Source organism: Paenibacillus bouchesdurhonensis (genome assembly GCF_900155685.1).
Taxonomy (GTDB): domain Bacteria; phylum Bacillota; class Bacilli; order Paenibacillales; family Paenibacillaceae; genus Fontibacillus; species Fontibacillus bouchesdurhonensis.
The window spans coordinates 867,043-924,713 of record NZ_LT732547.1; the positions used below are offsets into that span (position 1 = coordinate 867,043).

At 48.5% G+C, this 57,671-nt stretch carries 50 protein-coding genes and 1 pseudogene (1 of these 51 running past the window's edge); 36 read left to right on the forward strand and 15 right to left on the reverse strand.

What is annotated here, in order from left to right; genetic code table 11:
• Positions 1-98 precede the first annotated feature (98 nt).
• From CZ379_RS03570 to CZ379_RS03585, 4 genes are all read right to left on the reverse strand, one after another.
• Positions 99-806, reverse strand: a complete 708-nt coding sequence (locus CZ379_RS03570) for an AIM24 family protein (RefSeq protein WP_199925433.1) — start codon at positions 804-806, stop codon at positions 99-101.
• Between the two features lie 31 nt (positions 807-837).
• On the reverse strand, positions 838-1,245 hold the full coding sequence (locus CZ379_RS03575) for a hypothetical protein (protein WP_110930351.1): 408 nt from the start codon (positions 1,243-1,245) through the stop codon (positions 838-840).
• A gap of 221 nt (positions 1,246-1,466) precedes the next feature.
• Positions 1,467-2,327 carry a DegV family protein gene (locus CZ379_RS03580; protein WP_110930352.1) on the reverse strand — a complete coding sequence of 287 codons (861 nt, stop codon included), beginning with the start codon at positions 2,325-2,327 and terminating at the stop codon, positions 1,467-1,469.
• Positions 2,328-2,449: 122 nt separating this feature from the next.
• A complete protein-coding gene (locus CZ379_RS03585; protein ID WP_110930353.1) occupies positions 2,450-3,343 on the reverse strand; it encodes an AraC family transcriptional regulator in 894 nt (297 codons plus the stop codon).
• Between the two features lie 299 nt (positions 3,344-3,642).
• Between CZ379_RS03585 and CZ379_RS03590 the strand changes: the two genes are divergently transcribed.
• Positions 3,643-5,052, forward strand: coding sequence for an MATE family efflux transporter (locus tag CZ379_RS03590; protein WP_110930354.1), 1,410 nt, complete (start codon positions 3,643-3,645; stop codon positions 5,050-5,052).
• A 177-nt stretch (positions 5,053-5,229) separates the two neighbouring features.
• On the opposite strand, the gene CZ379_RS03595 is transcribed toward CZ379_RS03590, so the two are convergent.
• Positions 5,230-7,095, reverse strand: a complete 1,866-nt coding sequence (locus CZ379_RS03595; protein WP_199925434.1) for an LTA synthase family protein — start codon at positions 7,093-7,095, stop codon at positions 5,230-5,232.
• A gap of 527 nt (positions 7,096-7,622) precedes the next feature.
• Between CZ379_RS03595 and CZ379_RS03600 the strand changes: the two genes are divergently transcribed.
• Both CZ379_RS03600 and CZ379_RS26915 read left to right on the forward strand, forming a co-directional pair.
• A complete protein-coding gene (locus CZ379_RS03600) occupies positions 7,623-9,620 on the forward strand; it encodes an endonuclease MutS2 (RefSeq protein WP_110930481.1) in 1,998 nt (665 codons plus the stop codon).
• Between the two features lie 226 nt (positions 9,621-9,846).
• The gene (locus CZ379_RS26915; RefSeq protein ID WP_267890471.1) at positions 9,847-10,068 is read left to right on the forward strand and encodes an aspartyl-phosphate phosphatase Spo0E family protein; all 222 of its coding nucleotides are present in this window, start codon (positions 9,847-9,849) and stop codon (positions 10,066-10,068) included.
• Here the strand turns inward: CZ379_RS26915 and CZ379_RS03610 are convergent.
• A complete protein-coding gene (locus CZ379_RS03610; protein WP_110930356.1) occupies positions 9,969-10,916 on the reverse strand; it encodes an alpha/beta hydrolase in 948 nt (315 codons plus the stop codon). The genes CZ379_RS26915 and CZ379_RS03610 overlap by 100 nt on opposite strands.
• Positions 10,917-11,090: 174 nt before the next feature.
• Here CZ379_RS03610 and CZ379_RS03615 point away from each other — a divergent pair, with 174 nt between their 5' ends.
• The 6 genes from CZ379_RS03615 to CZ379_RS03640 all read left to right on the forward strand — a co-directional run bounded on the left by CZ379_RS03615 (position 11,091) and on the right by CZ379_RS03640 (position 16,618).
• Positions 11,091-11,672: a GNAT family N-acetyltransferase gene (locus tag CZ379_RS03615; protein WP_407668597.1), complete on the forward strand. Its 582-nt coding sequence runs from the start codon at positions 11,091-11,093 to the stop codon at positions 11,670-11,672.
• Positions 11,666-12,424 carry an energy-coupling factor transporter transmembrane component T family protein gene (locus CZ379_RS03620; protein WP_110930358.1) on the forward strand — a complete coding sequence of 253 codons (759 nt, stop codon included), beginning with the start codon at positions 11,666-11,668 and terminating at the stop codon, positions 12,422-12,424. Before CZ379_RS03615 ends, CZ379_RS03620 begins: the two co-directional genes overlap by 7 nt.
• Before the next feature lie 140 nt (positions 12,425-12,564).
• Positions 12,565-13,119, forward strand: coding sequence for an ECF transporter S component (locus tag CZ379_RS03625; protein ID WP_234404821.1), 555 nt, complete (start codon positions 12,565-12,567; stop codon positions 13,117-13,119).
• An 8-nt stretch (positions 13,120-13,127) separates the two neighbouring features.
• Positions 13,128-14,630, forward strand: a complete 1,503-nt coding sequence (locus tag CZ379_RS03630; protein WP_110930360.1) for an ABC transporter ATP-binding protein — start codon at positions 13,128-13,130, stop codon at positions 14,628-14,630.
• 136 nt (positions 14,631-14,766) lie between these two features.
• The gene (locus CZ379_RS03635) at positions 14,767-16,227 is read left to right on the forward strand and encodes an MDR family MFS transporter (protein WP_199925463.1); all 1,461 of its coding nucleotides are present in this window, start codon (positions 14,767-14,769) and stop codon (positions 16,225-16,227) included.
• A gap of 46 nt (positions 16,228-16,273) precedes the next feature.
• A complete protein-coding gene (locus CZ379_RS03640; protein ID WP_110930361.1) occupies positions 16,274-16,618 on the forward strand; it encodes a hypothetical protein in 345 nt (114 codons plus the stop codon).
• An 85-nt stretch (positions 16,619-16,703) separates the two neighbouring features.
• On the opposite strand, the gene CZ379_RS03645 is transcribed toward CZ379_RS03640, so the two are convergent.
• On the reverse strand, positions 16,704-17,171 hold the full coding sequence (locus CZ379_RS03645; protein WP_110930362.1) for a MarR family winged helix-turn-helix transcriptional regulator: 468 nt from the start codon (positions 17,169-17,171) through the stop codon (positions 16,704-16,706).
• A 307-nt stretch (positions 17,172-17,478) separates the two neighbouring features.
• On the opposite strand from CZ379_RS03645, the gene CZ379_RS03650 reads away from it, so the two are divergent.
• Both CZ379_RS03650 and CZ379_RS03655 read left to right on the forward strand, forming a co-directional pair.
• Positions 17,479-18,183 carry an ABC transporter ATP-binding protein gene (locus CZ379_RS03650; RefSeq protein WP_110930363.1) on the forward strand — a complete coding sequence of 235 codons (705 nt, stop codon included), beginning with the start codon at positions 17,479-17,481 and terminating at the stop codon, positions 18,181-18,183.
• Between the two features lie 20 nt (positions 18,184-18,203).
• Positions 18,204-19,445 carry an ABC transporter permease gene (locus CZ379_RS03655; RefSeq protein ID WP_110930364.1) on the forward strand — a complete coding sequence of 414 codons (1,242 nt, stop codon included), beginning with the start codon at positions 18,204-18,206 and terminating at the stop codon, positions 19,443-19,445.
• Between the two features lie 14 nt (positions 19,446-19,459).
• Here CZ379_RS03655 and CZ379_RS03660 read toward each other — a convergent pair whose 3' ends face one another.
• Positions 19,460-20,728 (reverse strand): BaiN/RdsA family NAD(P)/FAD-dependent oxidoreductase, encoded by a 1,269-nt coding sequence (locus CZ379_RS03660; protein ID WP_110930365.1) that lies wholly within the window; start codon positions 20,726-20,728, stop codon positions 19,460-19,462.
• A 147-nt stretch (positions 20,729-20,875) separates the two neighbouring features.
• Between CZ379_RS03660 and CZ379_RS03665 the strand changes: the two genes are divergently transcribed.
• The 7 genes from CZ379_RS03665 to CZ379_RS03695 all read left to right on the forward strand — a co-directional run bounded on the left by CZ379_RS03665 (position 20,876) and on the right by CZ379_RS03695 (position 28,038).
• Positions 20,876-22,591: an ATP-binding protein gene (locus tag CZ379_RS03665; RefSeq protein ID WP_110930366.1), complete on the forward strand. Its 1,716-nt coding sequence runs from the start codon at positions 20,876-20,878 to the stop codon at positions 22,589-22,591.
• 117 nt (positions 22,592-22,708) lie between these two features.
• Positions 22,709-23,143, forward strand: a complete 435-nt coding sequence (locus CZ379_RS03670) for a BrxA/BrxB family bacilliredoxin (protein WP_110930367.1) — start codon at positions 22,709-22,711, stop codon at positions 23,141-23,143.
• A 283-nt stretch (positions 23,144-23,426) separates the two neighbouring features.
• Entirely contained in the window at positions 23,427-24,236 is an 810-nt protein-coding gene (gene nadE / locus CZ379_RS03675; protein ID WP_110930368.1) for an ammonia-dependent NAD(+) synthetase, read from the forward strand.
• 199 nt (positions 24,237-24,435) lie between these two features.
• Positions 24,436-25,083: a YIP1 family protein gene (locus tag CZ379_RS03680; RefSeq protein ID WP_110930369.1), complete on the forward strand. Its 648-nt coding sequence runs from the start codon at positions 24,436-24,438 to the stop codon at positions 25,081-25,083.
• A 14-nt stretch (positions 25,084-25,097) separates the two neighbouring features.
• Entirely contained in the window at positions 25,098-26,168 is a 1,071-nt protein-coding gene (locus CZ379_RS03685; RefSeq protein WP_234404795.1) for an efflux RND transporter periplasmic adaptor subunit, read from the forward strand.
• On the forward strand, positions 26,165-26,854 hold the full coding sequence (locus tag CZ379_RS03690) for an ABC transporter ATP-binding protein (RefSeq protein WP_110930371.1): 690 nt from the start codon (positions 26,165-26,167) through the stop codon (positions 26,852-26,854). Before CZ379_RS03685 ends, CZ379_RS03690 begins: the two co-directional genes overlap by 4 nt.
• Positions 26,851-28,038, forward strand: coding sequence for an ABC transporter permease (locus CZ379_RS03695; protein ID WP_110930372.1), 1,188 nt, complete (start codon positions 26,851-26,853; stop codon positions 28,036-28,038). Before CZ379_RS03690 ends, CZ379_RS03695 begins: the two co-directional genes overlap by 4 nt.
• Before the next feature lie 51 nt (positions 28,039-28,089).
• Here CZ379_RS03695 and CZ379_RS03700 read toward each other — a convergent pair whose 3' ends face one another.
• Positions 28,090-28,914: an alpha/beta fold hydrolase gene (locus tag CZ379_RS03700; RefSeq protein ID WP_110930373.1), complete on the reverse strand. Its 825-nt coding sequence runs from the start codon at positions 28,912-28,914 to the stop codon at positions 28,090-28,092.
• A 258-nt stretch (positions 28,915-29,172) separates the two neighbouring features.
• Here CZ379_RS03700 and acpS point away from each other — a divergent pair, with 258 nt between their 5' ends.
• Positions 29,173-29,574, forward strand: a complete 402-nt coding sequence (acpS, locus tag CZ379_RS03705; protein ID WP_110930374.1) for a holo-ACP synthase — start codon at positions 29,173-29,175, stop codon at positions 29,572-29,574.
• A 22-nt stretch (positions 29,575-29,596) separates the two neighbouring features.
• Positions 29,597-30,784 (forward strand): A/G-specific adenine glycosylase, encoded by a 1,188-nt coding sequence (mutY, locus tag CZ379_RS03710; RefSeq protein WP_110930483.1) that lies wholly within the window; start codon positions 29,597-29,599, stop codon positions 30,782-30,784.
• A gap of 116 nt (positions 30,785-30,900) precedes the next feature.
• On the opposite strand, the gene CZ379_RS03715 is transcribed toward mutY, so the two are convergent.
• Positions 30,901-31,116 (reverse strand): hypothetical protein, encoded by a 216-nt coding sequence (locus CZ379_RS03715; RefSeq protein ID WP_110930375.1) that lies wholly within the window; start codon positions 31,114-31,116, stop codon positions 30,901-30,903.
• Between the two features lie 485 nt (positions 31,117-31,601).
• On the opposite strand from CZ379_RS03715, the gene CZ379_RS03720 reads away from it, so the two are divergent.
• The 10 genes and pseudogenes from CZ379_RS03720 to CZ379_RS03770 all read left to right on the forward strand — a co-directional run bounded on the left by CZ379_RS03720 (position 31,602) and on the right by CZ379_RS03770 (position 42,463).
• Positions 31,602-32,033 carry a GNAT family N-acetyltransferase gene (locus CZ379_RS03720; protein WP_110930376.1) on the forward strand — a complete coding sequence of 144 codons (432 nt, stop codon included), beginning with the start codon at positions 31,602-31,604 and terminating at the stop codon, positions 32,031-32,033.
• A 158-nt stretch (positions 32,034-32,191) separates the two neighbouring features.
• Positions 32,192-32,779, forward strand: a complete 588-nt coding sequence (gene lepB, locus CZ379_RS03725; RefSeq protein WP_110930377.1) for a signal peptidase I — start codon at positions 32,192-32,194, stop codon at positions 32,777-32,779.
• A gap of 24 nt (positions 32,780-32,803) precedes the next feature.
• Positions 32,804-33,244: a ribonuclease HI gene (rnhA, locus tag CZ379_RS03730; protein WP_110930378.1), complete on the forward strand. Its 441-nt coding sequence runs from the start codon at positions 32,804-32,806 to the stop codon at positions 33,242-33,244.
• A gap of 61 nt (positions 33,245-33,305) precedes the next feature.
• Positions 33,306-35,049, forward strand: a pseudogene (gene queG, locus CZ379_RS03735) (tRNA epoxyqueuosine(34) reductase QueG).
• A 31-nt stretch (positions 35,050-35,080) separates the two neighbouring features.
• Positions 35,081-36,118 (forward strand): HD-GYP domain-containing protein, encoded by a 1,038-nt coding sequence (locus CZ379_RS03745; RefSeq protein WP_110930380.1) that lies wholly within the window; start codon positions 35,081-35,083, stop codon positions 36,116-36,118.
• Positions 36,119-36,232: 114 nt separating this feature from the next.
• The gene (locus CZ379_RS03750) at positions 36,233-36,466 is read left to right on the forward strand and encodes a YneF family protein (RefSeq protein ID WP_110930381.1); all 234 of its coding nucleotides are present in this window, start codon (positions 36,233-36,235) and stop codon (positions 36,464-36,466) included.
• A 71-nt stretch (positions 36,467-36,537) separates the two neighbouring features.
• Complete coding sequence (gene folE / locus CZ379_RS03755; RefSeq protein WP_110930382.1) at positions 36,538-37,131, forward strand: GTP cyclohydrolase I FolE; 594 nt, start codon at positions 36,538-36,540, stop codon at positions 37,129-37,131.
• 606 nt (positions 37,132-37,737) lie between these two features.
• Positions 37,738-38,808, forward strand: coding sequence for a bifunctional 3-deoxy-7-phosphoheptulonate synthase/chorismate mutase (locus CZ379_RS03760; RefSeq protein ID WP_110930383.1), 1,071 nt, complete (start codon positions 37,738-37,740; stop codon positions 38,806-38,808).
• Positions 38,809-39,215: 407 nt separating this feature from the next.
• Positions 39,216-39,977, forward strand: coding sequence for an ABC transporter ATP-binding protein (locus CZ379_RS03765; protein WP_110930384.1), 762 nt, complete (start codon positions 39,216-39,218; stop codon positions 39,975-39,977).
• Entirely contained in the window at positions 39,974-42,463 is a 2,490-nt protein-coding gene (locus CZ379_RS03770) for an FtsX-like permease family protein (protein ID WP_110930385.1), read from the forward strand. Before CZ379_RS03765 ends, CZ379_RS03770 begins: the two co-directional genes overlap by 4 nt.
• A 62-nt stretch (positions 42,464-42,525) precedes the next feature.
• On the opposite strand, the gene CZ379_RS03775 is transcribed toward CZ379_RS03770, so the two are convergent.
• Together CZ379_RS03775 and CZ379_RS03780 are read right to left on the reverse strand one after the other, a co-directional pair.
• Positions 42,526-43,800, reverse strand: a complete 1,275-nt coding sequence (locus CZ379_RS03775) for a Fe-Mn family superoxide dismutase (RefSeq protein ID WP_110930386.1) — start codon at positions 43,798-43,800, stop codon at positions 42,526-42,528.
• A gap of 97 nt (positions 43,801-43,897) precedes the next feature.
• Positions 43,898-44,908: an alpha/beta hydrolase gene (locus tag CZ379_RS03780; RefSeq protein WP_110930387.1), complete on the reverse strand. Its 1,011-nt coding sequence runs from the start codon at positions 44,906-44,908 to the stop codon at positions 43,898-43,900.
• 254 nt (positions 44,909-45,162) lie between these two features.
• On the opposite strand from CZ379_RS03780, the gene CZ379_RS03785 reads away from it, so the two are divergent.
• Together CZ379_RS03785 and CZ379_RS03790 are read left to right on the forward strand one after the other, a co-directional pair.
• Positions 45,163-45,909 carry an IclR family transcriptional regulator gene (locus CZ379_RS03785; protein WP_110930388.1) on the forward strand — a complete coding sequence of 249 codons (747 nt, stop codon included), beginning with the start codon at positions 45,163-45,165 and terminating at the stop codon, positions 45,907-45,909.
• Positions 45,910-46,116: 207 nt separating this feature from the next.
• The gene (locus tag CZ379_RS03790) at positions 46,117-49,932 is read left to right on the forward strand and encodes a glycoside hydrolase family 9 protein (RefSeq protein WP_199925435.1); all 3,816 of its coding nucleotides are present in this window, start codon (positions 46,117-46,119) and stop codon (positions 49,930-49,932) included.
• Positions 49,933-50,153: 221 nt separating this feature from the next.
• Here CZ379_RS03790 and CZ379_RS03795 read toward each other — a convergent pair whose 3' ends face one another.
• The 3 genes from CZ379_RS03795 to acnA all read right to left on the reverse strand — a co-directional run bounded on the left by CZ379_RS03795 (position 50,154) and on the right by acnA (position 54,511).
• Positions 50,154-51,251: a DUF1648 domain-containing protein gene (locus CZ379_RS03795; protein ID WP_110930390.1), complete on the reverse strand. Its 1,098-nt coding sequence runs from the start codon at positions 51,249-51,251 to the stop codon at positions 50,154-50,156.
• Complete coding sequence (locus CZ379_RS03800; protein WP_110930391.1) at positions 51,251-51,655, reverse strand: GntR family transcriptional regulator; 405 nt, start codon at positions 51,653-51,655, stop codon at positions 51,251-51,253. Before CZ379_RS03800 ends, CZ379_RS03795 begins: the two co-directional genes overlap by 1 nt.
• A 138-nt stretch (positions 51,656-51,793) precedes the next feature.
• Positions 51,794-54,511, reverse strand: coding sequence for an aconitate hydratase AcnA (gene acnA, locus CZ379_RS03805; protein WP_110930392.1), 2,718 nt, complete (start codon positions 54,509-54,511; stop codon positions 51,794-51,796).
• A gap of 188 nt (positions 54,512-54,699) precedes the next feature.
• On the opposite strand from acnA, the gene CZ379_RS03810 reads away from it, so the two are divergent.
• The 4 genes from CZ379_RS03810 to uvsE form a co-directional block, all read left to right on the forward strand.
• Complete coding sequence (locus CZ379_RS03810; RefSeq protein ID WP_110930393.1) at positions 54,700-55,731, forward strand: amidase domain-containing protein; 1,032 nt, start codon at positions 54,700-54,702, stop codon at positions 55,729-55,731.
• 62 nt (positions 55,732-55,793) lie between these two features.
• Entirely contained in the window at positions 55,794-56,891 is a 1,098-nt protein-coding gene (locus CZ379_RS03815) for a D-alanine--D-alanine ligase (protein WP_110930394.1), read from the forward strand.
• 81 nt (positions 56,892-56,972) lie between these two features.
• Positions 56,973-57,296: a hypothetical protein gene (locus CZ379_RS03820; protein WP_110930395.1), complete on the forward strand. Its 324-nt coding sequence runs from the start codon at positions 56,973-56,975 to the stop codon at positions 57,294-57,296.
• Positions 57,293-57,671 carry the beginning of a UV DNA damage repair endonuclease UvsE gene (uvsE, locus tag CZ379_RS03825; RefSeq protein ID WP_110930396.1) on the forward strand. It continues 623 nt past the right edge of the window, so the window shows 379 of its 1,002 coding nt (coding positions 1-379); it begins with the start codon at positions 57,293-57,295; its stop codon lies off the right edge, out of view. Before CZ379_RS03820 ends, uvsE begins: the two co-directional genes overlap by 4 nt.

Consider the following 57,671-nt stretch of genomic DNA (forward strand, 5'->3'; position numbering starts at 1 on the left):
AGCCCTGGCACCGGGGCTCCGCAGCCCGCAAGCTTCACAGCCGGCAGCCTCGCGCCCCGCGCCACCAATAACAGCTTGTGCGAAAAAGCACTCGGAAACTACTTAATAAATACGCCGCCGAATGGAATTGCTTCTCGCAGGAAGCGCTTCACGATTCCGTCATCGTTCTGCAAATCGCGCTCCAGTTCGCGATTGCCGGAACCGGCTTGGATGAGAACATGTCCGTGTCCGGTCATCTTCCATTGATAGCGCATGTGCTGGCTGGCAAGATGATTGCCGTAGACGGATAGCTCCAGCTTGGCGTTCTCGGGATAAGCGATGACGCTTCCCGCCTCCACATAAACCGGCTCCTCAGGATCAAGGGGCAGCTCGAGCACCTGGCCCTGGGTCAGAATGCCGATAATGCCTTCCCCGGAAAATTTCATTTTGATCGCATCGCGGGTAATCATCATATTTTTCATGCTGAGGATGCGGGTCTCCATCTGGACGCCTTCGGTATAAAAGAATAAATGCTTGAAGTCATACAGCAAATCGCTCCCATCCGTAAGCGTGATTGGCTTCATCGTGATCGATGGAGGAAGGGAGGCGACAAACTGGCAGGGGCCCTGAATATCCGCACGGATGAACTTGCGTTTCCGATACATTCCTTTTATATTCATCAGCTTATCGCTTCGATGGCCGCCTGCGCCCCGGAAGGCGATAATTTGCCCGGGATGCAGCATATGGACGATTTCCCCGTCACCCAGGTTAAAAGTAACGGCCTGTCCGCTTAGCAGGGCAGATTCGTTATTATATTCGATGTTCAAAGGATAATCCTCCCCTCGCGGCATTTAGGGATTATTTACGCAGCACAAAACGGATGACGCGAAGGAGGATGAAATAGCCAGCAAGCAGGGCGGCGCCTGTTATAATCATGATCCGGGTTTTGCGGGCATTGGCATCCCGAATTTCCTGCGCTTCGGTTAAGGCGGATACGGTAGCGGCCAGCTCCTTGTTGCTTGCCATAAGCTCCTCATTTTGCTGGCGGTAAGCCTCCAGCGTTCCTTGCGCCTCCTCCAGCTTGTCCAAGGTGACCTGATAATTCTCTTTAATTTCATTCACGTCATTGGGAAGCTCGGACAACACTTTAACGCCCTTGAGAAAATCGTCGAAATATCCCGCATCTGCGCGCCATGTGCCTAGGAATCCACTTACGAGCACAGTTGTAAAAACAATGGAGACGATGCGAACCATCCTTTGCTTCATTCTCTCTTCACCTCCGGTATCATGCATGAAATAAGAGTGACTTATTATGAGATATTACGTAGTATTTGCTCGAAAAGTTTCCATATGCAATTTGTGCCTAGTCTTGGCTTAAGCCCTACTTTAGCAAAAAGACCGCTTTTGCCGGAGTCAATTCACTTATCCGAGAAAAAGAGCGGTCTATTTAAGTTCATCAAAGCGCCGTTAAATCTCCGAGCGTATAATTAGGCTTGAGCAGCCTTGCGCATATACATGATGGCTACGGTGCGCGGGCCGCAGTGGCAGGAGATCGCGCAGCCGCCTTCAATGATGGCTACTTCCTTGACATCTGTTTGCTCCAGGAGCGTCGTTCTAATATAATCTGCGGCTTTTTCGGCCAGTGTCTGAGCCACGATGACTAGATCTTTATCAATCTTCGGAAAGTTGTCGATGAAATGCTGAAGCATCCGTTCGACAGCTTTCTCTGTCTTACCTCTATATTTATCGGCGGAAATGACGAGGCCATCCTTGATCTTCAGCACAGGACGAATTTTGAGCAGGCTGCCAATCATGTGCTTCACACTGGAAACACGGCCGCCACGGTGCAAATAATCAAGACTGTCTACAAGCACTTCCATTTCAATGCGTTCCCGCCATTCCTCTACGAGCTCGACGATCTTTTGCGAGCTGGCGCCGTCATTGGCCGCCAAGGCCGCTTTTAGGACAAGGAGAGCGATGCAGCCGGACACATGCATCGAGTCGACGACTCGGACACGGCTCGCTGGGAACTCTTGCGCGGCGATAAGCGCGTTCTGATAAGTGGAAGAGAGCTTGGACGACATGCTGATGAACACAATGTCCTGTCCTTGTTCAATGCAGGGTGTGAAGGCTGCGATAAAATCTGCCGGCGAAGGCGCTGCCGTCCGAGGCAGTTCATCATACTCGTCTACCCTGCGGTAAATGTCGGTTGTGGTGATTTCGAGCTTGTCCTTATAGGCAGTCTCCCCAAACACGACATACAGCGGAACGATACCGATATCATGCTGTTTGATCCAAGAGTCCGGTACGTCAGAAATACTGTCCGCGAATATTTTTACTTGTGTCAACGCTGTTCCCCCAGTAAAAGGTTTTGGTCATTCTTACGTTAGTAGTAGACCTACTTAAATTATAGTAGAGATAGGCTGCTATAGCAAAAGAATAATGTCAGCTTTTGTCGCTATTTTCATCATTAATGATTTATCCATGCAAAGCGCTGGCGAAACTTTCTCGGGGACAAGCCCTCGATTTTCGTGAAGCTGGCGGTAAAATAGGCAGGATGGTTGAATCCGACCTCCTCGGCGATGCGCTCTACCGTATAATCGCTCTGTAGGAGCAGCAGCTTGGATTGTTCAATCCGATAACGCTGCAAATAAGCAGCAGGCGAGCAGCCAAACACCTTTTGCATACAACGGGCGATATAGACCGGATGAAAGTTGATGCTTTCGCCGAGTTGTTTTGCCGAAAAAGGCTCCTTGTAATGCCCTCTCAAATAAGAGGCTGCACGCTCTGCACAGATCGATTGCGGGGAAGGCCCATTCTTTCCGTGGGAAGCGGACAAGAGGGAAATCACTTCCTGGAACAATGTCTGCTGACGCAGCTTGGCGCCGGATATATGCAGACTGCGATTGAGATCGGTTAATTCCGTAAGAGTATCGTTCAGCTTCTGCGGCTGTACCACTTTAGTGAATTGGGGAACCGGCACACTAAACGTCCAGGTGGAAAAGGCCGATGCCGGCATATATCCCGGACGATCATCTCCAGTGCAGAAATGCTCGTCGCATCTCTCCGTCTCGATGGACCAGTTAGAGGTCGTTTGAAAATGAAGCCAATAATAAAGCGTATCTTCTTTGCAGTCGGCTACCGCATAATGATAGCTGTCCGGGCGCAGGATGAGGGCATGTCCTTGGCTGACCTCATAGCTCCGTTCTTCCTCGCCCATATACAGACAGCCCTTGATCACGACGAGCAGGTCGAATACATCGATATTTTGCCGGCTGGGGTGCTTCTGGCCAGCAGTCAACAGAGATAAGCCGCTGGCAATATAATGGGGCAGGGGAGGAACTGTAAATTGAATGACAGACATGTGAACTACCTCCTCGTACATATACATTCAGGTTTGAATATTTAAAGATTCAGTTGGTTGAGTGATACATCCCTTCCAATATACCATCTATAATGTGACTCATGCTAAAAGTTAGCCCTAAAGAATGAGTTTTTGGCATTCGCATCTTGGAATATTCCTTGTAGAGCTATATAACATGGAAGCCTGCACCAATTGAAGAATAACTTAATCGTAGATGGGAAGTGGGACTTTTATAGCAGCTTTTACAAGTTAATATACGGATGGTTGATATCTGCTCGGTCATACTGGAGGTTGTAATAATGAAAAATATTAGGAGTAGAGAGAAAGATAAATTCGGGCTATGGATACTGGCTTGGCCGATCTTCATTGAAATGTTCCTGCAATTTCTATTGGGGGCCGTCGATACGTTAATGGTGAGCCGCATCTCGGACGATGCTGTAGCGGTCGTCGGCTTTTCCAATCAACTGTTCAATGCCTTGACGACGCTGTTTGCTACGGTAGCGAGCGGTGCCGGGATCGTCATCGCCCAGAAGCTGGGCTCGCGACGAGAGGAGGAAGCGCGGACGGTCGCGGTCATCTCGCTGAAAGTAACCGCATTGATTGGCCTCGGGCTCAGCCTGCTGCTCATTGCTGTTCCGGGGCCGATCGCAAGAATGCTGCAGCTCCCAGAGGAACTAATGCCGCTCGCCATAACGTATATTTCGATCGTGGGCGGAGGAATGATCCTCACCGCGCTTATGGCTGCGCTTAGCACAGCGATCCGCAACACCGGCAATACGAAGGGGCCGATGTATATCGCAGTAGCGATGAACATCGTGCATATCGTCATGAATTATGGTTTCATTTTTGGCGAGCTTGGATTTCCGCAGCTTGGTTTGACCGGGGTGGCGATTTCCACGGTGACCAGCCGCCTGCTGGCAACGATTATGCTGCTACTTATTTTCTTGGGCGCCTTTGAACGCAAAATCGGTATTCGCGATATTTCACTCTTTGACCGCAAGCTGTTCAAGGAGGTGCTTGTGATCGGCTGGCCGCTCGGGGTCAACTCAGGCAGCTGGGTATTCTCGCAGCTCGTCATTTATTCCTTCATTGCTACGCTCGGCTCAAGGGAGCTGGCGGCGAGGACATATATGAGCACGCTGGAAACCTTCTGCTTCCTGCTGGGGTTCTCGCTGGCGCTCGCCGTCCAGATTCAAATTGCGCATTTATACGGAGCAGGTCGAACCAAAGAGGCGTACAAGGCGGTATACCGCTCGCTGGGCGCTGGGCTTCCATTGGTTGTCATCAATACGTGGCTGCTGGTTCTGTTCGGCAAACAAATCCTGGGCTTGTTTACGCAAGATGCGGGAATACTGCTCATTTGCGGGTCGCTCCTATGGCTTAATCTTGCGCTGCAGCCAGCCAAGGTGCTCAATATGACTTTAGGTAACGCACTGAATGCTGTAGGAGACACGCGATATACGATGTATGTCTCGTTGACAGTAATGTGGATCGTAGCCACTGGCTGTTCCTATCTATTAGGGATTTCACTGGGATGGGGAATTGCCGCCATCTATGGGTGCATGATCGCAGACGAATACATTCGCAGCATCTTCTGCTACGTCCGCTGGCGGAATCGGAAATTTTTGCGGAAAAAAGAGGCAGAGCTTCAAGACAGACAGAATACCGGAGCAGCGCTGCGAAATTCCGCTGCGTGCGCAGAAGCATAAGCGGCCGGCAGAGCTATTTGCCCAGGTCGCCCATATACTATGGCGCTGGCCCTCCGAAGGGAGGGCCGCGTCATCCTATTCCACCCATACAAAAATAAGCGGTGCACGTAAATAGGTGCAGCCGCTTATTTTGCTTCATAGTGGAATATGAACACGATGTAGCATGCCCGTGTCAAACTATTCTAGAGGCAAATCCGGGAGCTGACGCACGTAGCTGTCGGACAGATGCAGCAATTGCAGGGCGCGGTCATACTCTTTTTCCGTAGATAGGTTTGGCATGGCTTGCGATTCGTTATATGGAAAATGAATTCCATCCTGATAGTTGATGCCAGGCAGGAACAAGGCTTTGTCATTCAGGAATGAGCCAGAAGGCAAATAATATCGCTGCGGCAGCAGGTTGTACGATTGATTGAATAAATCCTGGCCGAAATGGATGTGCTGATCCAGTGAGATGCCTAATAGATTCGCCAAAGTAGGCAAAATGTCTACCTGGCCGCCAATCGTATCCAATGCTGCGGATTCGGACAGATTTGGAGCCGAGACGATCAGCGGGATGTTGATCATATCGACGTAGCTATATTCCTTGCCATAGATTTCCTTCATCAGCTCTAAGCCATGTTTGTCCAGGGAGTACATTGGCAGGCCGAGGTGATCGCCATAAAGGATAATAATGCTCTCATCCCAAATGCCCCGTTCCTTCAGCTCCTCGATAAACTCGCCCAGCGCGTGATCCGCATAATTTTGCGCCTGGATATAGTCGCCGACCATATTGTCCTGATAGCGTTCAGGCAATGGGAACATGCGCTTCTCATCCGGCAGCGTGTAAGGATGGTGGGCGGTCATGGACAGCACGTGAGCGTAAAAAGGATGATCGGCATCCTGCATCTTCTGAATTTCATCGAGCGTTTTTGTGTACAGCACTTCGTCAGAAGGGCCGAAGAAGACGGTGTCCTCGCTGCCGAAATATGTTTTGTCATAAAAACGGTCAAATCCGAGGGCATCGTACAGAGCGCGGCGATTCCAGAAGTCAACGACATTCGTATGGAAGGTTGCCGTTTCGTAGCCCTGATCCTTAAGCAGCTTCGGCAAGCTTGGAAGCTGTTTGGAGGCGTAGTTTTGCGTGGCCGCCTCGTTATAAGGAATATAGAAGGAAGTGTTCACGACGAATTCGGCGTCAGACGTATTGCCCTGTCCGACCATTTGATAAAAATTCTTGAAATAAATATTGTCGCGCGCCAGCTTGTTCATCGTCGGGGTCACTTCTTGCCCGTCGATCTTGAAATCGATCAGGAAGTTCTGGAAGGACTCCATTTGAATGATGATAACGTTCTTGCCTTGAGCGGCTCCGAAATGGACAGGCTCGGCTGCCTCGGCGATGCCTTTGATCTGGTCTATTTTCGCCTGCGTGATTTCTTTCTTGTCGGTCAGTTCGGGTTCCTTGCTTTTGAAAATGGCATACGTCTCATAATTGAGAATTCCCATTTGCTCCGCTTGCTTGATTTCGTTCATCGTGGCTCGGTTCGGCCAAATATTGAAAATACATAGAGCAAGGGAAACCCCGAAAATTACGGCTGCGACACTTCCTCTAAGCCGTTTTAGATTGAAGAAGCGCTTAAGTTTATGAGCCCGGTTTTTTTGCATCAGCCAGAATCCGAGAACCACAATATCTAGAAAGATTAACAGGTAGTGCGGTGAGAGCAGTGAAAAGACGCTATTCTTGACCGCGGTTACCTGATTGACCTGCTGCAGAGCATGATGATTAACGATGACACCGTAATATTTATAATACATAATGACGGCGAACAGAACGGCGGTAATAATGAGATTCACTCCAAGGTAAATACCGATTTTGCGTTTGGAGGAGAACCATTCGATGAGGATGAAGGCCACCCAGATAAATGGAATTTCCTTCAGCAGCGGCCCCCAGGGCTGTGCCCCATCGAAAATAGCGAGCCAGGTAATATAGATTTTCAAGACCATAATGATAGAGAAAAAGACAAAAGGCTTTCTGTTGGATTGACGGATCCGATGTAATAAAGACACCCTGTTCCCTTCCTTTCAAAAATATAGCTGGAAGCGCAAGCGCCTTGCTGCTTACACTACGTTAACATAAGTATATAAAGTACTTTAATATAATACCTCATATTGCAGGCAGATGAAAATATCCTTGAAGGCAGGTAATCATTGACTAATAGTCGTAAATGCTGTTAAATTATACATAACCTCATTTAAGGAGAGAATTTGATGTTGGTAGTCGTTCTTAACTAATTAATTCCATATGGACTGTAATTTGTACGGAAGAAGTGCCGTTGCCTCTGCAGCGTGCGCCTAGCTTCGTGCACCTAGAATTGCGGTCTGGTAATTTAGTTAAGAACACGCGGGACATCATACAGCGCCTTTATTGCTGTTTGTATTCGGAAATCAAATCCGTGCTGTTGTTCAGCACGGTTTTTTTTATTTTTCCGATCATACGGACAGGAGGGATACAAGGGCTAAGGATGCGCTATGTGCATTCTTACGCCCTTTTTTTGTTGTGCAAATTTGGTTTGAAGAAATGGAGGCTTGAGAACATGGAACCATTTACGCTAGGCATGCTGGAGTACGACAGAATCAAGGAGGAGTTGGCAAACTACGCCGTATCCTATGAAGGAAGATTACGGATCCAGAAGCTGTTTCCGATGGAACGGAGGGCGCAAATAGAGCAGGCGATGGAGGAGACCGTCGATGCCAAGACACTGCTGGAGGCGGGATCGAGTATTCCATTGCCTTCGCTGGAAGGCATTGAAGGAGTGGTGGCCCTGATTGGTACGGGATATTTGTTTACGGGGAAGGATTTTACTGCTATTCAGACGTTTCTGCAAAGCTGCGGTCAGCTTAAGAAATATATGGCGTCTAAGGGCGAGCTTGCACCTCGAATCGGAATATATGCAGCCTCACTTTATGAACTGCTTCCTTTGCAACAGGAAATACTGCGCTGCATTCGCCATGGGGTCATCATGGATGGAGCTAGCCGCGAACTGGATAAAATTCGTCGGAAAATGGCGACGTTGAAGGAAAAAATCCAGAAGAAGCTGCAGGCGGCCATGTCTAGGCACGCAGCTATCCTACAAGAAAATTTGGTCAGCATGCGGGGCGGAAGATATGTGATTCCCGTGAAGAAGGATTACTATAAGCAAGTCAAGGGAAGAACATGGGATCAATCCACAAGCGGGCAGACGGTGTTCGTTGAGCCGGATGAGGTCGCGGCGCTGCAGGCCGAGCTTGAAGTGCTGGCGGGGGATGAAGCGCGGGAAGAAGCCAAAATACTAGGATATTTAACAGAATTGGTTGAAAAGGAAGCGTATGAGCTGTCGCAAAATATCGAGATTACGGGCACGTACGATTTTATATTCGCCAAAGCCAAGTATGCAATGACGATGGATGGAGTAGCGGTACAGATCAGTGAAGACGGCGTCAGCGAAATTTTGGGAGCGCGGCATCCGCATTTACTGAAAACGATGGTGCCGCTGGATTTGGTCATCGGCTCAAACTATAAAACGCTTATCATTACCGGCCCAAACACAGGGGGGAAAACCGTCGTCTTGAAAACATTCGGGCTGCTCGCTTTAATGGCGCAATCGGGCCTGCTTATCCCAGTAAATCCCGGCAGCAGATTCGCGATGTTTAACCGCATTATGGCTGTGATCGGCGATGGTCAAAATTTGGAGCAATCATTAAGCACCTTCTCCGCTCAAATCCAGAGCTTGGTCTGCATGATTCACGAGGCTGGGCCGAGCACGCTGCTGCTGATCGATGAACTGGCGGCAGGAACCGATCCGGGAGAAGGAATCGCCTTATCGATAGCGATTCTTGAAGAACTGAACCGGCGAGGAGCAACCGTCCTGGTTACTACCCACTTTAATGAGCTCAAAACCTTTGCCTCGCAGACTGAGGGCTTCCAAAACGCTCGAATGGAATTCGACCCCGAGACGCTCATGCCGCTTTATCGCTTGACGATTGGTCAGGCCGGCCAGAGCTATGCCATTGAAATCGCGTGCAAGCTCGGGATATTCCCGGGCATTATAGAGCGCTCCAGGGAAATGGTGAGTCGGCCAGCCGACAGCGGATCAAGCTTGCCAGCGAACATGAAGGAGAAATCCCAGCCGCTGGTTATGCCGATCGACAAAGGGAAAGTGCTTGGTGAGATTCAGGCTCCGCAAGCAGAACCCAGCGAAACAGTTGAAACCCAAGCAGGAGCTAAAGATCCCGGCGCTATTTTGGAAAAAGAGCCAAAGCAGGCAGCTCCTATTTTTACAGTCGGTGATGCTGTTTGGGTAACTTCTTACGGAAAGATAGGCATTGTTTTCGCGGAAGAGGATAGCCGGGGGCAGGTCGGTGTTATGATTCAGAAGCAGAAATGTAAAGTGAACAGGAAACGGCTCAAGCCCTATATCAAGAAAGAAGAGCTTTACCCGGAAGATTATGATTTGGATATTGTATTCGAGAATAAGGAGAACCGAAAGAAAAGCAAACAGATGAGGAAGCGGCATGTAGAGGGGGTGGAGATCATTCGCAAGCCGGAGGATTAATACACGCAAAAATAGCGGAAAGCCAGGGGATACTTGTTCCCTGGCTTTCTCGCATCTCCTAAAGTTCGACAAATAATGTTAATATTTTTCTATTTTTCAAAATATGTTTTTTGTCATCATAGGTTATGATGGAGTAGACCAGAAGAGAGAAGGTGAATTTATGGCTTATAAGGCACTGAGCAACATAGCCCGGCACACCAATCGCCCCAAAGTTAGTGGGGAACTTATGGACACCATCGAAAACCTGCGATCAGAGTTAATGAATGCTGCAGAAAACAGCAACTTTAGTAGCGAGGCAGTGCTGGAATTAAGTCAGCGTCTCGATAAATATATTGTACAAGCTCAGAATCAAATGCTGGGCAAACAAGATTTTACGGCTGGAGTAGCCAACGCTTCTCGGATAAAGGAATGCACTTCCTCTGAATACCGTTTCGGGTCGACGCTATAGGCGTCGGCATGTTGTGCTCCATCTATGAGCAGCAGTCTTTTAGGCTCTGGTTTATGCTCATACAGATCCTTACTCATATGCGTAGGTACATAATGGTCTTGCGTGCCGTGCACAAACATAACGGGTAATGTACTTTGCTCTACAGCTTTAAGTGGACTTACCTGCTTTAGTCTAAACCCCGCTTTCCGTTCCAGCAGCCTGTCAATCAGGGAGAGGAGCGGGAAGGCGGGGATTTTGTTTAGGACGCGGAGTTGGTAACGCATAAGCTCCGTCAAATCAGAGTAAGGACAGTCGGCGATCACGAATTTGACATTCGGATGGGCGATGGCGAGATATTCCAGAACCGTTCCCCCGCCAAAGGATTGGCCGTGCAAGCCTATGGTGAGATCGCTGCCGTAATTGTCCAGCAGCCAGGTTACCCAGGTCTGGACATCGTATTTCTCATGATAACCGTAGGTCGTATACTCTCCTTCGCTATTGCCGTGCCGTCGCTGGTCAACCAGCAGAACGTTAAATCCTTCCTCCTGGAACAAATCCACATACTGAGCAGATACATGTAACGATACGGTATAACCGTGGACGATAATGACCCACTGCTTGGACTCAGGATAGGTGTCCAGCACATAACCGCTTAAAGCGAGCCCATCTTTGGAAGTAACCTTGACTTCCTTCTTATTAAGCATTTCGAAACGTTCCCGCGAGTAGATTCCGGTTTTTTCCAGATAGTCGAATATATTCTCATAGGTCTGCAATTTCATCTGGGTGATTTGGCGAACCGCAAAACGCGTCAAGAAACTGGCAGCGAGCACCACCGCCAGTACAATAATGATTAGAATAGTGTAAACCATGGGCAGGCATCCTCCTATATTCCTTCCAAATTTGTCTCTTTGTACTATAGTATCACCGAAATGAAGGCAAGAAAATCGAAGAAGCACCAAATTAATTTCAGTGAGAGTGCTCATTTTATCTTTGACTCGTCCTCCCTGTTTGTGATTAGCTATATACGTGTCGTGAAAGGAATGATGCAGATGTATAGATGCGGAGGGCACATACCGATTATTGAGAGCGAAAGACTGCTCTTAAGAAAAATGGAGCGATCGGATGCGGAGCGGATGTTTCAATATTGGAGCGATCCTGAAGTCGTCAAATATATGAATATCCCTCCCTTTGCTTCAGTGGAGGATACTTTGGAAATGATTCAATTGTTAAACGAACTATCGGAGAGTGAAGATACTCTGCGCTGGGGAATCGAGCTGAAGGAAGAAGGCCAATTGATAGGCAGCTGCGGCTTCAATGTTTGGGAGCTGTCGGGGGCCTATCGTGGGGAAATCGGATATGATCTGGGCAAGGAATATTGGGGTTGCGGTTATATGTCGGAGGCGTTGCGCATGGTGTTGTCCTATGGCTATCAGACGATTGGCTTAAATCGGATCGAGGCTCTTGTGCATCCGAACAATGCCGCTTCGCAAAGGCTTCTGCAGGCTTTTGACTTCACCAAAGAAGGTTTGCTCCGGCAGTATCAGAAGACCGAGGATGGTTTTATAGATTTGCTGATGTTCTCGCTGCTCAGACAAGAATATTATTCAGGGGGGAAAGCATGGTGATGCAAGGAAAAATCGGAAGAAGGTTCCCGCTAGAACGCCTTGACCCGCTCAGCAAGCTGATTGCTTTGTTCTGCTTGGCTATTTTTGCGATGAGTACGGAGCATCCGCTTCCGCAGGCAGTGATGCTGCTGTTCGTCTTTATTGCCGCTTTGGCTGGAACAGGAATGAGTGCGCGTCGGCTGTACACACGCACGTTATTTATTGCGGGCTTTGGATTGCCGCTATTTATTCTGACATCGATCTCGGCTTCTTCAGGACAGGCCTATTTTACTTTGGGGCCGATTTCACTGACGGATGGCGGGCTCCTTTATGGAGCAGCCGTTACTTTGCGGATGATGGTATTGTTCCTTTCCTCGCTGATCTATATTGAATCCACAGATGCGAAGGATTTTATCGTTATCATGGCTCAACGCCTGAAATTGCCCTACCGTTTTTTGTTTGGCGTATCCATGGCCCTAACTTTTCTGCCTTTATTAGAAGCGGAAGCCAAAATATCTAATGCTGCACGCCAAATACGCGGTGGACGGGCTCCTCGCGGTATAAAAGAGCGTTTAACAATGGGGCGCAGTCAGTTGTTCGCGATATTTGCCGGAGCGATTCGCCGTGTTCAGCAAACCGCTGGAGCGATGGACGCCAAGGGGTTTGGAGCATATGAGAACCGTACCTATCTCCGTGATGCAACAATAAGGACTAGCGGGTATGTCGTCTCCTTCGCTAGTATATCAGTTCTTGTAATATTGCTGCTTTTATAGCTGATTCTATAAAAAAAGTCTTGACGAACCCTTATTGTTAACCTAAATTAATGTATGTGGTTAACAATAAGGACGAGAGGAAGATTAGAGTGAAGCAAGGGAATGGAGCAGCAAAGAAAGTTTTCGCCGCTTTTACGACGATGGATATTGTGTTGATGGCGATGCTTGCCGCGGCGAACGCCGTAATGACGGTATATTTATCCCCTGTCAACCAAGCGTTGAACAGTGTCGGAGGGCCCATAGCAACCTCCACGATTACGGGACTATATATGGTGTACGGCCTTCTCGCGTATTACATTATTCGTAAACCAGGTACGGCGGTTATTACTTACAGCATCGGAGCCGTTGTCCAGTCCTTTATGGGAACCGCCTATGGAATTGCTTCGGCTTTTGCCGCAGCAGCCTGCTATATGGTTATCGCGGAGCTAGTGTTCTTTATTTTTAAATATCGTAATTGGAGTTGGGCTGTGTTATTGCTGGTGGGCGGGGCAATGGTGCCTATTTGGTTCCTTGTAGCAGCTCAAATGTTTGGCTATATGAATTGGGGCATGAATATTCTGCTTATTGCTCTCGTCGTACGAACGATTAGCGGCGTCATTTTGTGCGGATTACTGACTAAGCTGCTGGGCGATGCCTTGGCTCGCAGCGGCCTGCTTCGCCGCTTTGCCGTTAGCGCTAAAGGCAAAGCGGCTTGAAACCGACTATGACTAATCCGATAATTGAGCTGCACGATACAGCCTTCCGGTATGAAGCGGATGAAGCGCCCGCCGTGATGGGTGTAACGCTTGCAGTTCATCCCGGAGAGTGGATTGCGATAACCGGTCATAGCGGGAGCGGGAAATCGACGATCGCCCAGCTACTCAGTGGCTATCTGCCCCGAGCGGGCGGCGGCATTCGCGACGGAGGGCTTCTCGTTGGCGGGCTTGACCCGGCCGAGGCTGGCATCGCGGAGGTCGTGCAGCGCATCGGTATTCTGTTTCAAGACCCTGATGCGCAGTTGGTTCAGGGGCGAGTAGAAGACGAGGTAGCCTTCGGCCCCGAGAATTTGCGCTTTGACGTGCCCGCGATTGAGCAGCGGGTGACGGAGGCTCTTGCTGCGGTGGATCTCGCGGAGCGGCGATATGACAGCGTCCATGCGCTGTCAGGCGGGCAGCGGCAGCGGACAGCCATCGCGGCAGTGCTGGCGCTGGCACCGCCGGTGCTCGTGTTCGACGAGCCCGTAGCGAGTCTGGACGTGAAATCGCGGCGGCGATTTCTTGCTCTGCTGCGCCAGCTGCATCGGGAAGGCCGCACCATCGTCACCGTGTCTGGCCGGCTCGATGAGCTGGCGCAGGCTGCGCCGCGGCTTATCGTAATGGGCGGCGGCAAGGTGATGATGGACGGGCCGACGGAGGAGCTGCTGGGCCAGAAGCGGGCACGCCTTATAGAGCTGGGTGTGCTTCCAGCGCCAATTTTAGCGGCACCCGCGACGGAGAGCTTGGCGCAAATCAGCGCGGCGGCAGCCGAGGAGCGGCTGCACGGATCGCCACCCAAGCCGTTGCTGCAAATTCAAGACCTGTCCTTTGCCTATGGCAATAACGAACCGAGAGTGCTCGAGGACGTGAATCTGACTCTAAACGCTGGTGAATGGCGCTTGCTCTGCGGGGAGAACGGTTCAGGCAAAACTACGCTGTCACGTCTGCTCATGGGCTTGCTGTCTCCGCCTCGCGGAACCATATGGTGGCAAGGACAGGATGCCGCGAAGCTGACCTTGTTTGAGCTTGCAGGTGATATTGGGTATGTCTTTCAACAGCCGGAGCATCAATTCGTGGCTGCCACTGTAAGGGAGGAGCTTCTCTATGGCCCGCGATTTCAAATGCGCCTAAAGTCTGGCGAGGTGCTGCCCAAGGAAATTGCCGAACGTGCCGAGGAACTGCTGCAAAGCATCGGACTGGCCAATCGAGGTGAGGATTCTCCTTACCTCCTCAGCGGGGGGGAGAAACGGTTGCTTAGCGCAGCCGCTGCCATGATGATGCCGAGGAAGCTCTATATTTTGGATGAGCCTACAGCAGGGACGGATTATGGCGGGGTAAGGGCTCTTGCCGCGTTATGTCGCAGAGCTGTCGCAGGGGGGGCGTCCGTTATTATTATTACCCATGAACCCGAGTGCTTTGCGGGCGAACAATTATCGATATGGACGATGGAGCGGGGCAGACTACAGCTGTAGTCTGCTGCTTCCTTTTTAGATAGGCTTCCTTTATACTAGTAGCTTACAGACATTCATTGGAAAATCGTATAGCTTTGGAAAGGAAGTCATCCCTTTGAATACATCATTGAAACGAAATTATATTTTGGGCGGTTTAATGCTGTCCACCTTCCTCGCGGCAATCGAAGGCACGGTCATCGGCCCCGCGGGCCCACGAATCGTAGGAGATTTGGGCGGTGTAAATCTGCTAAGCTGGGTGTTCACGGCCTATCTGTTGACGATGGCGGTTTCGACTCCGATTTTTGGGAAAATGAGCGATCTTTATGGCAGGAAGCCCGTATTTATAATCGGGTCTTTGTTGTTTTTGGCGGGATCTTTGCTATCCGGACTCTCGCAGAGTATGGAACAACTGATCGTGTTCCGTGCGCTGCAGGGGATCGGAGCCGGTGCGCTGATTCCGGTCACATTTACGATCATCGGCGATATTTATTCCATCGAGGAAAGAGCGAAGGTTCAGGCTTTGATCAGCTCGGTATGGGGAATCTCGTCTCTCGTCGGGCCGCTGCTTGGCGGCTATGTCGTCGATTATTTTAATTGGCGATGGATATTTGGCTTTAATGTACCGTTCGGTTTACTGTCGCTATTATTTATTATGAAATACTTGCATGAGAACATCGAGAAGCGCAAGGTGAAGATTGATGTTGCCGGCGCGATTACCTTTACGATTGGCGTCACGGCACTGCTGATCGGACTCGCGACGGGCGGACAGCAATTCGCCTGGACGTCCCCTTGGTTAATCGCTATTTTGGCGGTCGCTGTAATATCGCTCATCCTGTTTCTCGTCGTCGAGAACCGGGCAGAGGAACCGCTCGTGCCTCTCAAGCTGTTCAAAGTGCGCGATATCGCATTTTCGAACATAGCAAGCCTGGTGGCCAGTGCCCTGCTTATTGGACTTACCTCCTATTTGCCGCTGTGGATACAAGGGGTGCTGGGGAAGAATGCCACGATGTCCGGACTCATTCTGGCGCCGATGTCGATTGGCTGGCTATTCGGCTCTGTATATGGGGCACGCTGGATTATAAGCAAAGGCTCGCGATACACGTCCTTGATCGGAATGGTCATCATTGCTATCGGAGCGACGGGAATTGCCTTTATTGCGGAGGAGACGCCGCTTTATCTGCTGCTCATTTTTAACGCGATGTATGGGATCGGTTTCGGCTTCTCCTTTACGGTGTTTACGATTATCGCTCAATCATCGGTCGGCTATAGCCTTCGCGGGGCTTCGAATGCCCTGAACACTTTCACCAAGTCCATTGGTCAGACGATCGGCGTTGCTGTATTCGGAACGCTGATCAATTTGCGGATCGTTGCCCAGACATCTGCTGGCATGCCTTCCGGTCTTGAGGTATCCCAGGACGACATTAACAATTTGCTATCTCCGGAGAAAGTGCATAAGCTATCTCCCGAGCTGTGGATCGAGCTGAAGCATGTGCTGCAGAACAGTTTGCATACGCTGTTTATCGTAATGGCGATACTGGCGCTTGTTGGCGTGGTCTCGGTATTCGGTCTGCGGAACCGTGCGCCTGAAGCCGGGGAAGAAGAGAAGTTCAATGTATAAAAGAGGCATCATCTCCGCACCTTAACGGGAAAGGGGAGGTGTTACGATGAATGAGGAGTGGAATGTGGATCAAGGCACTTTGGTTAATGCCTGGCAGGAGCAACTGCCTGAATATCTCAATCCTGGCGATTCGACCATAGTTCAGGCTGATCTTGCCGACCCCTACGGCTTGCGGATACATATCAATGCGGAGGGGCGCCAGGATTACTCTTTTGACTTCCAATGCTCTTATTTGGATCGGCGGGAAGTCAAGGTGGAGCTGGTCGATGTGGAGCGGGAAGGATTGACGGTAAATGAGCAATCCGAGCAGGTTCAGAATCTGACGGAGGATTATGTTCGGCATATTCATGAGTGCGCACAAGCGCTTCATCGGATTACCAATCCATCTTAAGGTACAACAACAGAGCATACAAAGTGCAAAAAGCTGCTCCCCTCGTTTTCGAAGGGAGCAGCTTTTGTTGCCGGCACAGCTTAAACTATTTGCGTGCAAGCGGGGCCAGTTTCTCGGCTTCACGCCCCATTTTCTTCAGCAGCGTAATCATTAACTGCTTCTCATCGTTATCAAGTCCGCTCAGCGCGTAGTCAATCCGCTCGGAAAATTCCGGATACAGCTTGTTCATTAACTCTTTCCCCTTCGGTGTCAGTTCGGCAAATATAACCCGCCGATCCCGTGGACAGGGCTGCCGCTGCAAGAAGCCTGCCGCTTCCAGCTTGTCGATCACATAAGTGACATTGCCGCTCTGCAGCAGCAGTTTGGCTCCGATTTGCTGAATGGGCTGAGGCCCCTTGTAATAGAGAACCTCCATCACGGCAAAGGCTGTCGGATTGAAGCCCTGAATTTTGCTTCCCGTTACGGCATGCTCATTGACACTTTTAAAAGACTTGGAAAATACTCGGTACAAGTGCAGTGATAAATCGGTTCCGCGTTCTTCGGTCTTCAACATCATCATCCCGCCTTAATCTATATTTTACATGCAGTCATAGAAAGTAGAGTCAGATCGCGATTGTTTCACACTTATCATGTTAGGGGATACCCGATTTTTTAAAAATATAATTTATCACAATTTACGGTTTTCATATTTAAAACTTGAACAAAACCCGAAAAGTTCACGTTTTATTCAAATCTCGGGACGAAAAGTGTCCTTTGCCCCGGGTCATACTGCACGGCTAAAGAAGCTCGCTTATGGAACAGGCTAGCAGTTTATTACGTATATACTTCTAGAATAATTAAAAGTGGGAAGGGAGGGGCATATGGATACTTTGCTGGAAGCGGATATAAGCGAAGCGGGATACGAGTTCGGAGATCCTAAAATCAAAGAGGTTAATCTAGCTATCCGCCCCGGGAAGCTTACCGGACTAATCGGGGCGAATGGGGCAGGAAAGAGTACTGTGCTCAAGACTATTCTAGGTATTATTCCGTATGCGGAAGCATCTGTCCGGTTTAAGGCTGGCTGTGAGCAATATGCTTATATTCCCGAACACCCGGTATTTTATGAAAATCTGACCTTGTGGGAGCATCTGGATTTGGCAGCCGCGGTTTACGGAATGGGGCAGTATGAGCTTGAGCTGGAAGGCGAGCGCTTGCTGCGCAGATTTAGGATGACTGAGGTTCGGCATCACTTGCCCGGGGGATTCTCCAAAGGCATGCGACAAAAAATGATGCTGATGATCGGCTTCCTTAACCGTCCTGATATTTATATCATAGATGAGCCGTTTATCGGCCTCGATCCACGTGCGATGAAGGATTTCCTCAGCCTGCTAGAGGAGGAACGGCAGCGTGGAGCGGGAATTCTGATGTCGACGCATATGCTTGATACGGCGGAGCGGATTTGCGATGATTTTGTTCTAATCTCAGAGGGAAGAATCGCTGCGCGGGGAACACTTGGGGAAATACGCTCCGCAGCAGCCATGCCGGAGGCCTCTTTGATTGATTGCTTTGATGTGCTGGCTGAGTAAGGTAAGAGGGAGGGAAGGACATGGCAAGTAAGAAAGGACTTGAAGGTCAAATCAACAGCCATTTCATGAGACGCTGGAAGGATCACATCGGCAAGCAATACGGCGTCATTCGATCGGTAGTGGACTTGGCTGTGCTGCTCTATATTGTCGTTCCAGCCATGTTGGTAATCGGGCGGAGCTATTATGTCTTGTGGGTGAAGGAGCTGCCTGTCTGGCTCATGGAGCTTCCCTACCCCGTCATCCCCATATTGTTATATTCCCTCATTTATTTTGGGGGCGGTTTAATGACCTACCAGGAGAGCGCGGACGCTTTATTTTTGCGCCAGAACGAGCGGTGGAGAAAGGGGATCGTTTGGCGCGGTATCGCGGCAAGCCTGGTGGCTCAAGCACTTGTATGGGGACTGATCGTTCTTTTTCTTTTACCGCTGCTTCTCCGGGTATACGCCATGAACGGTGCCGAAATATGGCTTCTATACGCTGTGGTCACAGGGGTCAAGGCGGTGGCGATGCTGAGCGAGAATATGATAGCCATACATACTGCAAGGTGGAGAATAGTACTGTACCAATCACTGGCTCAGCTTGGTCTAGGAGGGCTGTTTGTTACTTGGGCGTTAACATTACGTCAGAGCTGGAGCGTTTCCTTGCTTATTGCATTGATTTTGTTGCTGACCGTAATCTGGCTAAGCCGAGTGCGGATGCATACAGCCGGGCGATTCGAGGCAGAGATTCGTTTGGAGGAATATCAAAAGACAAGGCTTACGGGGATGGTGCTTTCGGGAGCTGTGAGCAGTCCCCGTAAGGCAAAAGCGCGCCCGTGGATCTTCCGCCGTTCGAACCAATTGTTCAAGAGCCGCAACGCTGAGAATAGAATCGCTGAAGCGAACTTGAAGGCATTCTATCGTGGAAGGGACTTTTCTATTTATATACAATTTATAGGAGTAGGATTAGTTGCAGTAGCGATTCCGCCCTTCCCGGTGAACGCGGTAGTATTCTGTCTACTAACGGCATTGCTGTATTACTGGTTAAATGGATTTCGAAAGCTATTTCTGGAAAGGGATCTCCTGGCTATTCTGCCGATGAGTCCTGTATTGAAGCGTAATTCGGCCAGAGCTTGCAATCGCTTGTTATTGCAGCCCGCAATCCTAATCATTGCCGCCGGATTTGGCGTGTCTATATTTGATGCCATTTGGGGCATAGCGTTGGGAATTGCTGCGGCCTTTGCGTTATACATGCCTTATATTGCGAAAATGCTTCTGCGCTAGAAACGGAAAGCGAGCTAGTCTCGCCTTCCTCGTCCTGCGTTGTGGCCTGCAGTGTAGCCAGTCGCGAAGGCCGCCGTAATATTATAGCCCCCGGTATACCCGTGTACATCCAGTATTTCTCCGCAGAAGAATAAGCCCGGCATGAGCTTGGACTCCATCGACTTCGGATTGATCTCCTTTAAATGCACGCCGCCTCCCGTAACAAAGGCTTCTTCAAAAGGACGCGTTCCACTGACTTGAAGTGTGAAGTTCTTGAGCAATTGAACCCAGGTGAGCCAGCTCTCCTTCGGCAAGTGCTCATAGGTTGTGTCGCCGGGAAGGCTAGCCCGCTCAAACAGCAGGGGAAGCAAACGCTCCGGGATGGTGCCTTTAAACACATTTTTGAGCGCCTTTTTCGGCTCGGCCGCAGCCAACTGGCGCATATCATTTTCCAGGCTGCCTGCCTTCATATCAGGGAACAGGTCAATGGACATAGTGACCTGGGATAGGTTGTGCTTCTTCTTGACGCCGCGGATAAAACCGCTGCAGCGAAGGGCAATCGGGCCGGATAAGCCAAAATGGGTGAAGATCATATCCCCTTGGTGGGCTACGACGGTCTTTCCCTTCGGATCTAGCAGCGACAGCTTCACATTTCGTAGCGAGAGACCTTGCAGATCCCGGTTCGTAATGAAGGGCTCTTTGGAGACGATCGGCGTCTCTGTTGGATAGAGCTCCGTAATCGTGTGGCCTGCCGCCTCGGCCCATGGGTAGCCATCTCCGGTAGAACCGGTGTGCGGCACGGACTTGCCGCCAGTAGCAACAATGACCGCAGAGGCTTTGTAGATTTCCCCGGAAGACAGCCTCACGCCTGCAACACCCCCCTGGTTATAGATGATTTCCTGAACCGGATGATGTATAAGAAGCGTGACGCCAAGCGACTTGGCTTTGCCGATTAAAGCGTTGACCACGGTTTTGGCTTTGTCGGACACGGGGAACATTCTTCCATTATCCTCTTCCTTTAGCGCGATGCCGAGCCCCTCGAAAAACGCAATAATATCGCGATTGCTGAAAAATGAGAAGGCGCTGTGCAGAAATCGTCCTCCTCCAGGAATATACGCGATCAGTTCGTCAATATCCTTCGCATTCGTCACGTTGCAGCGCCCGCCCCCAGAAATTCCGAGCTTGCGTCCGAGCTTGTCCCCCTTGTCCAGAAGAGCTACGGCTGCGCCTTGCTCGGCGGCCGCTATAGAAGCCATTAATCCTGAAGGCCCCCCGCCTATAACGATCACATCGTAATTTTTCATAATATGTTCCTTTCATTTGTACTATTTATACTATTTTCAGATAGAAACGCAGAAAATGATTTCTTTAAACATGAAATATTGTAAAACTTTGTCGGCTGTGATTTAATCGAAATGAGTACAGTATTCTTCCGCCTGAGGAGGGAGAGCTTGGATGCAGTAAAAGAGTTTGTATTCCAGATATTAATTGCTAGTTTGCCAGCATTTCTGTTTCCGTTATTATACGAGAAATGGAGCGGTTTTGGACGTAGGTCAGACGATTCTGCCCCGCAATCAACCTATTCATTCGGGTTGACGGCTATTTGTGCTGCTAGTATGCTGCTTTGCGCCTTGTTCTCCCGAACGTACTCGGATATTATTCCGCTAGAATTCGGGAATATGCCCTTGTTTGCACTAATGCTATACGGCAAACCGCGGACGGGTATCGCAATGGGCATCTTTCGGGTTGCCTTGTTTCCACTTTACGCCGCAGATTACACCATTACCAGTATGATCGTAGAAACCGGATTGTTGTTGTTTCCGTTTATCCTAATGTCTGCCAGGCGCTTCAAAAGGATGCAGCGCCAAGACCAAGCCGTAACTCTGTTTCTCTGGTTTGCCGCCGGTCAAATGGCAATGATGGCCTCTCCATTGTTGTCTGGCAGCCTGCAGCAGGCTCATGTTCCTGTACTCAGCATAGCCATCATCATTCATTTAGCAGCTGCTGCCATAGTGAGCAGCTTGTTCAGCTATTATATGGCGAGCTCTATGGAGAAGGAGCAGCTGCACAAGCAGGTAGCGGAGCTATCGGACAAGTATTTTAGAGAGGCGGATAAATTGCAGCAAATTATGGATGCCGCTCCTTTGAATATCATTTTAATAGACCGGCAGGGCTGCATTTTTTCAGTAAATGACACATTTCTTCAATTATACCGAAATGACCATCCCTCCGCGACCAGGGAGAATTTGATCGGACGGAAGCTGCGCGGAGAATGCGGCGGATTTGATATAGGAATGATCGCTTTGCGTGTCGAGAAGACACTACAGGATGGGGCCAAGACAACGGAGCTGTTGCAGAGAGAGGAAAAAGTGTTTTTTACAAGCACATCCCCAATCGTTAAAGGTCATACCGACGAAGTGCTCGCTGCCGTCATTATCGTGCAGGACATTACCGAGTTGGAGACGCTGCGGATGGAACTGAATCACGTAGAACGGCTCAGCCTTGTCGGCCAAATGGCCGCCGGAATAACGCATGAAATACGCAATCCGATGGCGGTGGTAAGGGGCTTCCTACAGCTGATGCGCGAGAAAAGCGCGAACGATCTTGATCATTATTACCGGATCGTGATGGAGGAGCTTGACCGAGCGAACAGCATTATCAACGATTTCCTGGCCCTGGCGCAAAATCGACTCGTGACGAAGGAGCTATGCAGCTTGCATCATATTATTGAAGAGCTTAAGCCGCTTCTGTGGGCAGATGCCAATTTGCGAGGGCAGAGCATCGAGGTCAAACTGGATGAGCGTGTTCCCTTGTTATATTTGAACGCGAAGGAAATCAAGCAGTTGATTCTTAATTTATCCAGAAATGGCATGGAGGCGATGGGAAAGAAGGGACTGCTCACGTTAATGACCAGCTTGGACGAGGATGGTGTCAAGCTGTATGTCATCGATACGGGGGCCGGCATTTCCGCCACGCAGCAGCAGAAGCTGTTTGCTCCTTTTTATACGACAAAGGTAAAAGGCACGGGTTTAGGTCTTCCGTTATGTCTCAGCATCATGGAACGCCATGGCGGCAAAATAACGGTGAGATCCAAGGAAGGGATTGGCACAACATTTATTTCTGTCTTTCCGGTCGATCCGAGTTCCTTGCAAGCGGGCAACAGATAAATCGCTCGACTTAAAGTTGCTTTCCTCCCTTATGAATGTATAATAAAATATAGCTAAACACAGATGAGAGAAAAGTCACAAATCTGTGTCAATCAGTTGTTTAAGGAGTGAAAGCACATGTCTATGTCATTTGACCAATATATGCGCGATATGGTTCAGCCCATGAGAGATGAACTGACGACGTTGGGAATTCAGGAAATGAGAACGCCGGAGGATGTAGAGGCAAAGCTGCCGGGAGCGAAAGGAACGGCACTTGTTGTCGTGAACTCGGTGTGCGGTTGTGCCGCGGGACAATGCCGTCCAGGCGTAGCCAGAGCGCTGCAGCACGATTTGACACCGGATCACCTCTATACGGTGTTCGCCGGACAAGATAAAGAAGCGACGGCTAAGGCTCGTGAATACTTTGCGCCGTATCCGCCATCCTCTCCTTCGATCGCTCTGCTGAAGGACGGAGAACTGGTTCACTTTATCGAGCGCCATCAAATCGAGGATCGCTCGGCGGAAGAGATTGCTGCTGATTTAACCAGCGCATTTGATCGTTTCTGCCGCTAAGAGCTGTCACCAAACGAAACGCTCCGCTAATCCGGTATTTGCCGATTAGCGGTTTTTTTTGGAATTTATGGCTCGGAAATGATTGTACTTTTTTATACTAACTGTATTTGTTGTATTTACATGATCGACTTTATTGCTGCATGTCCAAATAGTTGGAATTAAGATACATGAAATCCATCTACGCAGCTCCCAGCGCGCAGTGCTTCGCTGCATGATGGCGGTCGGTCGAATGTGCCAGAAGATGTCATCATTAGTAGCATGAAAAGAAAAGAGGGATGGAGCTATGAGCTTGCAGCAGGAGATCATTGAGCGGCTAGGCGTAAAGCCGAGTATTAATGTCGATGAGGAAATTGCGAAGCGTGTCCAATTTTTAAAGGATTATGTCAAGAGCGCAAGAGCCACCGGATTGTTAATCGCGATTAGCGGCGGATTGGACAGCGCTGTAGCCGCAGGACTCTGCAAACGGGCAACGGATGAACTGACCCGGGAAACGGGCATGGAGTATATGACATTAGGTGTGTTTCAGCCCTACGGCGAGCAGGAGGATATAGTACATAGCTATGAGACGGCTAAGGCCTTCGGGTTGGCTCATACGCTGGAGACGAATATCGAGGATACAGTGGATGAAATTGCTCTGGAGGTGGAGCATGGGATGAAGGCCATCGGACAATTCAGGCATTTGAGCGTACCTGGTAAAGGGAATGTGAAGGCCAGGGCACGAATGGTTATGCAGTATGCCCTGTCCTTTGAACTCAATCTGCTCGTTGTTGGAACCGATCATGCTTCAGAATCCATTGCCGGATTTTATACCAAGTGGGGAGATGGCGCAGTGGATCTTATGCCTCTTAGTTCGCTCAACAAACGCCAAATCCGGCAAATCGCAGCTGCGCTTGGCGTACCGGGTAGCATCATTAACAAAGCTCCGACCGCTGGTCTGTGGGCGGGACAGAATGATGAACTAGAAATGGGCGTTAGTTACGAAGATAATAGTGACTATTTAGAGGGCAAGCCCGTTGATCCTGCAATTCAGAAGCGCCTAGAGTCCTATTTTTTGAAAACAGAGCATAAGCGCAGTCCGATTCCACGCATATAACTTGGCGGGCCAAAGGCAGAAGTCCTGCATCCTATAAGGAATACAGGACTTTTTCCATATTTTACGTTGGATACGTCCATATAAAAAATTTATTGAATCTTTCTTTTAGACTGATTCGTATATATAGCTAGAGTGTGGAAAAAAGCGTGGTATATTTTAACAAAACCATATTTGTTTCAAAGAAAAGGGAGGAGTAGAGTTGAAAAATTTATTCACAATATTTACTTCACCAAGGGAGACATTCGAAAGAACAAGGGAAAATAAGCTGGCCTGGATTTTACCTACGATTTTGGCGCTGATCCTTGGTGTTGTTACCATTGCTTTGCAGATGCCTTATTTGATCGAGCTATCCAGACAAACCATGCTGAAAACCGGGGGCTTGACCCCGGAACAGGTAGAACAGGCGGTTGGCCTGACCTCTACGATGAGCTATGCCACCATCATTGCCGGTACTCTCTTTATGATCTTCTTCGTTGCACTTTTATTAATATTGTTGAATTTGATCGTGCGTGGTGAAGGCAAATACCTCCAATTCGTCAATGTGGCCGCTTATGCGAATTTGCCGTCCATCATCGGAGCGCTGTTGACGATTGCGCTGGTGGTTGTAATGGACGCCCGATCCTTGACCGATGTTACGATTAGTCTCGGAGCGTTAGTCCAGGACAAGACGGGAATGATGTTCCGCGTTCTCTCGTTGATTAATCCGTTTACAATTTGGGGGTTATATCTGTATATCGTTGGAACTGCAACTATGATGAAACGCCCAGTGAAGAAGGTCGCGGTTTGGATTGTAGCGGTATGGCTGATTTACTCGTTTATTACAGTTCTATCAGTTCCAGCAATCTGAGTACATAGGATAGGGTGATTATATTGTTTAAGAAAAAGTGGTTTTGGGGCGCCATACTGGGCTTGGGCATTATTGCTTTAGTACTTGCAAATATGACGAATATGAATCGGGCGGTATCTGTAAAGACGACCGAGGTGTTTGAGGGGCTTATCACGGAACAAATCTATACCAGTGGTAAATTGGAAGCAGGAAACAGCACGGATATTTATTCGCCAACCACTGGGGTCGTTGAGAAGGTCGAAGTAAAGCAAGGCGACACGATAAAGCAAGGGCAGGTTCTGATGACGCTGCAGATTGATGACGTCAAAGAACAAATCGAAAAGGAACGCCTAAGCCTCGAAATGATTGAATTGGAGCGCCGCGATGCGAAGAAACAGCATTTCGATATGTTTAAACAGCAGATGACCGAAGATCCTTCGGCGGAAGTGGAGGAGCTTGATTTATCCTCCTTCGATCTCCGGATTCAGAACAGCAAACTAACGATTGCTTCATTAGAAAAAAGGTTGAATAACCGCGTAGTCTATGCTGAAGAAGACGGGGTGTTGACTCAGGTGCTTGTCGATCCCGGGCAAATGATTGCCGAGGGCGGTCAAATCGCCACCGTCGTAGACCTGTCGTCCTACAAAGTCAAAGCGAATCTGAACGAACTGGATGCAGGCAAAGTAAGCGAAGGGTTGCAGGCGATCATTACTGGCGATTCCATTGAGGAAAGTTATGAGGGAAAGGTTTCGTATATGTCCCCGATCGCTATTCTGGCGGATCAGACCTCTAAGGATGCTTCCGTCGAAATGACGGTGGAGTTAAGTCGCACATCTCCAGAGCTTCGTCCTGGATATAATGTAACGATTGAACTGGAAATTCCGGATAAGGAGCGGATGCTACTTCCGCTGGATGCGGTTCAATATGAAGGGGAAATAGCTTTCGTATTCAAAATTCAGGACGGAACCGCAGTAAAAGTCGAAGTGCAGACGGGCAAAGAAAATGAAGAGTACATTGAGATTGTGTCCGGTGTTGCAAAGGGGGAAAGTGTTGTCTCGGAAGGAGCTAATCTGCTCAAGGACGGCGACAAGGTGAAGCTGCCATGATTACCTTAAGGGATATATCGAAAGTATATAAGAATGGCGAACTGGAAGTACAGGCCTTGCAGCCGTTGAATTTAAAGGTGGAGCAGGGAGAATTTGTGGCGATCATGGGCTCATCAGGTTCCGGGAAATCCACACTGATGAATATTATCGGCTGTCTTGATGTGCCTTCTTCCGGGGAGTATGTGTTGGATGGCGAAGAGGTTCATACTTTGGATGAAGAGCAACTGGCTCGTGTACGCAATCAAAAAATCGGCTTTGTCTTCCAAAGCTTCAACCTGCTCGGCAGGCAGACCGTGCTGCAAAATGTGACTCTTCCGATGATGTACGCGGGAATTGGCCGTGAGCAGCGCAATGAACGGGCGCTTGAGCTGCTTAAAAAGGTTGGGCTGGAGGGGCGAGTGAAGCATCGGCCTACCGAGCTCTCGGGGGGACAGCGACAGCGTGTAGCTATAGCAAGGGCTTTGACGATGAATGCTCCGATTCTGCTTGCGGACGAGCCGACAGGAAACCTGGATACGAAATCATCCCATGAAATCATGCAGTTATTCAAGGAGATTCATCAGGAAGGAACGACTATCGTACTGGTTACCCACGAGCCTGATATTGCGGAGAATGCGGATAGAATATTGCTCTTCGGCGATGGGCAAATGCTCAAAGATACGCGCAAAGGAAGTGGAACGACATGAGCATATGGGAGAGTATATGGGTCGCGCTCGACAATTTGCGGCTGAACAAGCTTCGTTCGTTCCTCACGATGATCGGTATCGTATTTGGCGTAGCGGCGGTAGTTACTGTCGTATCGATCGGTCAAGCGGGTCAAAGCTCCATCTTGTCCATCGTATCTGTTTTGGAAGACGGCTATTTTGTCATCTATGAGAACCAAATGGAGAGCAGCGGCAACGGGAAGACGGATTTCCGTCTTCGCGATTTAACGGAGATCCGAAAGTTGGATGGAGTTAAGTATGCATCTTCATCCTTACCGTATTCCATGACGATGAAATACAAAAAAGAGACGCTGCGCTTTACTGTTACGGCTACGACATCTCAATCGAATAAAATGCAGAAGATTGACATAGTTGCCGGGCGCTTTTTCACCTCTCAGGAGGAGCGAGGCCGGCAAAAGGTTATTGTAGTAGACAAGAAATTTGCGGATAAGGTGTACGGCTCTGAGCAATCAGCTGTTGGCCGCAAGTTGGTCCTATCGGACGGAACGTTTCGCATTATCGGCGTGTATAAGCCGCAGGAATCGATTCTGAGCGGGTTTGAAGGGCAGCAATACACGGGCTTCGCCCCGATAACTGCCATACCGGGAGGGAACGAGCGGTTTCAGGCGCTTGAGGTAGTTGCCTCGTCGCCAGAGAATACGAATGAGACCATGCAGATGGTAAAGAAGTGGCTAGCTGATCTGAACAATGTGGATCAAAATGCTTATATGTCTCAAACGGGGAAAGAAGCCGAGGAAATGGTTTCAAGTACCTTCTCGATCTTACAGACCATTATCGGCTCCATTGCGGGCATTTCGCTGCTTGTCGGCGGGATCGGAGTTATGAACATCATGCTGGTCTCGGTCACGGAGCGGACTCGGGAAATCGGGATTCGCAAAGCGATTGGTGCTACGCCGGGTACGATCATGCTGCAATTTATGATTGAAGCGGTGGTGCTGTGCTTTATTGGCGGAACGGTAGGCGCATTGCTAGGACTAGGGGCAGCCTTCCTCTTCTCGAGCATTTCCGGCTGGCCGTTTGTCGTATCTGTATGGGCTATTCTACTGGCATTTGGATTCTCGGCAGCTGTAGGTATTTTCTTCGGACTATACCCGGCCAACAAGGCATCCAAGCTGCATCCGATCGAAGCATTGCGTTATGAATAATGATAGAAGCCGGGCTGTCCGTTCTAACGGATATCCCGGCTTCTTTGTCAATTACTTAATTAAGGATAAGGTCTGATTAATAAACAGCAGACTGGCTTTGAGCGCCTCCTCCAATGGGGCGGTCGTTCCTTGGAAGGGATGGACGGTATTGAACGTATGATTGCCGCCGGGAATATGAATCCAGGGAATATCCGGTCTGATGGACACGAGACTACTTGAACCCTCCCGGAGATGTGCTCCGTCGTTCGAGCCTTGAATCAGGGCGATCTTAAAGGTGGCCGAGGGGATGCGTTTCAGAATATTGTATCGCTCCTGCTGGCGCTCCAAATCCTCCAGAATGGCAACGTCCAGCGGCATTTGTTGTCCTGTCCGCCCATTCATGACGTAGCTTCGTCCGTTCTCGCGCATTTCTTGCTTCTGAGCCTCAGTGAACAGATCAAGGCTCGTCACTCCGTTCCAAGACAGAATGCCGGTTACGTCTTCCTGATGATCGAGGGCATATACAAGGCAGACACCGGCGCCGCGGCTATGACCGAGCAAAAAGAGCGGGAGAGAGCGCAGCTTCTCCTCCCGCCGGAGGTGAGAAATCAATGACTTCAGATCGTTAAGCTCTCGTTCGTATGTATTCACCGCGAATCGTTCGAGCTCCGTGAATTCGAGGGGGTTATGGCCAATGCCATTGTGGGAAAAGTTGAATGTAACCACCTCATGATGCTTGCTTAGCTGTTCAGCAATGTAGGGGAACATGCCCCAGTCCTTAAACCCCTTATACCCGTGAGCGATAATAATAAGGCCAGCCGCTTCATCTCGGGCAGGGAATCTAGTGCAGCGCAGCATATGACCGCCTTCCAGCGGAATATTGAAATCCATCGGCATTTTCAAACGCATCCTTTCGTGACAGGTTTGAGACGGTTAATGATTATTTTGTGTTATTATACCATATTGAATTGGATTCATTGCGAGTCCCAAATAGCCTGCATTTCAAATATTGAATTTGGAGGAGTTTTTTGGTTTCCAGCTTATGCTCGCTTCACCCGAGCTTCACTGCTACAATGTGAATGTGTTAAATTAGGCTGCTTAACTGAAATATGAAAATGTTCTCTTTAACAGTCCTCCTTAAAGGAAGTGATGTTGTTGATATATGGCATTGGTCATGATGTTGTTGAAATAGAACGGATGCGAAAAATCGTAGACGGAGCTGTCGGGGACAGGTTTATGAAGCGCGTGCTGACTCCAGCCGAACGCGAGCTGCCGGGCAGCAAGGCGCGTCCAGCAGAATTTCTGGCCGGACGCTTTGCGGCAAAAGAGGCGATTAGCAAGGCGTTTGGCTGCGGCATAGGAAAGAAGCTAGGCTTCGCCGACATGTCGATATTGCCGGATAAATACGGTAAGCCTCATGTTATTTTGAAGCCGGAAGCATGGCAGAGGTTGGGAATGGCGGCTGGATCGATAGGCTACAGGGTGCATCTCAGCATCACGCATGAACGGCAGCTTGCTTCTGCGTTCGTCGTGGTGGAGAGGATAGAGAGTGTGTAATAAAGGGGAGAGCAATCAAATCATGGAAGAGAAATGGAGCTTGGAAAGCAGAGAGTATTTCAGTACGGAGCTGCTGTTATGGTACGAGCGGTCAAAGAGAGATCTGCCGTGGCGCAGGCATCGTGATCCTTACTATATTTGGATATCGGAAATTATGCTGCAGCAAACTCGCGTGGATACGGTAATTCCATACTTTTATCGGTTTATTGAACGGTTTCCAACGATTTCTAGTCTGGCGGAAGCGCCGGAAGAGGATGTGTTGAAATGCTGGGAAGGGCTCGGTTATTATTCTCGTGCCCGTAATTTGCAGGCTGCTGCCCGCCAGGTGATGGAACGGCACGGGGGAGTGGTACCGAGCGACAAGGCGTCGGTATCGGCGTTGAAGGGCGTGGGCCCTTATACGACGGGAGCCATTCTCAGCATTGCCTTTAACCAGCCGGAGCCGGCTGTGGACGGCAATGTGATGCGCGTTCTGTCGCGCTATTTCTTCATAGAGGAAGATATTATGAAGACAGGAACGCGCATGCTAATGGAAGGGCTCGCGGGAGCGCTGATTCCGGCAGGCCGGGCGGCGGATTTCAATCAGGCTTTAATGGAGCTGGGGGCGCTGGTGTGCACCCCGAAAGCTCCTCAATGCCTGACCTGCCCGGTCATGGCGCATTGCTCGGCGCGGCTGGAGGGCGCTGAGCTTCGCCTGCCGGTGAAGAGCAAGGCGAAGCCGCCGCGTCCCGAGTACAGGCTCGTCGCCCTTGTAGAGGGCGAAGGAGAGCGGGAGGGACGCGTGCTCGTGCGCCGGCGGCCGGACACGGGGCTGCTTGCACGGATGTGGGAGCTGCCCCATGTTCCGGCGGCGGCCAAGCTCGGAGAAGCCACCGAGCTTCCGGACGGTTCGGCGATGAACCATCTGGCGGGGGCGCTGGCCGAAGAGGGCACTTATGTGCGAGCGGAGGGGCCATTCATGACGGCAGAGCATATATTCAGCCATATTCATTGGTATTTGCGCGTCTTTCGTTTTCAGGAAGCAGCGGCTCTGAGCGCATTGGCGGGCTTTGCGGAAATGGCGGTTGCCGAACAGCAGGAAGCTTATCATGAAGGAGAGCGGGCGGAGGAGTACCGCTGGATAACAGCTGAGGATATGAACGACTTGGCCTTTCCTAATGTTTTTATTAAAATTCTTCGCCAATACTTTGCGGAGCAGAAAGTGGAATAACAATAAAAGCAGACCAGGATTTGTTCTTGGCCTGCTTTTTTACGTTTATTTCTTCATGAAGCAGAGTTGGGCTATATTTCCTGCTGCTGATCTGTGTTGAATTTTGTCGTTTTTTCCTATTCAAGCATCCGGTTTTCTACGTCCTTCATGTTGTTCTGCTGATCAGTCTCCCGGTGCTGCGGTTCTACAACTTGTCCCTTCTCCGCTGGCGCATCTTCGCTAACGCTGCGAACGAAGCTGCTGAATTGCGTTTTTTGCTTGTCGGCCTCCTGCTTGGATGTCAGAAGCTCCTGCGGATCATTCGTAAATTGCTTTGACGTGTCGTCGGTCAAGCTAACCCCTCCTTTCAAGGTAATCTATGTTAAGATTACCCGAAGACGTCATTTTCAATCGAAGGAAAAGACTTAATGGAGCCCCGCGCTGACCGCAGAGTATGTTATAATGTATGACAGGCTTCTTTGCCTTGAATTGTTTTGATTACCCCGCTGTTCATTCGCTTCTTAAAATTCTCTTAATAAATTGGAAACAAATGGACTCCATTTAACCATGCGATAACAAATCCTAAATTTGGTAGAACACATCGAATTATGCACTTACATTTCCATTACTAGAATAATTTTTATCGAAAAATAATGTAAACGCTTAATATAAAGCGCTTTCAGAAGAAAAATGGTGTATTTCCCTGATTATTATGGTTTAATGGACAAGTAAGGAGTTTTTCCTCGATTTTTGTCTAGATTTAATTATTCGTTGGATGTTAAAATGGACCGTGTGTTTTACATGAATCTATCAAGCAAAGGAAAAGGGAGATCATAGCATGCGTATTCGTTCCTTCCAGTTGAGTGATGCCAATCAAGTGATGGAGCTTTTGCAAGTCGCCTTATCAGAACAATGCTACGAAGACACTAAGCGGGCTTTTGCCAGACAATTGTCCTGGGATTCGGAGTTGATTATGATTGCAGAAGCCGATGAGGAAGTCGTTGGGGTGTTGATCGGAACGATCGATCAAAATCTTGGCTGCATTTATCGAACGGCAGTTCATCCCGAATACCGTCGTCAAGGGTATGGCAAAAATCTGGTTAACGCTATGGAACAGCGATTCCAGCAGCGCAACATCCGCAGAATTGTGGTAGCTGGCGATGAGCACAATAAAGCCCTCATGCCGCTCTATGAAGCAATGGGATACGGAGCAAGCAAGTTTTTGGAAGCATTCCAGAGCTTAGGTATCGCAGCAGCCCGTTCGCTGTAAGTCTATAAATAAATCCAATGCCGCGCGGCGGATAAATTGGATAATGATCTCGGTGATGAAGAAGCATATCTTCCGTCCGTTGCATTTGGGCGATAGGTATGCTTTTCTATTATTATAGGTACAATCAGGAGAATGTTCGGAAAAGAAGTGAGGTAGAGATGGAAAACTTAGAAGCTGAGAAACGTACTGCCGAAGAGGCAGAGCAGCAGCATATTCAGAATAAGTGGGTTCGTGAGCTGTGGGATTTCTGCAAGACGGCCGGAATTGCATTTATTATTATGCTGCTTCTGAATATGTTCGTATTTAACTTGTCAATGGTCAAGGGTGAATCGATGCAGCCAACGCTAGAAGAGCGGGAGCGGCTTTTTGTAGATAAAATCGTTTATTATTTTGCGTCGCCTCGCAGCGGGGAAATCGTAGTGCTTAAAGATCCCAGCACAGGCCCCGATAAGAAGCATTATCTCGTGAAACGGGTCGTCGCTACGCCGGGAGATACGATAGAGGTGCGGGATCATGTATTGTATGTGAATGGGCAAGCTCTGAACGAGCCTTATACTGATGTGCAAATCGAGGATCGGGATTTTGCAGAGATTCGCCTCGGGGATAACGAATATTTCGTCATGGGCGACAACCGCCATTATGGCCGCAGTAAGGATAGCCGCAGCTTCGGTAGTGTGCAGAAGAAGGATATTGTGGGGCGTGCAGAGTTTGTGTTCTGGCCTATAACAAAAATCAGAGGCTTATAAAATAAGAGGCTTGGAGGATATCTCTTGAAGGAGATTATGATCTACACCGATGGAGCCTGTTCTGGGAATCCGGGGCCCGGGGGATGGGGAGCCGTGCTATTGTATAATGGCCACCGTAAGGAATTGTCGGGCGGCGAACCGATGACGACGAATAACCGCATGGAAATCCAGGCGGTCATTTCGGCTTTGGAGCAATTGAAGGAGCCGTGTCACGTGAAAGTATATAGCGACTCTGCTTATGTTGTGAACTGTTTCAAGCAGGGCTGGATTCGCAACTGGTTGAAACATGGCTGGAAGAACAGTAAAAATCAACCGGTCGAGAATCAGGATCTATGGCAGGAATTATGGCACCTGATGCAGATTCATCAGGTTGAATATATAAAGGTTAAGGGACACAGCGATAATGAGTTAAATAATCACTGCGATTTTTTGGCGAGGGAAGCAATCAAACGAATTTCACGGTAATGCCGGGCAAGCCACTGAATAGCAGGTCTATTACCTCTAGGGGGGATCGGAGATGACGAAAATGCGGCCTATGGCTGAAGGCGGTCAGAACAGTATGAAGCATTGGGCCCAGCTGAAGCAGGAAATCAAGGAAGCCGCTTATTCCATGGGAATCGATGATATTGGATTCGCTTCGGCTGACCCGTTCCTGTCGTTAAAAAATGTGCTTCTGGATCGTCGGGCTAAAGGATATGAATCCGGATTCGAAGAGCCGGATATTAATAAACGGGTATACCCTGAGCTGTCGCTGGAAAGACCGGCATCTTTAATTTCTATAGCAGTCGCCTACCCATCAAAGCTGGAAAATCCGCCAAAATCGGAGCCAGGCATGCGCCGCGGAATATTGGCAAGATCGGCCTGGGGGCAAGATTACCACACCATTCTGCGCGAAGCGATGGCAAGATTGGAGGAGTTTATCATGCAGCGGGTAGAAGGCGCCCGGATCGAAAGCATGGTGGACACGGGAGCTTTGGTCGATCGTGCCGTGGCAGAGCGGGCGGGGATTGGATTTAAGGCAAAAAATTGTATGGTCATTTCACCGAAATGGGGATCGTGGATTTACCTTGGAGAGTTAATCACGAATATTCCCTTCGAGCCGGATGCTCCTGTCACCGAGGATTGCGGAGAATGCACCAAATGTATCGATTCCTGCCCGACGGGGGCTCTTGTCGGCCCTGGCGAACTGAATGCCAAGCGCTGCATTTCTTTTCTGACTCAAACGAAGGGCTTTATTGAGGATGAGTTCATGAGGAAAATAGGCAATCGCCTGTATGGCTGTGATACTTGCCAAATTGTGTGTCCCAAGAACAAGGGCAAGTCATGGAATCATCGGCCGGAGCTGCAGCCGGATCCGGAGACAGTCAAACCGCTGCTTTTGCCCATCCTTGAGCTGAGCAATCGGGAGTTCAAGGAGCGGTTTGGTTCCAGTGCTGCAGCCTGGAGGGGCAAAAAGCCGATTCAGCGAAATGCAGTAATTGCGCTTGGGAACTTCAAAGATCGGGCCTCTATGCCGAAATTAATAGATATCATGCGAAATGATCCAAGGCCGGTCTTAAGGGGGACAGCCGCTTGGGCTTTGAGCCGGATCGGCGGCGAGGAAGCGTATCAAGCGATCATTCGGGCCATCTCTGCCGAGAAGGACGAAGAGGTGCTTGAACGCTTGCATGCTGCGCAAGGTAAGCTGCGGGAGGAAGAAGCAAAGCTGGAGGCTGAGGATTAATATGGAATCGAACGTACAACCGCTTGTATTGCATTATACGGAAATGGACTCGCCCATTGGCATACTGACCCTTTGCGCGAGCGATAAGGGGCTGTGTCATATTGAATTCGGCTCATTTGCGGATAAAGCAGACTATCTAAGAAAATGGGCGGATCGTTACTATCCGGGAGCAGGCTATATAAGCGCTGATAAGCCGCTGGTATTAGCGGTCGCTCAGCTTGGCGATTACTTCGCCGGGACACGTCGAAGCTTCGATCTTGCCTTGGATTTTCGAGGGACGGAGTTTCAGCGTAAAGTATGGGGAGCCTTGCTTGATATTCCCTACGGTGCAGTTGTCTCCTATAAGTCAATCGCCGAGAGCATCGGGCAGCCTAAAGCGGTTCGCGCTGTCGGCGGAGCCAACAATAAAAATCCGCTGCCGATTATTGTCCCCTGTCATCGCGTGATAGGCTCCGGAGGAGCGCTTGTCGGATATGGCGGAGGATTGTCCATCAAAGAGAGCCTGCTCTCTTTGGAGCGACGCAATTATGATAGTACATTGACATAAGGCGATATGGATCGCCAAGGGGGATTAATTCATGAGATTCATGAGTATTGAGGATATCGAACCGGGGCAGTACCTTGGCAAAACGGTGTATTCTTCTAATGGAACGGTGCTACTGTCGGCTGGAATCCAGCTTACGGTCTACATGATTAATACGTTGAAGCGTATTGGCGTCACTATGCTCTACATCAAGGATCCCAATTTCGAGGATATCGAGCTGGAAGAGGTGCTTAGTGATTCCACGAAAGAAATCATTTTCAAAGACATGAGCCATACGCTGGAGGCGGTAAGATCCGGCAAGGATTGGAGTACGAAAAAGGTCAGTGTCAGCGTAGAGGCGTTGCTGGAGGACATACTGAATCACCGGGGCGTATTGCTTCAGCTAACGGACATTCGAACGACCGATAATGATGACTATCTTCATGCGGTAAATGTATGCTTATTATCCTCGATGATCGGCCTCAATATGGGGCTGAATTATTCCCAGCTCAAGGATTTGGCAATCGGCGCTTTGCTCCATGACATTGGCAAGGCGAATCCACTGCCGGAAGGGGCATCGGAAAATGAATTGGACTATCATCACACATGGAGAGGATTCGAGGTACTGAAGAATAAGCGCGAGTTTAACCTGCTGATCGCTCATACCGCTCTTCAACATCATGAAAGCTTAAATGGCAGCGGGCTGCCTCGCGGACTAGACAGTGAAAGCATTCATCTGTTTCCCAAAATTGTAGCTGTGGCAAATAAGTACGATAATCTGATTGGCGGCGGTGGGGGCAATGCCGAACGCCCGCTGCTTCCACATGAGGCATGCGAGCAATTGATGGCATCATCCGAACATGAGCTAGATCATGAAGTGTTGGTCGAGTTTACTAGAATCATCTCGGTATATCCGAACGGGACTTCAGTCCGCCTCTCGACGAAGGAGACAGGCGTCGTTGTGCGGCAGCACAGAGGCTTGCCGGGGCGCCCGGTCATTCGCGTCATTCGAGGCTCAGGAGATGAGCTGGATGTGAAGGAAATAGATCTCGCTGTGGAGACGACGACATTCATCGAAGCGGTATTGGCTTAAATTTAAGAATTTAATTTGCTAGGTATGTGAGGGAAATGATATTATAGCTTGAGGTACTCAAGCATACCACAACAAGAATGAAACAATTGATCACAATACAGGGGTGGCTAAACCATGAATTATGTAGTTCCTATTATTACACTGATCGTCGGCTTGATTGGCGGCTTCTTCATTGGCGTATTCTACTTGCGCCAGCAATTGACGAAGATGCAGAATGATCCACAAATGCTGCAGAAGATGGCTAAGCAAATGGGCTATAATTTGAATGGGCAGCAAATGCAGCGCGCCCAACAAATGATGAAGAAGCAAGGAGTGTCTCAGCCGCAAGGCCGTCGTAAGAAAAAATAATAGGTTTCATATTTTAGCAAAACAACACACTCTGCTCCCTATCTAGGGAGAACAGGAAGGAGGAGGCGCGAGTGGCAGGCGTCAAAGATTATGTAAATACCCAGGTTGGAGCCAACCGGGAGAAGATAGAACACCACGTTCGTGAAATCTTGAAGCTGATTGGCGAGGATGTTGAGCGGGAAGGTCTTATCGATACACCGGCTCGGGTAGCTCGGATGTATGAAGAAATATATGGCGGTTACGAGGTGGATCCTCGCGATGTGCTTGGAGTTACGTTCGAAGAGAACCATGAAGAGCTTGTTATTGTGAAGGATATTGTGTATTACAGTCAATGCGAGCACCACACGGCCCCTTTTTTCGGCAAAGTGCATATCGGCTATATCCCCAGCGGCAGAATCGCTGGTCTGAGCAAGTTAGCTCGTTTGGTAGAAGCAATCACTCGCAGATTGCAGGTGCAGGAACGCATTACGTCGCAGATTGCCGACATTATGGACGAGGTTCTTAAACCACAAGGCGTCATGGTCGTTGTGGAAGGAGAGCATCTCTGCATGTGTGCCCGCGGCATCAAGAAGCCGGGAAGCAAGACCGTAACCTCGGCCGTGCGGGGGACGTTCCGTACAGATGCTGCGTCCAGAGCAGAGTTTTTGTCGCTGATTAAGGAATAGTGACTCCTACGCTCAAAACCCGAAAATACACGCCTTTATGGCGTGTTTTTTTATTTAATCTTAAATTTTTTAATCAACCCATTAATGCTATTCCATTAATCCTCGAATCTGTTTGGCGCCTGTTCGCCTATTGAGGAAAATCCGCTGAATCGAGGCGAGAAAGGGAATTGTTGCTCCTGTTCATGAAGCACGATGATTTACATCTTCACTGCATCAATGCACTTGAGCTTTAAAACATAGCCTTGCAATGTTGATCCGGGGTGTAATACAATGCTTCTAATTAACAAACACCATATGTTCAAACAAGCGATGATGGAAAGAGTAAGCGAAAGAACGTTCCTGACAGGAAAGGGCTGCCACCGACTGAGAGCACCCGGGCGAAGGTTCTCCGCTGAAGTTCATTCCGGAGCTGGTAGGCTGATAAGCTGCATGCTTCGTGCAGATGGTAGGTTTACCCGTAACCCTTGCGTTAAGAGGCTCAAGTGAGATGTGCTTGCTTATTTCGGCATATCTAATAAGGGTGGTACCACGACTCCTCGTCCCTTTCCGGGCTGGGGGTCTTTTTGTTTTTATAAACCAGAAAAAAATGTGAGGGAGAGATTTCAGATGAGTCAAGGGCGTTTGGAGCAATTAAGATCGGAGCTCGATTCCGTTAATCTTCAGCTGTTGGAGCTGTTGTCGGAGCGGGCGCGGATCGCCCAGGAGATCGGTCAGGAGAAGCAAAAGCAGGGAGTTCCTGATTTTGATCCGGTACGCGAGAAAAAAATGCTGGATGCTCTGGTGGAGCATAATCAAGGTCCTTTCGATAATGAAACAGTCCGTCATTTATTCAAACAGATTTTTCAGGCATCGTTGAAGCTGCAGCAGGTCGACCATAAGAAGCATTTGCTGGTCAGCCGGAAGAAGAAGCAGGAAGATACGCTGGTTCAACTGGGCAGCACGGTGATCGGAGGCGGCACACCGGTGATGATTGCAGGGCCATGCTCGGTTGAAAGCTACGAACAAGTGCGCCAGGTTGCAGCTGCCCTGAAGGAAGCGGGCATGACGGTCATGCGCGGCGGTGCGTTTAAACCGAGAACATCGCCTTACGATTTTCAGGGCTTGGGTGTGGAGGGCCTGAAAATTCTGAAGGACGTGGCATCCGAATTCGGGCTGAAGACGATTAGTGAAATCGTGGATCCAGCGCATGTTGAGCTTGCGTGCGAATACATTGACGTTATTCAGATCGGCGCACGGAATATGCAGAACTTCGAGTTGTTAAAAGCGGCGGGCAACGTTCGGACGCCGGTATTGTTGAAGCGTGGTCTTGCGGCTACGATCGATGAGTTCGTGCACGCTGCCGAATACATCGTTTCCCGCGGCAATACACAGGTGATGCTGATTGAACGCGGCATACGGACGTATGAGAAGGCTACGAGAAACACCTTGGACATCTCGGCGGTGCCGATTCTGAAACAAGAAACGCATCTTCCTGTGCTAGTGGATGTAACGCATTCTACAGGGCGCAAAGACATCCTGGCCCCTTGTGCCAGAGCGGCTCTAGCTGCGGGCGCAGACGGTGTCATGGTTGAGGTGCACCCCGATCCGTCAACAGCGCTCTCCGATGCGGCCCAGCAGCTTAATATTCCGGAATTCCATGATTTCCTGGCAAACGTGAAGAAGTCGGGATTGCTATAGAAAATGTAGTTTCAACATTCTTTAAAAAAAAGATTCGCATCGTACAGGATAGATGCTTAATGGCTATGGTTCAACCCTGCCTCTAAACGTAGAGGTGGGGTTTATTTTTTTAGATAGTTGAGGGAATTTCCTATATAAAGTGCAATCAGTAAGTACTCTTTTTACTTTTTTAAAAGAATTGCAATATTTACATTTTTTCAAAAATGAAGCAAACTGTTAATTAAATGATAAAAAAGTTATTGTTGGATAGTTTAGCAGAAGTATCATTTGAATGATTGGTGATTTTAGGAAGGGACTTGGATACTTATTTATCAAAAGAATTTCTAGAGGGCAGTTAGCAAGAACTTGTTAATAAATGTATGAAACTCAGTCAAAGTGGTACAACAATAGTTCTGATGAGGTGAAATATGGATAATAATTTATTGTTGTCGGTTAATAATTTATGTAAAACGTATACTGCTGCTGAAAGTCGTATATCAGCACTAAAAGATATTACTTTCGATTTAAAAAAAAGTGAGTTGCTGATTGTAATGGGAACAAGCGGCTCTGGAAAAAGTACTCTTCTACAAATTATTGGTGCGCTCGATAGTCCTGATCAGGGGACAATTTCCTTAAACGGCGTTCTCCAAGACAAAATGTTTATGGAGCCGTATGCTACCCAGTACCGAAGTGAAAATATAGGTTTTATATTTCAGTCATTTCATTTACTGAAAGATCTATCGGTTGAAGAAAATATAGCTTTGCCATTAATTCTTAAGGGAGCCAGCGGTTCGGAAATAAAAAGAAAAGTGAATGAAATGCTTGATTTAGTCGGATTAACTTCATGGAGAAAGCAACGGCCTATGCAACTTTCCGGTGGACAGCAACAACGAGTCGCTATCGGCAGATCACTTATCATGAGGCCGCCAATCATACTTGCGGATGAGCCAACGGGAAACTTAGACTTCAATACATCAAGAGAAATTTTAAATGTATTGATAGAGATGAATAAGCAGCTGAACCAAAGTATTATCCTTGTTACGCATGATGCAAATGTCGCCGCTTACGGGGATCGGATATTGTTTTTTCATGATGGCGAGATAGTAGATACATACGTCAAAAATACTGAAGAAGCAGACATGGACTGCATCATGGATAAGTTAAGAAGCATTATGGAGACAGCATCATGATAAGGTCTATTTATGGTATAGCCTTCCGTTTTTTTAAAACAAATCGTTTCATTTCTATTTCCTCGGTTCTTAGTGTAACAATTGCGGTATGTATTATTTTGGTTATGACCATGTTTGTTTCTAATGCCACTCAATCTTACCGTGATGATATAAAAGAATTATATGGAAATATGGATATGATGGTCGGCTTTAACCTGGAACAAGGAAGACAAATTGATTTGAAGTTTTTGGATCAAATAACATCAATTCCAGGGATAGAGCAATCATCTCCTGTCTTGATAGATCGCTTACGGATTGATTTACTTCAAGACGATGTATACACCGTAGGAGCTGAATCTGATGACCTGGTTAAAAGTAAATATGACTTTACTGAGAGTATTTCCGGTAATGAAGCGATTATAAATGCTGGGCTTGCCGAAGCACTAAATATTACAGTAGGTCAGTCTTTAAAAGTCGAAAGTAGAGATTTTATAGTAAAAGAAATATTAGAAGATATTAAAGGTTTGGGACCTGTATCAGACATTCTAATTATACCGAGAAGCACCTTTAAGGAATTGAAGTATACTCTAACAGGTGTTGTAAATGAATCGACCTATATTTTGATTAAGAATCAGCCTAGGATGGACTCTTATGAGATAGCTAGATGGCTTCGGCAAATCGACGAAACTTTAAGAATAGATATTATTGAAGAGGAGCCGGATATTAAGGCTAATTTTCAATCCTTGTGGATATACATCACCTTATTGTCTTTATTAGTAGTATTCATTACCGCACTATTAATCATATCTAACATTCAAACATATTTATACAAATATAAGCAGCAATTCGCGATTATGCGTTCCATGGGTGCAATGACGCACGATTTATTTAAAATTATTTTAATTCAATGCTCAATTATTAACTTAGTGGGGGGAACACTAGGATATATAGCCGCTTTTATCGGATTTAAGTACTCACAGATATGGTTTGAGCAATTGTTTAATATTTCAGTTGAAGCTCTTACTTTTAACTATAGTTTAGCCCTTATTGTTCTGGTGTTAAGTGTAGCTATACTAGAACTATTTATGTTAATACCTGCATATCGTGGTAGTAGAATTTTGCCGCTGCAAATGATGCAAAGTAATGAGCAGGCTGACTTTTCATATTCGAATATGCGGCGTATATTTGGAAGAACAGTTATTTTTTTTGGGTTATTTCTCCTGCCTTTTGGTAAAGTTCTTGCCTCTGCTGATAGTCAGGTTTTACTTATCCTATTAGGATTATTATTCTTGATATTAGGTGTTTTTATATTGTTTCCGTTCTATCTGTCACCGCTATTGATTCGTTTACTGCCATTGATTCAACGTTTATTTGGTAAAGTATCCTTTGTTGCAGTTAAGAATGTAATTCCTCAAGTGAGGAGAAATACATTCGTCATATTTATTTTGAGTTTGACAATGATGATTACTGTTGTTGGATCAACCCTAATGTCAACGATACAGAGAAATGAAGCAAACTATATACGGGGAAATTATCCCACAGATATTGTCATAACAAGTCGGTTTAATGATCCCTCCTTAATTAACTATACAGATCTGAAATCTGCTGCAACTAAGGTTGAGGGCGTTATAGGGGCTAGTACGCTAAGTTCTTATAGCTCGATAAGCTTAATGCATGATGGGAGGTATGTATCTTTCACATATTCTTTAGCAGATTTGAAAGAAATGATGAAGCAAGATTTGTTGCCAAACTATGATAATAATTCAAATGATAATGTTTATATTACTCAGAGGTTTGCATCGAAATATGACATTAGGGAAGGAGATCTATTAGAGCTTGGAATGTATTCTAATGCAATGCAAGAAATTATTTCAAGAGGTCAAGTTACAGTGGCAGGAATAGTGAAGAAATTACCTGGCTCTCTTGGGGACATGCTTATTGATTGGAGCAATGAGTCTTACTTATGGGAATTTACAGTCTTAGATAGAATGTTTATTAATGTGTCTCAGCCGGTCGAGCAGGTTGCTGGTCAATTAGAAACGTTAAAAGGGCAATTCCCCGGAATTCAGATTGATAATTATGAGCAGACAATGCAAGCATCCAAACAAATGTTTTACCAACGCTGGTTCTTATTCATTATTGTACTAGTTGTGATGCTGGTAAGTGTATTAATGGGCGTTATAAATACTTTGGTCAATAATATGCACAATAAGCGTAAAGAGTTGGCGATTCTTCGGACTTTATCTGTAACTCGTAGTGGAATAATTAGGGTTGTTTTAACGCAGGTGATATTATATATTTCCATTGGTTTGCTGCTAGGGGCGGTAATCGGGGTGCTATTAACATATAGTCTAATGTTAATTGATCCTGTGGGTATTTATATTAATTATCAGGCGATGGGAGTCCTCGCAGTTACCGTAACAGGCGTAGTTGTTTTAGTGTTATGGCCGTACTCTATTTATATTGGCCGCAGAAGCTTACCGCATGAACTCACTCAAGATGGCTAAAAAGAATGGCTGCTTTTTCGGAGAGCTTCCGAAAGGCAGCCATTTTGTTGTTGCTTTTCTATTTAAAACGGCTGCCACTTCAGCTTCCTCGCCTTTTCGAAACGTTCGGCAACTTCCGGCCAGTAGACAACCTTCCACCAGTCGGCGATGTATTTGGCCCGCTCGTTCTGGTGCTTCAAGTAATACGCGTGTTCCCAGACATCAAGCGCGAGCAGGGGAACGATATCCCATTGCGATAGATTTTGATGCTTCTCGGCTGTTAAAATTTCCAAACGATGAGCACGCGGGCTCCAGACGAGAATCGCCCAGCCTCCGCCTTCCACTTTATCGGCAGCATTGGTGAACTGATTCTTGAAGGCATCATAGCTGCCGAAATCCTTGCGGATTTGCTCGGCAAGCTCGCCTTCAGGCTTGCCACCCCCTTTGGGATTCATCGTATCCCAGTAGATGGTGTGGAGATAATGGCCTGCGCCGTTAAAGGCCAGCTCCCGCTCCCAATGCTTCACAAGGTCGAAATTGCCCGACTTTCGGGCTTCCTGAAGCTTTTTCTCTGCTTTGTTCAAGTTATCCACGTAGCTCTTGTGGTGAATATCGTGGTGGATTCGTACCGTTTTCTCATCGATATGAGGTTCTAATGCGTTATAAGGGTAGGGTAGAGGAGGCAGCGTATGCCCGCCGATCGGTACGGGATGGTCTGAATTGCGGGAGCTTTCGCCAATGAAATTAGTGTTAAGATTTTCCGGGACAGATGCTTCTGCTTCGGATTCTGAACCAATTGCTAATGAAATTGCCGACAAATCATCCAGTGTAGATGAATTCTGATCGTCCGCTCCAAACGTTTGGTAAGAAGAGGGGGCAATTTGCTGCATGTCTGTAATCGCGGGGATTTCCTCCGTATTTCGCTTTATGGCCCCAGGGGAGTTCAGCGTTTCTAGTACCCCAAGGAAATATTCAGATTCGCGGATAATGTGGAGCAGCACCGTTTTGGCCAGAGGGACGGACTTGACCGCTGCACTGCAATCAAGAATGAAATAAAGCTGTCTTATAAACTCTTGGGACTGCCGGAATGCCGTATCCAATAATTGTTCAGTCTGCTGAATTAATTGCGGGTTACAAGCGGCTTGCTGGGACGATAGGGCGTATTGCAGCAGTTGGTTTGCCACGATTAGAGTCTCTTCAAAAACCTTCTTCCAATCGTCCAACTGCTGGACATAATAGGGTTCAAGCCCCGGAACGATCGCTTTGATGACGTCGGTATGCTCGGCTTCCTGTTGTTTCCAGAAACGGATTTCCTCCAGAATGCGGACAGGCAAATAAGGCCCGTAAACCAATAGCATCGGGTTAGCCTCCTTCACGTTTAATCAACATTAACAGTTTATGCGAGCGAAGGCTTGGACTATGCTATCTGTTACACGGGCTTTGTAAATACTGCTGCTACTGTGCTGGTTTAAAGGTTTCGATCCGGCTAAGGAACTCGGAAACCTTACGTAAATAATCCCTTGGATACTCCCGGAAAATCATCTCATGATAGGAGCCTTCCACGATCCACACCTCGGAAGCCTCGTTCGTCTGATTCTCGGCCAATTTCTCGGCTATCGGATAAGGGGCCTTCTCGTCCTCCGTTCCATGAATGAACAATGTAGGGAACGGATAATCCTTTGATTTGACTTCGGTATATGGAATTTGGCGCATGCTGGTGCCGTTCAATACGGGCAGCAGCAGGCCGATGATCTCAAGGGATGGACGCCGCGGCAGATCGATGTGCTGGCGTATATTATGATACATCGTATCGGGCTCCAGCAAAAAGGTGCTGTCCAGAATCATGCCGTCAATGTCCTCGCTCGATAGCGCGGCCTGCAGAGCCGTTCCCGCTCCCATGGAGAAGGCCCATACGACGATTTCCTCCGCGCCTCGTTGTTTGGCCAGGTTGATCGCCCCGAGCAGCTGCTCCGCTTCTTTTTTGCCGCCCGTGGCTACCTCCTTGCTCTTCTGGGCTGCAAATCCATAGTCAAACATAATGACATTGTAGTTCAGCCGGTTCGCATAATGTGCCAGGTCATACATCGGTACCCAAGGCTCCTCCCGATTCGCGCCGTATCCATGACTAAATACGATGGTTTTACGAGAATCGTCGGCCGGAATGTACCAGCCCTGCATCATGCGGCTGCCGTCAGCTGCTGGGAATAGCACATCCTCATAGGTTAGATTTTTAGATAGCTTTGGGTTAGAATACAGCGGGGCTACGTTAGGATTGGACAATACCCAGGCAATGTAGCCATGAAGAACAATGAAGCAGAACAGCAGGAAAAATAGAGCGGATAACAGCAGAGCGACTATAATATGCTTAAAACTGACATGACGCGTAGTCAGTACATCGATCGCTGGTGATGGAGTGTCTTTCAGTCCGGAATTTAAGGGAAGATCACTCCGGGTTGTTGGGCTCATGTTCTTCCCTCCTCATTATAATTAATATAATATATGCTCGGTGAAGCTCTGGGAATAAAGATGTTTTCAATTAAAGGCATAGTTTTATGTCGAATCAGGGCGATTCTTATAGAATTATCGTAAGGCAATAGGTTTAGAAAAGTCAATGATAGTGTGATAAAGCACACCATCCTGCATTGACGATTTAGAATGGATTACATATAATTTATGTAACCACGTTTCACGTAGTGAAACTTTTGGAGAGGTGAGGTCGGATGGAAGACCGTAAATTAACCGTGCGCGCGGTTGAACGGGCGCTTGATATATTAATGTGCTTTACGAAGGGGAATGAGTTTGGTTTAACGGAAATCGCCAGCAGCATCGGGTTGCATAAAAGCACGGTACACCGGCTGATGACGACGCTGGAGGAGAAGGGGTTCGTCATTCGGGATACGGCCACAGAGAAGTATCGACTCGGGCTAAAAATATGGGAGCTGTCCGCGCATTTATCGCAAAGCGATGATCCGGCCGTCCTGCTGCTTCCGCAAATGGAGCAGCTTCGCGACCGGCTCGGAGAGACCGTCAGCCTGTATTTGCGGGATGGGACGGATCGCTTGAGAATACAAGCGGTTCAGAGCAATCAGGCGATTCGCAGGGTGGCTGCGGTCGGCGCCCGTTTGCCGCTGTACGTCGGCGCATCGAGCAAGGTGCTGGTGGCCTATGCCGAACAATCGGTGTTGCAAGCAGTGCTGGACAGCCCGGACTGGCCGTCAGCTGTGGATAAGTCACAATATGTCGCTCAGCTTCAAGATATTCGGCGGCTCGGATTTGCAACGAGCTATGAGGAGCGGGAGCCCGGGGCAGCGGCGGTGTCGGCGCCGATTTTCGACCGCAGCGGCAAAGTTGCCGCTGCCTTGTCTGTATCGGGTCCGGTCAGCCGGCTGTCGCCAGAGACGCTGATTGAATTCGGCCCTGTGTTGATTGAAGCGGCTCGGGATATGGGCATGATGATTCATGCCTAGCAAGTGAATATATGTAATGGTAAGAAGAGGCTGCGGAGCCTCTTCTTTTGTTTGTCCATCCAAATCTTACGAAAATTAGTCATGATCCGTATGAGGAGTTACCCAACAACAATAATTTGTATATGAAAAATTGTTTAATTTTCCACGTATCATAATTCCTCCAACATTGATAATCTTTAGCTTAAACTATTGAAAGGGGATACAATGTTGAAGCAGACTAAAAAAACAAACCGAATTAAGACAACAGCTATTTTACTTTTGATTTTTGTAACCGCTTTTACGATGCTGTTGCCTGCACCTCATGCTTCTGCGGAGCAGATGATCCAGGTCAATTATCTTCCCCCAGGCGGTGAGAATTGGAATAAGCTTCGTGATATCGAAATTAAAGACAACGGCTGGGGCTACGGTGCAACGGTCACTGAGCAGGTGTATTTAGAGCAGGATGGACGCAAAGTTGAAACGAATGACTGGTGGGCTGATCAATTAGTGATCAATGGCTGGCAGTCCTTTGATCTTAGCCCTTATTATGAAAACGGCACATTGGAGTTCGATATCGTCGGTGAAGAAGGCGGAGAAACATTCAATATCGGCTTTCGTGATGTCGTACATGAAAGATTAGATGGCAATGGAGACTTTTTCATGGATAATGATGGATCGCCAGAGGAAACGAGCATTGATGCGCAGGTCAATGTTGGCGATTACATCCAGGTAACAACCGAATGGCAGCATGTCTCCATTCCGCTCAAGAATATTTTTGAAAGCGACCCTCTGTTCGATGCAAGCAAAGTTCAACTGTTCAAAATGTCCGGCAATGACACCCCGATTACTTTCTGGATTGCGAATATCAAGGTAATTTCGCCAGATGTGGAAAGAAGCTATGCACCAATTAAGGTCAATCAGGTCGGCTACTTGAACTATGGTGAGAAGTACGCAAATGTAAGCGGTTACTACAATGAGTTGTCCGCTGTTGTAGGCACGCCGTTTCAAGTGAGACGAACTGCGGATGATAGTGTGGCCTATACTGGCTTGCTGACTTTAGTTGCCGCGTATGACGAATTGTCCGGCGAGAAAGTGTTAAAGGCCGATTTCTCCTCGTTGAATGAAATTGGCAAGTATTATATTACTGTCGATGGTGTCTCTGAGCCGTCCGTGCATTTTGAAATCGGGCCCGACGTATATGACGACCTGTTTAAGGACGTTCAGAAATTCTTTTACTATCAAAGAGCGAACGTTGATTTGCTTCCTGAACATGCGGGAGAATTTGCTCGTACCGGGTTACATAAAGATGCTGACGCCAATCTTCCTCTCCAATCCAATCCGAGTGTGACGATGGATGTGTATGGGGGCTGGTGGGATGCTGGAGATATGGGTAAGTATGTAACCGCCGCCGCCACCGCTGTAAACGACTTGATGTGGGCTTATGAAAGCTTCCCGCATCAATTTACAGATGGTCAACTAAACATTCCTGAGAGCGGGAACGGCCTCCCGGATCTGCTGGATGAAATCAAGGTTGAAACTGACTTCTTCTTGAAGATGCAAGAGCAAACGTCTGGTGGATTTTATCCATATGTGCTTCGTGAACCTGCGCCTGAACGCTTCATCATCGATGGAAATGGACCGGATAGTATCATTCCGACAGCGCAAACTGCCACAACTGTAGGGGCATTGGCGCATGCTTATATCGTAATGAAAGATGTGCCTGGCTTGGAGGATTATGCGGATACACTACTTGCCTCTGCAGTTAGAGGATGGAATTATCTTGAAGCGCATCCTGAGTTTATTGGTCAAGCAAAGGATCCTAAAAACGATAACGGGCCTTACTACGATGATGACGACTCAAATGATCGCTTTTATGCGGCAGCCGTGTTGTATAGAGCTACAGGTGAAGCTAGATACAGCGATTATGTTGTAGCAAACTATCAAGCATTCGAATCCAAATTCGAGGCGACTGACTTCTCACACGGGATCGGCAGTCTGGAGCAGATCGGTTTCTATCATTACATCAGTGGCCCGGCTCCAAGTGAAGAAGTAAAAGCATGGTTCGTGCCGAAGTTCAATGAATGGAGAAATACCGTTATTGAAACAGCAACACAAGGTGCGGTATGGCGCAACTCCACGAATAAAGGATTCTATTGGGGCGCCAATTCCAACGTGGCTGGAGTTGCGATCAGCTTAGATATTGGTAGCCGCGTGACCGGAGAATATGATGAACGCATGATTCAAGTAGCCAGCGGCAACCTGAACTATCTGCTTGGTATTAATCCGCTGCAGCTCAGCTTTATTACGGGCCACGGGGAGAATCGCGTTCACATTACGCATCATGAAATTTATATGAGAGACTTTATTAAGGAAATGCCAAACGGCTATATGCCAGGCGGCCCGAACAATAGCAGCGAAAAGTTAAACTTCCCTGCCAAAGCGTACAATCAAGCGACTGTCGATTGGGAGAGCAACGAGCAGGCGTTGAATTATAACTCGCCGCTCATCTACTTGACCGCATTGTTGGCTGATGTAAAAAATCAGACGTTCTCTGAAAGCATCCAGCTAGACAGCGCAAACGGCAAATTGTATGTCGGTGAGACAACAAAAGTGACAGCAACTGTAACGCCGAATGACGCATCCTTCAAGAAGCTGCGGATTGCTTCTGCTGACGAGAATGTTGCTAAGGTTAGCAATGTGATTTACAAAGAAGAAACTGGCATTACAGCGTTTAATGTAACAGCAGTTAACAAAGGGAATACAGAGATCCTCGTTGAATCGTTGGACGGTAGAATCCAAGCAAGCTATCAGGTTGAGGTTACTTCCAGCAGCGATTCTTCTGGCTCAGGCTCGGGCTCCGGTTCCTCGTCCGTGGAATCAGGACACAGCGGATCGGGAACAGTAACCGACTCCCCAACGAAGAGTGATAAGCAGGATGGCACAGTGTCTGTGACCCTTGAAAGCTTGGAGGAAGCAGCAAGCAACGCTAAAAACGGGAAAATGACGATTCCGGTCAATACAGCAAGCGGCTTGAAGAAAGTCGATGTAGAGCTGCCAGCCGACTGGTTTGCCACTATGGATGCTGCTTCTATTCAATCCATTTCGATTGAGGCGCTGGGTGTCACTGTTGAGCTTAGTCAGGCATATCTGAAGGCGTTGCCCCTAGAGGGGGCGCGTAAGCTTTCGATCGGTATTGCAGTTATCGCTTCGGAGGAGCTTTCTGCCGGAGTACGTGCACTTGCCGGAGACAGCCAAGTCTATGAAATTACACTGACGGTAGACAATGCACGTATCCAAGAGATTGACTATCCGGTGACGATAAAGCTTCCTTATAAGTTGAAGGAAGGGGAAAACCCAAACCAGGTTGTTCTTTACAATGTAGAAAACGGTATAGAACTCGTCAATAATGGTATTTTTGATAAAAAGTCAGAGAAAATCAGCTTTCTGCTGAAGAATTTCGGAAAATATGCGGCTGTGTACTCGGATGTTAATTTTAATGATATTGACGCTCTGCCAACTATAACAAGCGATGCCATCCGTGCGATCGCTGCTAGAGGTGTCGTTATCGGCAAAGAGCCAGGCAAATATGATCCATATGGAAAATTGACAAGAGCAGAATTTATGCAGATGCTGGTGAAGTTCTTCAATGTTGCCGATCATGATGCTACTAGCAAATTTACCGATGTCAAGGAGGGCGCTTGGTATTACAGAGCGGTGGCATCGGCTGAGAAGCTCGGTATTGCTCAAGGCAAAACCGATGGCACGTTTGGCAGGAACGATGTCCTGACTAGACAGGATATGGCGGTTCTTCTTCATCGTGCACTTCTCGCTAGCGGCCATTCCCTGCAGGCGGGTGGACAGGCTGTTCCAGCCTTCACCGATGAAGCGGATATTGCTGTATATGCGAAGAAAGCGGTTGAATCACTGAAACAAGCCAAAGTACTGGAAGTAGAGGCAAACGGAAGCTATGAACCGAAGTCGCAAATCAACCGTGCGGAAGCTGCAGTTTTGATGTATAACTTGTTGCATATTATGAATAATTAATCGAAATGGACATGCCTTCAGCAGTTCTTTTTAGAGCGGACAGGGTTAACTCTGCTTTCACGAAAGCTGAACTAACAAAATAGCAATTAGGGCCGCAGAGGTTTGATCTGCGGCCTTATTTCATAGAATCTGCACGATGTATTCATAGCTATGAATTTTTTATAAAAGGTTTTAGAGCTAGTATGCCAATCTCAAAAAAAGGAGGGAGCATCTTGGTAGCGTTATCCGCCTAGGAAGATAGCGAGGACGACGGGGATTGCAATAGCGATCGGAACAACCCAAATCAATGGATGGGCGAAGTTGAGCGTCCAGCCGATGCCGACTCTTTTTTCCACAAAGAATGAAGGGTCATCCGGATTATAATAAAGAGCCCCGAGCTTCCAATAATCGTCGTCGTTGGCAGGCTGAACCGGTGAGCCGGTCTCTGAGCGTTCAACCCTGCTGCCGCCTTGCCCGGTCGTAAAGGAGAGAGCTACAGCGAAAAGGACGACGAAGGCGGGAATGAGCAGGCTGACAAGCATGACGATGCTGTTCTCGAGCGAGTGTATCATATTCAACTGAATGAATGAGAACAGGCTGAGGAGAGCTAAAGCAGACAATAGGGTGAAGAGCGACCAGCGGCGGCGGAAGATCATGTTTTGCCGAAGGGAGCGCTCTGGATTTCCGGCATTAAGCTGTTGCTTGCTCCGCTGGATACTCCAGTTCACAAAGATGAATAAAGCAATAATTAGCAATTGCATGATGTTAGGAAATAATACCGTTGCATAAGATTTTGCCGCGCTGTTGATGACATTGCCCTGCATATCGAACTTCATCGCGATTTCTGCGGGGATTCTGTCATAGTACACGAGGGCTGCGGCTGTGCTGATCAATGTCAGGCCAACATGAATCCAATACCATTTATTTGAGACAACCAGTTTCTGGCGGTGGAAGGAAGTATCGACGGCTAACACTGTTTTTCCTTTGGCCGTAGCGGGAAGGGAAGCCTTGATTTTCTTCATTTTGAAATGAAAGCGCAAATTGAGTGTGATCGAAATGAGAACGATGAGGCTGATGACGGCACTCAGCAAAGCACCTTGAAGGGCTGCATTGCTCAGCATGGAAGCGTAAAGTCCGGCAAAGAGCAGGGGAATGTATACGGCTAAGCTGATCCATGCGTACCGCTTACGCATTTGACGAAGCGGCTCGCTGCGAAATGTCTCCTCGCTGACCGAAATGCCAAAGCTTACTGTCTCTCTCGTTAAATAAGGCATGAAAGCAAGGGTAGCTACAATGGGAATAAACATGAACACGAGCATAAGGGTAAACAAAATGGGCATTATGCATTCTCCTTTTCGCCATCGGTCTCTGTAATTTCTCTATGGATTTGTTCGAGCAGATCCATTAACTGCTGTTTGTCCATCCCTCGGCATATCGCCTCAGCAACGATCGGTTTCAACTGACTGTGCTGCTTCAGCATGAAATCCTTCGTAACCGGGGGCATGCCATCCGGATCAACGACGACGCCGCGCTGGCGGTGCACTTGAATATAACCGTCCTGCTTGAGCAGGGTATAAGCCTTGTTTACGGTATGAAGGTTAATGCCGATATCCGAGGCCAAGCTCCGAACCGAAGGAAGCGGCTCGCCCAGCTTCAATCGTCCGCTGGCAATGCCTTCGATGATTTGGTTGACCAGTTGGGTATAAATGGGAACATCCGATTGCATATCCAGTTCAATGATCAATATGACACCCCCTAACTAATATTTGTTATACAACTAATATAACAGTTAATACGAGTATAGACAATATTTTTTTGAAAAAAAAGAATGTCCCACCCTAAATCGGGTAGGACATCCGTTAGAACAGATGATGATCTTAAATTAATTGCCCGCTTGGATCATTTGACGCAATACGGTTTGCAGAATACCGCCGTTATGGTAGTAATCCACATCGACCATGCTGTCGAGGCGAGCAGTCGCCATAAATTCAAATTGCGTGCCGTCTTGGCGAGTAGCTACAACGGTCAACTCCTGGCCAGGCTTGACGTCATTACTGAGTCCGATGATGTCGAACGACTCTGTGCCATCAATACCTAGCGTCTTCCAGCCATGCCCCTCTTGGAATTGGAGTGGAAGAACGCCCATGCCGACCAGGTTGCTGCGGTGAATCCGCTCGAAGCTTTCGGCGATGACGGCTTTCACGCCAAGCAGGTAGGTTCCTTTGGCAGCCCAGTCACGGGAGCTTCCCGTACCGTATTCTTTACCAGCGATAACGACGAGGCTTTGTCCGTTCGCTTGATAATTCATCGAAGCGTCGTAGATCGACATAAGCTCATCCGTAGGCAAGTACTTCGTTACGCCGCCTTCGGTACCAGGAGCAACCTGATTCCGAATCCGAATGTTGGCGAACGTGCCGCGCATCATGACTTCGTGGTTACCGCGGCGAGAGCCGTAGGAGTTGAAATCCTTGCGGGCTACGCCATGATCGTTCAAGTAAATGCCTGCCGGGCTCGTAGGCGAAATGTTACCCGCTGGCGAGATATGGTCGGTAGTCACCGAATCCCCAAGCAGAGCTAGTACGCGGGCGCTGCGAATGTCAGCGATGTCCTGCAGTCCCTCGCCGATTTTCTCAAAGAATGGCGGGTTCTGAATGTAAGTGGATTTCTCATCCCACTCATACAATTCGCCTTCTGGAACAGGAATTGCATTCCAGCGCTCGTTTTGCGTAAATACGTTTTCGTATTTGCTGCGGAACATTTCCGGTTTTACAGAAAGGCCGATCGCTTCCTTGATTTCCGTCGAAGTTGGCCAGATATCCTTCAGATATACCGGCTGATCGTTCTGATCGTATCCGATTGGATCGTTCTGCAGATCGATATCGACAGTTCCCGCTAGCGCGTAAGCGACAACAAGCGGTGGTGAAGCCAGATAGTTGGCTTTCACTTGAGCGTGTACGCGGCCTTCAAAGTTCCGGTTACCGGACAGTACGGCTGCTACAGTAAGGTCGTTGTCGGCGATCGCCGCGCTAACCTCATCCGGAAGTGGACCGGAGTTACCGATACAAGTCGCGCAGCCGTAACCGGCAACGTGGAAGCCTAGTGCTTCGAAGGATTCGATGAGACCGGCTTTCTCCAAGTATTCGGTAACGACAAGGGAGCCTGGCGTCAAGCTGCTCTTCACATAACCTGGCTTCTTAAGACCGCGCTCGACTGCTTTCTTCGCCAGCAATCCAGCACCGATCATAACGCTTGGGTTGGAAGTGTTCGTACAGCTCGTAATCGCGGCGATCGCAACGGCGCCTGTTCCCAGCTCGCTTGTACTGCCGTCAGGATGCTTCACGGTTACTTTTTGATTGATCTTCTCATCGCTAAGTCCGTATCCGCCTTTATCGATTGGAGTCCGGATTACGTCGTTGAAGTTTTTCTTCATCTCCGTCAGTTCAATACGATCCTGCGGACGTTTAGGACCTGCAAGACTAGGTACGACAGAAGCGAGATCCAGCTCGATTAGATCCGTAAACTCAGGGTCTACGGTGCTGCTCGTACGGAACATGCCTTGCGCTTTGTAGTAAGCTTCAACGAGAGCGATTTGCTCCTCGGAGCGGCCTGTGCTTCGCAGATAAGCCAGCGTCTCGTCGTCGACTGGGAAGTAGCCGACTGTAGCGCCGTATTCAGGTGCCATGTTAGCCACCGTTGCGCGGTCAGCCAGACTGATATTGGCAAGACCCGGTCCATAGAACTCAACGAATTTGCCGACAACGCCTTTCTTACGCAGCATTTGCGTAACGGTTAGAGCGAGGTCGGTTGCCGTAGCGCCTTCGGTCAGGCTGCCCACCAGCTTGAAGCCGATAACTTCAGGGGCAACGAAATACAGCGGCTGACCAAGCATGCCGGCTTCGGCCTCGATACCGCCAACTCCCCAGCCAACGACACCAAGTCCGTTGATCATTGTCGTATGGGAGTCGGTTCCGACGAGAGAATCTGGGAATACGACGGTTTCGCCGTCAATCGTCTTGGTAGCGGCAACCGAAGCGAGATACTCCAGGTTGACCTGGTGAACGATGCCCGTAGCCGGAGGAACAGCACGGAAGTTATTGAAGGCGGTTTGTGCCCAGCGAAGGAAGCGATAGCGCTCCTCGTTACGCTCGAACTCAACCTTCATGTTGTATTCCAGAGCTTCCGGCGTACCGAATGCATCGACCATAACGGAGTGGTCAATAACGAGATCAACCGGTACGAGCGGGTTGATCTGCTTCGGATCTCCGCCAGCTTTCTTAACGGTATCGCGCATGGCAGCAAGGTCGACAACGACAGGAACGCCCGTAAAATCCTGAAGAACGATACGGGCTGGAATAAACGGAATCTCTTTATTCTCGTCCCGGCCTTCGCTCCAGCCGGCGATTTGCTTCACATGCTCTTCAGTAATCGCTCTGCCGTCAAATTGCCGAACGGCTGCTTCAAGCAGCACTTTAATGGAGAATGGCAGCTTGGAGATCGGGCCGAGTCCTTGCTCTTCCAACAATTGCAGATCATAGTAACGGTAGTTCTTCCCGCCGACTTCAAGGCTGCGGGAAACAGAGAAAAAATCTTTCGTTGACATGAATGTACCTCCTTGTTTCACTAGATGAAACGGTATTTCAAAATTATCACTACATTAAGTATACCGTCCTCCTTGTTGCGAGTAAAGAACTTTTTGTTGGTAGATCGCCTGTTCTTTGCAGCATATGACGCTGATCCAGCGCTTTTTTTCCGGCACATACTCGTTCCTGTTTCTTCATATAAATGGGAATGATGAGGAGGGATTTCAAAGTGAGTGATGAATGGAGAAGAACGTTATCCCTATATGTAAATCAGCACAATCAGGATGAGGTTGACTATCGTCCACGTCATGCGCACACCGAAGCCATCGTGGCTGACTTGGAATATTTGCTGCGCAGCGGTGAGCGAAAGCGCAGGCTTGAGGAATGGTATAAAGAACGCTGCGCGACCCCGCTTCGTTGTGAGACACGAGCCAGACTGCTGCGAGAAATCGAGAATCGCGCCGGCCAAATGGAGGTGGAGCTGCAGTTAGCCCGCAAGACATCTTATGAAAAAGGGGGCGCTCGACACCAGGAGGAAATTATCGATAGGCAGCGTCTGACGCTTGAGCGGGAGGACAACGGGTGGATTATTACGCGGATCGAGCAGCCCTTAAATGAGCGCCATGCTCCGTTTAAGCTGCCTGCGGAGGCTGCCAGCGGGGAGGGGGGCAGCTCTGGGACGCAGCCAGGCCCCTATCTTAACAAACAGCTGCTCGGTACCCGAAGCTCGCGAACTGCTCCCTATCGACGCGAGGATGCCGTATTGTATGCGGATCGCTGGTGGGATGGATATAACCCGGAATTTGCCGCATTTGAGGTGGATTGTACGAATTATATATCCCAGAGTCTCTTTGCAGGAGGAGCCCCAATAAACTATACTGGAAAAAGAGAATCAGGCTGGTGGTATAAAGGATATGTCAAGGGGCGCGAGGCATGGAGCTACAGCTGGTCTGTCGCCAATGCCCTGGAACGCTTATTGACCTACAGCAGCTCAGGACTCCAAGCAGAAGCTGTGGATCGACCCGAACAGCTTCAGTTGGGAGATGTCATCATTTATGATTGGGACGGGGACGGAAATTACCAGCACAGCACGATTGTGACCGCGTTCGATGCGGGCGGCATGCCGCTGGTGAATGCCCATACGACTCCAAGCAAGCATCGTTACTGGGATTATCGGGATTCATACGCCTGGAGCGAGAGCACCGTATACCGTTTTTTTCGGATTGCGGATTATTTTTGAAGATGATTCATCCAGAAAACGCGAACCGCGAACATTATGACGATCAAAGAAAGAGGTTACTCATGGGACAAGACAAACTCACCGTTGGACTTATATACGGCGGTAAATCAGGAGAACACGAAGTATCTCTGCAAACGGCCCTGGCGGTTTCACAGGCATTTAACTACGATAAATACGAGATACTGCCTTTTTATATTACGAAGCGCGGAGAATGGCGGGTTGGAAGCAAGCTCTCCGCTCCATTTGGGGCTTTGGAAGAACTGAAGCTGGAGAATGGGGCAAAGGACACGTCAACTGCCGTCAATTTGTTGTTCGAGAAGCTAGCCACAGGTGCTGGCACTATAGATGTCGTATTTCCATTGCTGCATGGCACATATGGCGAAGACGGCACGATCCAGGGCTTATTTGAAATGGCAGACCTACCGTATGTAGGCGCAGGTGTATTGGCTTCGGCGGCTGGAATGGACAAAGTAGCCATGAAGAAGCTTTTTGCAGAGGCGGGGCTTTCGCAATGTGAATATTGTTATTTTACGGCATCCGAATGGAGCCGGGGCAGACATGCAATCATTCAGCATATTGAAGAGAAGCTGGACTATCCCTGCTTCGTAAAACCGGCCAATTTAGGCTCCAGCGTCGGTATATCCAAAGCTAGATCGCGTGAGGAATTGCTGACTTCCATAAGTACGGCGCTTCGCTATGATACGAAAGTGATCGTGGAGGAATTCGTGGATGCCCGCGAGATTGAGGTCGGGGTGCTTGGAAATGATGAGCCTATGGCATCGGTTCCGGGAGAAGTCGTATCTTCAAGCGAATATTATGACTATCAGGCCAAATATTTGGATGGCAAATCGCAAATGCTAATTCCGGCAGAGCTGGATACGGAGCTTGCGGAAGAGATTCGGGATTTGGCGGTCAGGGCATTTAAAGCGATTTCTGGCAGCGGGCTGTGCCGAGCGGACTTTTTCGTGAAGAAATCGGATCAGACGATATGGATCAACGAAGTGAACACGATGCCCGGGTTTACGCCTTACAGCATGTACCCGCTGCTTTGGCGAGAGACGGGAGTCTCTTATGAATCGCTGCTGGATCGGTTGATTAATCTGGCTTTGGAGCGGTATGAGGCCAAGCAGAACCTGAATTTTGAGAATGGCGTTCAATAATAATTATAATATATGAAATAATTAGGATATCTTACAGCCCGCAAGGCGGGACGGGAATTATGAGCGAAAGGAAGATCAATTATGGGCTTTCAAACCGAGTTCAATTCAGTATGTAAATTCAAGAAGGAGCAAGAGCTTTACGAGCTGCTGGAATATGGGCGCGGCAAAATGCTGAAGGAAGGGCTGCGCGTATATCCGACGGGGCAGAAGGTGATCGCCTATTCTCCGGATAACAAGGCCGTAGCTATCGTCAAAATAACGGCATGCGTATCCGAGATTAATTTTAACGGGGAAGAGGTTACTTCCGTTGAGCTCCAGCTGGTGCGCCAGTTGACGGAGCAGGAGGCGGCTGTGCAGACGGCGCTCGCGCATGAAATGTTCTTTGGGGATGTGGAGACCGTTTGATTGTTCGCTTCGGTTACGTAGCTATGTCGACGGTCGTTAAGAATGCATCGCCATCCAAGACAATGACTTACAAGACATTCAGCAGTCTAAGCGACCGGGAGGCTGCCGTACGCCGCCTTGAATTCATTGCGGCTGATAATTTGCACAACACACTGCGGCTCCTTCGGCATAACGAAGCGAATGATATCAAAGTATTTCGTTTCTCCTCCAAGCTGCTGCCCTTAGCAACGCATGAGGCTCTGGCAGGCTGGAATCCCTACGAAGCGCTTATAGAGCAATTTCAGGCTATCGGCAACTTCGTGAAAAAACATGATATGCGCGTTTCGTTTCACCCGGATCATTTCACGGTGCTAAGCACGCCCCGTGCTGAGGTTC

What these genes read in the sequence shown, in the direction of transcription:
- CZ379_RS03575 (WP_110930351.1), bottom strand. Translation starts at nt 1,245, where the DNA reads ATGAAGCAAAGGATGGTTCGCATCGTCTCCATTGTTTTTACAACTGTG.
- CZ379_RS03585 (WP_110930353.1), bottom strand. Translation starts at nt 3,343, where the DNA reads ATGTCTGTCATTCAATTTACAGTTCCTCCCCTGCCCCATTATATTGCC.
- CZ379_RS03590 (WP_110930354.1), top strand. Translation starts at nt 3,643, where the DNA reads ATGAAAAATATTAGGAGTAGAGAGAAAGATAAATTCGGGCTATGGATA.
- CZ379_RS03600 (WP_110930481.1), top strand. Translation starts at nt 7,623, where the DNA reads ATGGAACCATTTACGCTAGGCATGCTGGAGTACGACAGAATCAAGGAG.
- CZ379_RS26915 (WP_267890471.1), top strand. Translation starts at nt 9,847, where the DNA reads ATGGACACCATCGAAAACCTGCGATCAGAGTTAATGAATGCTGCAGAA.
- CZ379_RS03610 (WP_110930356.1), bottom strand. Translation starts at nt 10,916, where the DNA reads ATGGTTTACACTATTCTAATCATTATTGTACTGGCGGTGGTGCTCGCT.
- CZ379_RS03615 (WP_407668597.1), top strand. Translation starts at nt 11,091, where the DNA reads ATGCAGATGTATAGATGCGGAGGGCACATACCGATTATTGAGAGCGAA.
- CZ379_RS03620 (WP_110930358.1), top strand. Translation starts at nt 11,666, where the DNA reads ATGGTGATGCAAGGAAAAATCGGAAGAAGGTTCCCGCTAGAACGCCTT.
- CZ379_RS03625 (WP_234404821.1), top strand. Translation starts at nt 12,565, where the DNA reads ATGGATATTGTGTTGATGGCGATGCTTGCCGCGGCGAACGCCGTAATG.
- CZ379_RS03630 (WP_110930360.1), top strand. Translation starts at nt 13,128, where the DNA reads ATGACTAATCCGATAATTGAGCTGCACGATACAGCCTTCCGGTATGAA.
- CZ379_RS03635 (WP_199925463.1), top strand. Translation starts at nt 14,767, where the DNA reads ATGCTGTCCACCTTCCTCGCGGCAATCGAAGGCACGGTCATCGGCCCC.
- CZ379_RS03640 (WP_110930361.1), top strand. Translation starts at nt 16,274, where the DNA reads ATGAATGAGGAGTGGAATGTGGATCAAGGCACTTTGGTTAATGCCTGG.
- CZ379_RS03645 (WP_110930362.1), bottom strand. Translation starts at nt 17,171, where the DNA reads ATGTTGAAGACCGAAGAACGCGGAACCGATTTATCACTGCACTTGTAC.
- CZ379_RS03650 (WP_110930363.1), top strand. Translation starts at nt 17,479, where the DNA reads ATGGATACTTTGCTGGAAGCGGATATAAGCGAAGCGGGATACGAGTTC.
- CZ379_RS03655 (WP_110930364.1), top strand. Translation starts at nt 18,204, where the DNA reads ATGGCAAGTAAGAAAGGACTTGAAGGTCAAATCAACAGCCATTTCATG.
- CZ379_RS03660 (WP_110930365.1), bottom strand. Translation starts at nt 20,728, where the DNA reads ATGAAAAATTACGATGTGATCGTTATAGGCGGGGGGCCTTCAGGATTA.
- CZ379_RS03670 (WP_110930367.1), top strand. Translation starts at nt 22,709, where the DNA reads ATGTCTATGTCATTTGACCAATATATGCGCGATATGGTTCAGCCCATG.
- nadE (WP_110930368.1), top strand. Translation starts at nt 23,427, where the DNA reads ATGAGCTTGCAGCAGGAGATCATTGAGCGGCTAGGCGTAAAGCCGAGT.
- CZ379_RS03690 (WP_110930371.1), top strand. Translation starts at nt 26,165, where the DNA reads ATGATTACCTTAAGGGATATATCGAAAGTATATAAGAATGGCGAACTG.
- CZ379_RS03695 (WP_110930372.1), top strand. Translation starts at nt 26,851, where the DNA reads ATGAGCATATGGGAGAGTATATGGGTCGCGCTCGACAATTTGCGGCTG.
- CZ379_RS03700 (WP_110930373.1), bottom strand. Translation starts at nt 28,914, where the DNA reads ATGCCGATGGATTTCAATATTCCGCTGGAAGGCGGTCATATGCTGCGC.
- mutY (WP_110930483.1), top strand. Translation starts at nt 29,597, where the DNA reads ATGGAAGAGAAATGGAGCTTGGAAAGCAGAGAGTATTTCAGTACGGAG.
- CZ379_RS03720 (WP_110930376.1), top strand. Translation starts at nt 31,602, where the DNA reads ATGCGTATTCGTTCCTTCCAGTTGAGTGATGCCAATCAAGTGATGGAG.
- lepB (WP_110930377.1), top strand. Translation starts at nt 32,192, where the DNA reads ATGGAAAACTTAGAAGCTGAGAAACGTACTGCCGAAGAGGCAGAGCAG.
- CZ379_RS03745 (WP_110930380.1), top strand. Translation starts at nt 35,081, where the DNA reads ATGAGATTCATGAGTATTGAGGATATCGAACCGGGGCAGTACCTTGGC.
- CZ379_RS03750 (WP_110930381.1), top strand. Translation starts at nt 36,233, where the DNA reads ATGAATTATGTAGTTCCTATTATTACACTGATCGTCGGCTTGATTGGC.
- CZ379_RS03760 (WP_110930383.1), top strand. Translation starts at nt 37,738, where the DNA reads ATGAGTCAAGGGCGTTTGGAGCAATTAAGATCGGAGCTCGATTCCGTT.
- CZ379_RS03765 (WP_110930384.1), top strand. Translation starts at nt 39,216, where the DNA reads ATGGATAATAATTTATTGTTGTCGGTTAATAATTTATGTAAAACGTAT.
- CZ379_RS03770 (WP_110930385.1), top strand. Translation starts at nt 39,974, where the DNA reads ATGATAAGGTCTATTTATGGTATAGCCTTCCGTTTTTTTAAAACAAAT.
- CZ379_RS03775 (WP_110930386.1), bottom strand. Translation starts at nt 43,800, where the DNA reads ATGCTATTGGTTTACGGGCCTTATTTGCCTGTCCGCATTCTGGAGGAA.
- CZ379_RS03780 (WP_110930387.1), bottom strand. Translation starts at nt 44,908, where the DNA reads ATGAGCCCAACAACCCGGAGTGATCTTCCCTTAAATTCCGGACTGAAA.
- CZ379_RS03785 (WP_110930388.1), top strand. Translation starts at nt 45,163, where the DNA reads ATGGAAGACCGTAAATTAACCGTGCGCGCGGTTGAACGGGCGCTTGAT.
- CZ379_RS03795 (WP_110930390.1), bottom strand. Translation starts at nt 51,251, where the DNA reads ATGCCCATTTTGTTTACCCTTATGCTCGTGTTCATGTTTATTCCCATT.
- acnA (WP_110930392.1), bottom strand. Translation starts at nt 54,511, where the DNA reads ATGTCAACGAAAGATTTTTTCTCTGTTTCCCGCAGCCTTGAAGTCGGC.
- CZ379_RS03810 (WP_110930393.1), top strand. Translation starts at nt 54,700, where the DNA reads ATGATGAGGAGGGATTTCAAAGTGAGTGATGAATGGAGAAGAACGTTA.
- CZ379_RS03815 (WP_110930394.1), top strand. Translation starts at nt 55,794, where the DNA reads ATGGGACAAGACAAACTCACCGTTGGACTTATATACGGCGGTAAATCA.
- CZ379_RS03820 (WP_110930395.1), top strand. Translation starts at nt 56,973, where the DNA reads ATGGGCTTTCAAACCGAGTTCAATTCAGTATGTAAATTCAAGAAGGAG.